This is a genomic window from Flavobacteriales bacterium (assembly GCA_016124845.1).
Taxonomy (GTDB): domain Bacteria; phylum Bacteroidota; class Bacteroidia; order UBA10329; family UBA10329; genus UBA10329.
In genome coordinates, this window is record WGMW01000008.1 from 173,015 (window position 1) to 215,581 (window position 42,567).

The window sequence follows — 42,567 nt, forward strand, 5'->3', positions numbered from 1 at the left end:
CGGGTCGCCCGTTTCGGGTCAGAATCTCCCGCCTTCGGTCATTGCCACTTCCGGATGCCTGACCGTTCATTGGATCTCTGATCAGGCGGGTGTGGCCTGCGCTGGCTGGTTGGCCTATTGGGAAGTGGAAGTGGCGCAACCAGACCCACCGACAATCACCTTCAACCCGAGTGCACCCACGTGTAGCACCGAGGTGGTCGTCATGACGTTTGATACACCTGTTCCGTGCGATTCGGTCTATCCGGCAGCGTTTGCGGTATCGGGCGGACAGACCGTGAGCAGCATCAACCCACTCAACTGCAATGCAGGAGAAGGAACGCAGTACGAGGTCACCTTCAGCCCAGGGCTTGACAACAGCGCCACGTACGACCTGCAATTCACCTATAACTATGCGGATGATTGCGACAATGAGTTCACCTTGGAGGCGGAAGGTTCACTAACGGTGAACGACTGTCCGTTGCAAGTGGAGGTTTTGGAAGAAAGCCCGACCGTTTGCTTGGGCGACTGCGTGGAGATATGGGCGGAAGTGACAGGTGGTGACCCAAACACCTACAATTACGCTTGGAGCAACGGGCTGCCCAATTCTCCGGGACCGCATCTGGTCTGTCCCACCACAAACACCACATATTCCGTGACCGTGAGCGATGCCGGACCTTCTGCCTCAGCTTCGGATCAGACCACCATCACGGTCATTCAACCTCCGGTCATCGACCCTATTCCGGCCGTGTGTGAAAATGAAGCACCTTTTGCCATTTCAGCCACGCCATCCGGAGGCAGTTGGAGCGGAACGCACATCAACGACCCGATCGGTATTTTCAGACCTGATTCTGGAGACGGAACGCCTTGGACCTACTACACCGACCTGAACGGCTGCACGGATTCCATTCAATCCACCGTTTACCAGATATGGGCGGGTTACGATCAGGCGTCCTGCCCGAATGCCGCGCCATTTCAGCTTACCAATGGCTATCCCGCAGGCGGAACATGGAGCGGCCCGAACACCACACCTGCCGGGATGTTCACGCCTTCATCGTCAGGAAGTTTCACCATTACGTATACTTCCGCAAACGGCTGCACCGACACCAAAGTTGTTGAGGTGGAGAACTTGGCCATGCCCTCCAACATTACGGTCTGCGAGTCAGACCCGCACTTCAATCTTACAGTCATTCCGTTCGGTGGTTCTTGGAGCGGAACGGGTATCACCAACTGGTATTGGGGCACGTTCGATCCTGCCACGGCCGGACCAGGAACGCACACCGTCACCTACACCATCAACGGTTGTTCGGGTACAGTTGACATTACGGTGAGCGAAATTGATGCGGGTGGCAACTACGTCATCTGTCCGCAAGAACCTTCCATCCAACTGAATGGTACACCTGCCGGTGGAACGTGGAGCGGCATCGGTGTTTCGCAAAGCGGCCTGTACGACCCGACCATTGCTCCTGACCTCACCAACGACACATTGACCTACTCGGTGAACGGCTGCACCGACACCCGCATCGTGTATGTGCAACAGACCAACATCATCGATTCAGTGCGTGAATTCTGCCTGTATGACGACCCGCTGACGCTGAATTGGGCAGGTGTTCACCGCTATCCGAGTGGTGGCATCTGGTCAGGAATCGGGACAGACAACAACGGAGATGGCCATTTTACGCCTTCGGTTGCTGGAGGCGGCACCTTCACCATTTACTATGAGGCCAACACGTGTGTCGATTCAATGGTGATGACCGTGCATGAAAACATCATGTTCGACACTTCGGTGTGTGAGGTGGGCGACCCGATTCAGTTGCAAGCATTGCCCGCTGGCGGAACCTGGGCAGGAGATGGCATCATCGACCCGACAGGGATGTTCGACCCGCAGCAAGTAGGAATCGGTCAGCATTGGGTCTATTATCAAGGGTCGAGCGGATGCTGGGATTCGTGCATGGTGGACGTGTATCAGCTACAACCCGCGCAGATCATCGGGTTGGAGAACACCTACTGTTTTGTGGATTCGGCCATTGCACTGATCGGAATTCCAAGCTTCGGGGTCTTTTCGGGAGATGGCATCACCGACACCATTTTCAATCCTTCGTTGGCGGGCGAAGGCATTCACCAAATTGCTTACGACCATGGCAGCGCGGGCTGCGAAGTGCATACCGACATGCTCGTTTCCGTTTCCGAACCCATCATGACCGATACGGTGGGCGGCTATCTCACCGTTTGCAAAGGCGATGCGGCAACCATCGGTGTAAGTGCCTCTGGTGGCAACGGCAGCAACTTCACCTATACGTGGAATCCGAATGTTTCCTCATTTGCCACACAAGAGATCTATCCCGACACCACCACCACGTATCACATCACTACGTGGGATGGCTGCTCCGAACCTGTGGAAGACAGCATTTATGTGTATGTCAAGGAACCCTTCAGCACAACTTTTGAGACCAGCGACCCGCTGTGCTATGGTTCGCAAGGTTACGCCACTGCCCAAGTGGATCCGCCTGGAAGCTACAGCTACGAGTGGCATTCCTCACCACCCAATTTCATGAGCACCATCTACGCGCCAGCGGCCACCACATACCAGATCACCATTACCGAGCTGGAAAGCGGCTGCGAATTCGACACGAGTGTGACCATTCCGTACTTCCCCAATGTGGCGGCCTACTTTACGCCCAACCCGAACGGAGCCTGTCTGTTGGAATCGGACCCAACGGCCGAGTTCATCGACCTGAGCCAGGGCGCTGCCAGCGGAACGTGGGATTTCGGAGATGGCACTACCGAAGATTACCAGTACGGGGTGTACCCCACGCACACCTATCCCGACACGGGAAAATACACCGTGACGCTGCATGTGGAAAATGACTCGGGCACCTGCACGGATGAGTTTGATTTTGAGATGTGTGTGCAACCCGAATTCAAGCTGTGGATACCGAACGCGTTTACGCCCGATGGCGATGGACTGAACGATTACTTTGAGATCGTTTCATCCGGCATTGTGGAGTTTGAACTACAGATATCGAACAGTTGGGGTGCCAAGATGTATAAGATGAACTCCATTGACGACCCGCCTTGGGATGGCACCTACCACGGAAACCCCGTGCAGCAGGACCGCTACATTTATGAGGTAATTGCCAAAGGCCGCCACTTGGGCGGGGTCAAATTCTACAAGGGAAGCGGGTATATTCACTTGTATCGGCATGGGAAATAAGTTCTTCTTTCTTGCCTCTCTGCTCGGATCTCTCCATTTGGGTACACAAGCTCAGGAACGTGGTCAGTCTATCCCTTGTGATCTTGTAATCAAAACTTTAGACTCCAGCGATATTTACAACCCAAACGACCCCAATGTACTATTCGCAGAAATAGTCATCGACAGTCTTTCTGAGTGGAAGACCTTGGACACACTAATGCTAAAGACCATCACCCAATTAAACGTTAGGGAAGACATGTATTTAGTTTCTGGGACGATTCCCCCATCGGATGAGTCGGCCAAGGAAATCTATGAGTGGACAATTTCAAAAGCTGCGGTTTACTACCATAGTTCAGACAATACCGAATTCGGAATAAGTCCGGATTACTATGAAATTTTAGCCGTAAGGCGAAAAAAAGGAGTTGTCGAGATCAAGGCCTCTGGCTATTGGAACAGTCAACCTATTCAATATGATCGAAGAAGAAAGGGGCGGTGGTATAGATTTACGATAGAGCGAATCGGAAGAAATTGCGTGGCCCTTATTCGAATGAATTAATCACTCCCTATCCTTCAAATCCATCAAAATAGTGCCAGGTCCATCGTTGATGAGTTGACTATCTTTGTAAGTAATGCAACTCAACGAACTTATTAGTATCGATAAGGACACACTTGGCGGGATTCCCGTGTTTGTTGGAACCCGTGTTCCTGTCGGATCGCTTTTCGAGCATCTGGAAAACGGTTACACGCTCGATCAGTTCATCGAGCAATTCCCTTCGGTGAAAAAAGAACAGGCACAACAAGTGCTTGAATTGGCCAATCAAGCGTTGCTTTCAGGAAACTATGGTCAGGTGGCATGACCAATGATGAGATCATTGCCGATTTCCCAAGCCTGAAGAAAGAACACATTCAAGCCGCTTTGGAGTTCAGCAAAAGTTAGTCTGTCATGCCGAACTTGTTTCGGCATCTGTTATACAAGTAGATGCTGAAATGAATTCAGCATGACCGAAGCTAACCTTACTCCCTATCCTTCGAATCCATCAAAATCGTAACAGACCCATCGTTGATGAGTTGACTATCTTTGTAATGCAACGAAAATTCAGATGGCGAGCTACTTGAAATATATTTCGATCAACCCAGAGATTCGTTTTGGGAAACCATGCATCACGGGTACGCGCATCTCGGTAGGCGATATTCTCGGCTGGCTGGCAGCTGGCATGACCAACGATGAGATCATTGCCGATTTCCCAAGTCTGAAAAAAGAACACATTCAAGCGGCTTTGGAGTTCAGCAAAAGTTAGTCTGTCATGCCGAACTTGTTTCGGCATCTGTTTTACCAGTAAATGCTGAAATGAATTCAGCATGACCGAAGCTAACCTTACTCCCTTTCCTTCGAATCCATCAGAATGGTAACCGGCCCATCGTTGATTAGTTCCACATCCATCATGGCTCCGAACACGCCACTTTGAACAGGCTTTCCTAACGTTTCGGCCAATTTGGCCTTGAACTGTTCGTACATCGGTTCGGCCTGCTCGGGGCGCGCGGCCTTGATGTACGATGGGCGGTTGCCCTTTTTGGTGCTGGCATGCAAGGTGAACTGCGAAACCACCAGTGCTTCTCCTCCGCTCTCTTCCAACGAAACATTCATCACGCCTTCGGCATCATTGAAAATGCGCATCCGCGCGATCTTGCCGCACAGCCATTCGGTGTCTTCCAAGGTATCGGCCGCCTCTATTCCCAAAAGGATGAGAACTCCTTGGTCGATGCTGCCCACCACGTGGCCTTCGACCGTTACCGAAGCCCGTTTTACCCGTTGCAGTACCACTCTCATGCTGCAATGATAAACATGTTTCCGGCCTGACATCAAACCCCTGCTCAATTGCATATTTTTGAACCGATGTCAAAACCCGGTGCCGATCAACTTTCGCTTCCTCTTACGCAGTTTGCGATCGTTGATATTGAGACCACAGGCACCATCCACGATGGCAAGATCACGGAGATCGCCATCATCATCCACGATGGAACACAGGAACTGGAGCGCTTTACCACGCTGCTGAACCCCGAACGGCCCATTGACCGCTACGTGGTGAAACTGACGGGCATTACTGACCAGATGGTGGCCGATGCACCTTTGTTCGCGGAGCATGCCGAACGCATTTTTGCCATGACGGAGAACCGCGTTTTTGTGGCGCACAACGTTTCGTTCGACTACGGTTTTCTGAAGAAGGAATTCGCGCAGCTGAAAATGGAGTTCAAGCGCGAAACGCTGGACACCATCGACATCTGCCGAAGGATCATTCCGGGGCTTCCCTCCTACAGTTTGGGAAAACTGTGCGCTACGCTGGGTATTGAAATGGACAGTCACCACCGCGCGTTGGACGACACGGCAGCCACGGCCACGCTGTTCCAGATGCTTTTCCAGCGCGATTCATCAACTGTGCTCAGTCGCATAAAACCCGACATGCCCGATGTGCGCATTCCGCCCAATCTGCCTGCCTCCGAACTTGAAAATCTGCCGACAGGCGCGGGTGTCTATTACTTCTATGATGGGGACGACCAGATCCTGTATGTGGGCAAGAGCATCAACATCAAGAAGCGGGTGCTGAGTCATTTTCATCCGAAGGAGAAAAAGAAATGGGCTGAACTGTGGAAAAATGTGCATTCCATTTCGTTTGAGGAAACGGGCAGCGAACTGGTGGCGCTGCTGTTGGAATCGCAGGAGATCAAGAAGCTGCAACCGCCCATCAACCGATCGCAGAAGAAGCCTTATTTCCCGTATGGGATCTATGAGACGCGTGATGAGAACAACTACATCAACCTCAGCATCAAACGAAAAAAGAATCTGGAAGGCGACCCGCTGTTGGAAATACGCAGCTATTACGAAGGAAAGCGGCTCCTTTTGAAACAGGTAAAAAAGCATGAGCTGTGTCAATGCCTGCTTGGGTTGCATAAGATCAACGGCAATTGTTTCCATTACCAGATCAAGAATTGCCGCGGTACCAAAATGGGTTATGAATCGCCCGAGGAATACAACGAGCGGGTGGCGCAGGCCAAGTCAGGGCTTGGCCTAACGATCGAAAACACACTTGTGATCGGTACTGGCCGAACGCAGGAAGAATACTCGCTGGTGCAGGTGGAAGATGGCAAATACGTGGGCTATGGTTTTATTGAGAAAGATGAGGCCAACCAACCGCTGGAGCACATTTTGGAACACATCCGCCACCAGAATGACAACCCCGATACGCGAAATATCATCCGCGCGTATCTGGCCAAGAACAAGAAGGACAAGGTGATCCGCTATTATAAAACTTCCGACCACGGCCGGGATTTCTGACTCACTTTTGTCAGGCTGAGCGGGGTTTAACTTTCTAAATTTGCGCGGCAACCCACCCACATGAAAACACAACGATTCAACCTCCTGTTGTTGGCCGCATGCGGTCTACTTTGGCAATTTGTGGCCTGTACGCCCAAAGAAACCCGCAAACCCATCGAAGTGGTGTTCTACAACGTAGAGAACCTGTTCGACACGATGGATGACACGCTAACGCTGGATGATGAGTTCCTCCCGGACAGTGCCAAGCAATGGACGGAAGAGCGTTACGACAAGAAACTGGCTGACCTCGCAAAGGTGCTGACCGCCATTTCGGTGGATGGACTTCCTGAAATTGTAGGTGTTTGCGAGGTGGAAAATCGCCAAGTGGTGGAAGACCTTTTCCACACGGATTCGCTCGGCAAGGCCAATTTCAAAGTGATCCATGAGGACAGTCCGGATGCACGCGGCATCGATGTGGCGCTGGCCTACAACGCGGATGTTTTGAAGGAACTCTACCATGAGAAGCTTCGCTATTCATTCCCATTTGAACCCGAGACCACGACCCGCGACATCCTTTACGCCAAACTCCTTTCGGGAGATGATACGATCCATGTGTTCGTGAACCATTGGCCATCCAGACGTGGCGGACAGGAAGCAAGCGAGCCGAAACGATTGAAAGCAGCAACTGTGCTTCGCACGAAGATTGATTCGGTGCTGCTGAAGGACCGTAATGCCAAGGTCATCGCCATGGGCGATTTCAACGATTACCCGAACAACCGATCCATGACCGAGGTGATGAACTGCGAACCCGGTGCCAACCAGATGCTCACCAATCTCACATACAACTTCCACCAGAATGGATTGGGCACCTACAACTATAAAGGCGAATGGGGCATGCTCGACCAGTTCATTGTTTCGGACGGGCTGCTACAGGCAACATCCGGCTATGCCGTGAATGATTCTTCGGCCACCATTTTCAAAGAAGATTGGATGCTCTACTTCCCAGAAAATGGCGAACCATCGCCTAACAGAACCTACGGTGGACCGAACTATTACGGTGGATATTCCGACCATCTTCCCATCCGTTTGATCCTTCGATGATCCGGAGGAAAAATTGTTGATACAAGACCACCTGCCGACCACGACCCGAAATTGCAAGTGAGTATCTTTAGTGCATGTTTCGTTTACTGATAAAACCCGCGCTTTTACTGGCTGTTGCAATTGCCATCGCTTCCTGCAACAAGGACGATGAAAATCCACAGAACGGAGATCCGACCGCATTTTATGTTGAATTCACGGCTGATGGAACCACCATCCGCTACGAAAATGGCGTGGACGATTACGGGAATGGACCGGGAATCTCCACCTACGAGGATTCCATTGGAAGGCTGCACAGCGAGTTCACCACCTTCATTAAAAGTGCGCTGGATTCTGACTATCTGAAGAACAATTTTACGATTCAGATGGTGAAATTCTTCAGCGATACGCTGATGCCACCATACAGCGCGAGTTTCGCCATGTTCGATGTGGGAACGTACGGTTACGGTTCCTACACGCTCGATAGTTCCACCGCTGGAATCGATGGCGTGGTGATCAGCTACATTGACAGCGACAGCACGTTCTGGTCGAGCGATGTGCGGAACGGCAGCCAGGAAAGTTGGGCGAATTTCGAGATCACCTCGCACAAGGCATCTGGCGAGACACAGTTCGGAGGCAAGACGCAGGGTACGTTCAACTGCCGCGTTTTCAATGCAAACGGTGAGCACCTCGACCTGATGAACGGAAGTTTTTACGCACGTACCATTTACCCGCAATAACAGAAAGATGAAACAGTACCACGACCTGATGCGCCACGTGATGCAGACCGGAGCCGATAAGGCTGATCGCACAGGAACGGGAACACGGAGCGTGTTCGGCTACCAGATGCGTTTCGACCTGAACGAAGGTTTTCCGGTTGTAACCACCAAGAAACTGCACCTCCGCTCCATCATTCACGAATTGTTGTGGTTCTTGAAAGGCGACAGCAACATCAAGTACCTGAAAGACAACGGGGTTTCCATTTGGGATGAATGGGCGGATGAGAACGGGGAACTCGGTCCCGTGTATGGTGTACAATGGCGTTCGTGGCCTACGGCCGATGGCAAGAAGATCGATCAGATCCAGAAATTGATCGATGGCATCAAGAACAATCCCGATTCAAGACGCCATATTGTCAATGCATGGAACGTGGCCGAAGTGGAAAATATGGCGTTGCCTCCGTGCCACACCATGTTCCAATTTTATGTAGCCCCTCCTGACCTTTCCAAAGGGGAGAAAAAAGGAAAACTGAGCTGCCAACTCTATCAGCGTAGCGCGGATATTTTCCTCGGTGTCCCGTTCAATATTGCTTCCTACGCATTACTCACCATGATGGTGGCACAGGTATGCGATCTCGGACTGGGCGATTTCGTTCACACCTTTGGTGACGCACATATCTACTCCAACCACTTTGAACAGGTTGAACTGCAACTGAGTCGTGAGCTGCGCCCATTGCCGCAGATGAAGATCAATCCCGATGTGAAAGACATCTTCGGGTTCAAATTCGAGGATTTTGAATTGGTGAACTACGATCCGCATCCACACATCAAAGGTGCTGTAGCTGTATGATCACCATCATTGTAGCGGCCGATGAGAACAACGTCATCGGAAAGGACAACGACCTTATCTGGCATTTGCCGGACGACCTGAAATTCTTCAAACAGAAAACCAGCGGTCATCCCATCGTCATGGGGCGGAAAACCTATGAATCGGTCGGAAGACCGCTGCCCAACCGCACCAACATCATCATTACCAGAGATAAGGGCTTTCAGGCCGAAGGCTGCGTGGTGGTGAACGCATTGGATGAGGCACTTTCTGTTGCCAAGGATGATGAGATCTTTATTGTTGGAGGTGCAGAGATCTACAAACAGGCGTTTCCAATCACCGACCGTATTTACCTCACACGCGTTCATGGCACGTTCGATGGCGACCGTTTTTTCCCCGAACTCGGGAACGAATGGAAGGAAGTGGAAAGTGTATTGCATCCAAAAGATGAAAAACACGTATGCGCCTTTACCTTTAAGACCTACGAAAAGCATTAGTTCATTTACTTTACAACCGATTTCAACCAATAATAATGACCAAGAAATTCCAATTCTCCTTTGCCATTGCGCTTATTTCAGCTGCTGCATTTTTTGCAGGATGTAAAAAGGTCGTGCACATGGATATTCGGGCCGCAAGTAACAGTTCGGTGGCCTTTGCAGCATATAACGATGTATTTGAACAGGTGAAATTGGCGTTGAGCTTTGGCGATGACCTGGATCAACGTCCGGCCACGTGGCTTCTGCCCGCTTCGGTACATGCCACCGCCACGGTAACGCCTGTTGGAGCAGCATTCCCCAAAACGCTGACCATCGACTTTGGCAATGGAACCGTTGGGATGGATGGCGTGAACAGAAGCGGTAAGATCGTAGCCACTTTCGATGGCCCTTTCGGTAGCGAAGGTGCATCAGCCGAAGTGCTGTTTGTGAATTACACTACAGGGCAATATACTCTTGCCGGCACTTACACATTTACCAATAACGGAACAGGTTCTGGAAAACCGACATACGCAGAAACCGTGACAAACGGTGTGATCTCTTGGGGAACACAGGAAGTGCTTTGGAATGCCTCGCTTACCAGAACATGGGCCGAAGGTGACACAACAGACCTTACCTCTGATACGCTTGCTCTTACGGGCTTGACCGATGATGTTTTTACATTGACAGGAACTGCAGAAGGAAATGATTCGAACACGCATCCGTTCACATTGGAGATCACTTCAGGTGTAAAACTTCCATCCAACTGCAAATACATTACCGAAGGAATGGTGGATGTATCTCCAGCCAACTTCAACACGGGAAGTGTTGATTACGGAACGGGCGAATGCGACATCCAGGCCACCATTGAAGTAGATGGCGAAGTATTCAATTTTACGCTTTAGTCAAACTATCTGAGTTCGATTTTGTAAATAATCCGATCATAACTCAATTCATCCGTGCATTCAAATTGAATTGTCTCAATCGTCTTCTGATTGCGGATTTGAAAATATCGTTTTTCGAGAACTGTCTTTCTAACCTCTGGAATATTGAGCAATTCGTAATTGGTCAGAGCATCTAGCACCGCATCGATTGACTTTTGCGAACAATCAGGCAGATTGAAAATCGTTGTGGCAGAAAACTCAATGATTCTATTGCCTTCAGTTTTGGCAAATAACCCCGGCAAAGTACTTTCATCATTAAACCAGAAAACCGGTTGGTTCAGATTTTTGAAATAATCAATACCTGTTGAATCAGGCATCCCATTACTTGATGACAAGTAATCCCAACTCCAAAAATCTTTGTTTGTTGAATCTGATAAAGAAGAGTTTATCTTCAAATAAAGATTCTCGTAATTATAGTTTATCGGAATCAGCTCAATATTGATACTTTCTTGAACACTTTTATCATTGTGAGTTGATGTACAACCAATAAAAAGCCAAAACAGCAAAAGTAATCTCCTCTTTTTCATTGACTACGTACTGACAAAAACCGAATGCTCCACACCAGGCATTCCGAACTGTTTCCCTACCTCGTACATTTTTCGGATAGCGGCTTTGCCCTTTTCGCCAAGATCGAGTGAATATTGATTGACGTAAAGGTTGATGTGTGAACGCATCACGGCCTCGTCCATTTCCTGCGCGTAGCATTTCACGTAATCCTTGGACGCATCGGGATGATCGAATGCGAACCGCACGCTTTGGCGCAAAAGTTCATCAAATTGTTTGCGGATGATCGGTTTCACCCTTCGGTGGATGGCTATGCCGCCCAACGGAATAGGGAAACCCGTTTGCTGTTCCCAAACCTCACCGAGGTCAGCAATTTTCACCAAGCCTTTTTCCTGATAGGTGAAGCGGTTCTCGTGAATGATGACACCTGCATCAACCTTCTCTTTCAGCACCGCGCTTTCTATTTCAGAGAACAGGAATTCCTGCTTGTTCTGTGCTTCGGGATAAGCAAACGACATGAGGAAATTGGCCGTTGTGTTCTTGCCCGGAATCGCAATCTGTGCAGATCTGAGTTCATCCGAGGAGAGCATTCGTTTAGAAATGAGCAATGGACCGCAATTGTTGCCCAGCGCGCTGCCAGCATTCAGCAATTGGTAATGGTTGTGAACGTAAGCGTAGGCGTTGTAGCTGATCTTGGTAATGTCCAATTTGCCTTGCAGCGCCATGCGGTTGAGTTCTTCCACATCGGCAAGCACCACTTCCAGTTCAAAGCCGCCAAGGTTGATGCGGTTGTTGACCAGCGCATCGAAAATGAACGTATCGTTCGGGCAGGGCGAAAAACCCAGCGTGAGTTTAGAGGCCATCTTCGGAACGGATTTGAATGTGAGAAGGCAGAATTTTTTCACCAGATAAGGCGCGGAAACCGATAATAGCCATAGCTACTTGAGGCTTTCCGCAACGAAATATGGTGGAAAAAGACCAGTTCGTAACACAAAGTTCGTTTTGGAGATGACCTCTACGCTTCATCATTCAGCTTTTGGAGATAAACCGATACTTGTTGGTGAAGGTTCTTGATGGCCAACGGAATATTCCAATTGGCCGTGTTGCGTGGCTCTACCCTATTGGAAACGGAACGTAGCTGTACCCAAGGAATTCCGATTTTGGAACATACGTAGCCAACAGCCGCACCTTCCATACTTTCCACATCTGGGTTGAACTGTTCCTTCACCTTTCGGATGCTTTCGGCATTGCCATGAACACGGTTGACCGTGATTCCCGCCACGTTACGAAGCCCATTAACAGACACATCGGAACTGAACAAAAGGTCTTTCGTGTCCACCAATTTCATCTCATCGGCAGGGAGAAATTTACCGTGGTCTTCTGCACCCAGCTCCACCAATCGGTCGGTATGGACGTTAACGACCTCACCCAATTCAATCTCATCAGAAAACGAGCCTGCGATACCGATGTTGAGAACAAGGTCGAATTCAGATGCAGTCAATTTCTGCGTAAGCGAAAACGTGGTAGCAACCATCCCAACACCCGTTACCAAGGTCTCAATCTGCAGCTTGGATTGATCAAACGCTGAAGTATCAGGAAGTTCGCCAGAAGTGGCGGCAACGATCAATATGCGTTTGGGTGCTTGCGGCATGCGCCAAAGTTAGGCGATGCCCTAAGACTGGCATGCTGGTCATTGCTCAGAAAAGTCGGCAACTTTTGGTTCTTATTGGTCGATAGATGGACGCTATTGGTTCTTAGAAGGTTCTTATTGGTATTTAGAAGGAGGATATCTCCGTTGCGAAACGACCTATGACCGTTCAGAAACCGAATATGAGCCTTTAGAAACAAGATATGGGCGTTTAGAAAGAAGATATGAGGCTTTAGAAGGACCATATGACAGGAAAGAAGGACTATATGGCAGTTTGGAACGTCTGTATAAGCTTATGGAGTGGGATAGAAATGACCATAAACGTGTTTCAAGAATTTCACTTCCTCTTTGTTCAAACGTTTCTCCTTACTACCAGCATGCGCCCAAAGATTCCGATATGAATTGAAATAGGAAATCCATTTGGTTTTTTCCGCTTGACTATTGAACTTACCTTCATTCGGTACCCGAATTGAAAAATCCTTTTCAAATGTTGTAAACGTGAGATTCTTAGCGGTCGGTTCTTTGGTCCAATATTTTTTGATAATCGTCTTATAATCATTTATGTTAAACATGTCGGTCCATTGGATGTCTTTTCTGCCAAGACCCTCTTTGTATTGACGTTCAATCTCTTCTTCTGCCCGTTTCAAGCATTCTCGCTTGATGTTTCCAATTTCAATGTCCCAATTACTTTCGAATAGAATCTTCAACTTTTCAAGCACCATTTTTTTCATATGCTTTTCAATTGCCTCACCGTATTTCCGTCCTTCGTCTTGAAGTTCTTCATCCTGTCTTTCCTTCCAATCAACAAGTTCAGGCGGATTGTAGTCATTGAATGTTGCATTAATCAAGGATTGGAAGTATCGTAACCAAACTATATCCCCACCTGTTCCATAGGATTTCAATATTGGCTCAGATTCTTTTGGATCGACATTGGAAAGCTGGTCTAAGAGAACCTTCAAGTACTTTTCTATAGCCTCAAATCGGTCTTGCACAGAAGATTTAATGGTCAGATAACCTGAATCGACCATGTGTTTGTTCAGGTCACCAATTAGCGTTACAAATGCATAAGAACCCCGATTTGAAATGATAAAATACTGTTCTCGTTCAAATATTTCAGGATAATTATCTTCGATAAACTCATAGCATCGGTTAATGAAACTGATTACGCTTTTTCTCGATTTCTCCATTTCCCGTCCGTGATCGCCATTGGTAATGTCATATAGACATGCGTTCACAGTTTCCTGCTTGTACTGATTACCCTTAACACTAGGAAGCAGACCAGACTTCAAGAGTGCATTGGCAAAAGGGCTTGCAGACAAAAGTGCTTTGTCCTCCCCAAGCGAGATCTTGTTTTGAAGCGGACCTTGAGAGTTGGTGAGACCTTTAATGATTGATGATCTAAGGGCTTTCATTCGACTATCAGCCCTATCTGATGCCCAAAATAAATCCTCCTCCAATGTTAGCCTTAGCGTTGGGCTGACGGCCTTTTGGTTTTGGTTGATGTCGAAGAAAATCTCCAACTGTTCAGTTGAGCTGAGGTTTATGAAAGCCACAACTGGAATGGTGTTGGTTTCGCTGAACTTTGTATCTGCATAACCATACAACCTATGCTGACCATCTATCACATAAGCAATGGCGTAGGCATTTGGTATTTTCAGCATACCGAATCTTGAGTGTGTATCACCAGCTCGGTTAGACGGTTCAAACTGCAACTTATGCTTCTTCTGACCGAAATTGATGATAATCGAGTTTGGGAAATACCCTCCCTCTGAAATGAATTTTGTAATTCCTTTTAATCTACTCGGCACCAGCAACCTCTGATAAGTTGGCATTTCAGATTCATTCGCTCGTGTTCGGTGAAGAATGAAACTCATTTTGAGTAAAGTGCTCGGTTCCAAGGAGAACATATAATACCTCTTGTTCCCCATTTCACCCTCAACAGCTGGGACTTCAATTTTATCTGTATTTATCAATTGATCCTTGAACAGCAATCCCAAAAACTGATATCGAGCTGCACCTCGATAGTTTTTAATGAGACTATTGAGATAATCATGGGTACTATCATTGTAAAAGAAAGAACCTGTTTTTCTCAACCTTTGGATATCAACGCTTTCGCTATCAATCCGCAAGTTTCTAGTGGCGAAAATGTATTTCACTTTTAATTGCTTTCCGAAGACTTGCGAGATGGCTTTTCTAAAACCATCCAATCTCTTTTCTAAGCCTTCAAACTCTGTCTTCAGAGAATTGGTGCGCTTAGTCTTCTCCGCAGATCGGCACTCTACCAACACTACAGTTTCACCGTCAATGGCAATGACGTCAATTTGCTTCTTTTCTTCGGGGTCTTTCCCATAAGGGAGATAGAACTTGTCATCAAGGTTAAGATGACGATACCCTAAATTGTAAAGTTGACACCAGACATCATCCTCAAATTGCCTACTATGATCTTTTAGCTTCCGCAGAGGGGTTTTGGTCGCAAGAGGCTTTTTATACTCTTCCCATCCTTGCTTCAGCATTTCGTCTGTCAGCGAGTGTTCGACATTCTTTTCGTAATACCTATTCTTTTTTGCCTTGAATAGTTTTCCTAAGTATGATAAGTCTTTGGTGAGTTTCTGTGTGATTTCCTCAACCTGTTCTGGGCTCAGAAAGCTCATGGTCAATCAATTACATTGGTAAAAACGTACTCAGAAAAAATCCCACGCTTTGCTTTCTTGCCGCCAATCAGGCTAGCCCTTCCCAATTCATCAATTCTGTCACCTTCTTTAGCAAACGTTTGTCTCACCCACTTATGTGCAGCATTAGTCAATATGTAATAAGCACCGCAATCTTTTATTTCATCAATCAAAATGGACAAGTCAATTTGATCTTCCTCGTTGAACAACTTGCTGTTGTACTTCACGAAACCGTTGTGATTGTGGGTAACTGTATAGGGTGGGTCCAGAAAAACCAAATCCCCTTCACTTACATTCGAAATTATGTTCCGAAAATCACTCGGAAAAATGACCGCATTCTGTAGGAGTTTAGATACTTCTCTTAGGTTCTCTGGTTCAAAAAAATCCTTGGTTCTGTATCCAAATGGAACATTATACTTTCCACTCAGGTTCACACGATAAATGCCATTGAAGGAGGTTTGATTCAAGAAGATGAAACGAGCCGCCTGTTCCTCAACACTATCAGGTACTGAACTATCTCTCACTTTGTAGTAAAATTCTTTCGTGTTCTTATATGATTGAAGTGCTGATATTACTCCATCGACATTGGATTTAACTTGCTGATAGGCCGACACCAGATCGCCATTCAAATCAGATAAATAAGCTACTTGTTGAGGCTGTAAAAACATAAAAATTGACCCCCCACCCAAGAACGGCTCATGATAATTGTTGAACCCGTTCTTTGGTATGTAATTGTGAAAATGTTTCACCAACCAGCTCTTTCCACCAGCCCATCGAAGGAAAGGACGACAATCAACACGTTCCACAGTTTCACTTACAGTACAAAGCATGACTTAGAACAATTTTGAGGAGAGAATCAAATGAATTTTGAAAACAAATAAACAAATAATGTGACCCTTTAAACAATGTAATCTCCAACATACCTAAAAATCGCTTAGCTTTCGGCTTGCGATGCTGGTTTGCAGGTGGCGTGCGTTAGGGATGGAAGCGGCATCCTTTTTTCACTCACTTACGCTTGATTCTTCGACCCTTCGACAGGCTCAGGACAGGTCACTCAGGATGACACCTCAGCGTCCGTTCTGAAAAAAGATATAGCGGACAGCCCGACCGCGCACATGATCGCGGAGCGTTATGTGCGGGGGAACGCCCAAACCTGAAGGTGATAAAGGTCTTAGGCGTGGTTTGGAATGATACTATATTTGCGCTCCGTTTCTGAGGCGATGATCTACATTACGAGAAGAGAGCGATTTAACGCGGCACACAAGCTTTACAACGAGCATTGGAGTGCGGAGAAGAATGATGAGGTGTTTGGCAAATGCGCCAACGCGAACTGGCACGGGCACAATTTTGAACTTATCGTTACGGTGAAGGGTGAGGTGAATGAGGACACGGGATTTGTGATCAACCTGAAGGACCTGAGTGCGATGATCAAAGACCATGTGATCGAGAAAGTGGACCATAAGAACTTGAACCTGGATGTGGATTTCATGCGTGGGAAGTATCCTTCGACCGAGATCCTTGCCATGGAATTCTGGAAGATACTTGCGCCCTTGATCGCTACGCACGGTGCGGCTCTGCATTGCATCAAACTGATTGAAACCGAAAACAACTACGTAGAATACTACGGAGATTGAATTCCCTGAAATGAAAGCATACGTTTTTCCGGGCCAAGGCTCGCAATTTATTGGTATGGGCAAGGAGCTGTATGAAAGCTCTGCCGAGGCCAAAGCACTTTTTGACAAGGCGGACAAGATCCTTGGGTTCAAGATCACGGAGATCATGTTCGGTGGCGCGGATGACGACCTGAAGCAGACGAAAGTGACGCAGCCTGCGATCTTTTTACATTCGGTGATCCGTGCGTTGACGTTGGAAGAGTTCAATCCAGATATGGTTGCGGGACATTCGTTGGGTGAGTTCTCTGCCTTGGTGGCCAATAAGGCGCTGACCTTTGAAGACGGTTTGAAACTGGTGGCGGCACGTGCGCAAGCGATGCAGAAAGCCTGCGAAATGAACCCCTCGACCATGGCAGCCATTCTGGGAATGGAAGATGAGAAAGTGGCTTCCATCTGTGCCTCGATCAAAGACGAAATTGTGGTTCCGGCCAACTACAATTGTCCCGGACAGATCGTAATATCCGGCACCAACAAAGGCGTTGACCTTGCGTGCGAGAAGTTGACAGAAGCAGGTGCGTTGCGTGCCATCAAACTGAATGTGGGCGGTGCATTCCACAGCCCGTTGATGGAGCCCGCCAAAGTGGAATTGGAAGAGGCGATCCGGACCACCACGGTGAGCAAGCCTATCTGCCCGATCTACCAGAATGTGACAGGTCAGGTGGTTTCGAATCCTGACATCATCAAATCGAACCTCATTGCACAGCTTACTGCTCCTGTAAAATGGACACAGACCGTGAGCCAGATGCTCCGCGATGGCGCCACCTCGTTTACGGAGGTCGGGCCAGGGCGTGTTCTTTCTGGATTGATCAAGAAGGTGAATCGACAGGTGACCACTTCCTCCGTAGGATAATTCGCTAATTTCAGCTTCAAATTTTTGAGGCATGTCTTGGAAGAAACTCAGCCTTTTAGGGCTTTTCGTGTTTTCGTTTTTCACCATTCCCACAGGTTGTAAAAAGGAGCGACCGCCAAAGGTGGATGGCATTGAACAGACCACTTCGCCAAGTCAGTTGGGAGATTGGATGGCGCAGCTTTTGGCCATTATCCGAGCCACAGACCTTACTGGCGCACAGACATCACGAATAATGGCCTACGCAAGTATCGCTTACTACGAAGGCTATCAATTGAGTGCCGAAGACATGCGTTCGTTGGTTGGACAATTGGACGGATTGGACGCACTACCTACTCCAAGCCCAGACCTTAGTTACAACTACGGGGTGATCGCTGAAGCTGCCATGGAAACCGTGCTGCTGCACATGTTTGCAGATGCGCCTCAGAACATCAAACTGGTGATCTCTTCCACGTATGTTGAACACGAACGGGATTATCTGAACATCGGTGTGGTGGAGCCTGTGGTTGCCCGTTCTCGCGCCTTGGGCCAACTGATGGGCAACGCCATTAACAATTGGGCCGATAATGATGGTTATGCTCAGATGATCGCCAACTGTGATGTAACTGTGCCAACGGGAGGAAGCGATTGGAAACCAACACCTTCGGGTTTCAGTCCGCCCGAATATCCGTGTTGGGGTGATCTTCGCGCATTTACCTTCAGCCCCGATCAACTTATCTCGCTCTGCCATCCTGGAATTCCGATCGAGGTTTCGAACGATGGGCAATATGCCGTGGATATTGAAGAGATCGGACAACTGGAATCGAACCTGAACGATGCCCAAAAGGACATGGCCAACTTTTGGAGCGATGGCCCAGGAACATACACGGTTCCTGGACACTACATTTCCATCTTACGGCAGTTGATCGGTCAGAACCTTCTGGACGGTAAGGAAACGGTAACAGCTTTCACCCATCTGTGCATCGCGATGGCCGACACCTATATTTCGACCTACAAACTGAAGTACACTTACTGGCGACCGCGCCCTTTGACGGTTATCCGTGAAGGAGGAGACTCCAACTGGGAATCGTATGTGATCAATCCGTCAACGCCCGAATATCCTTCGTTGAGGACAACCATGGCGTATGCTGCCACACAGGTTTTCATCAACCGTTACGGAGATATTGAATTTACCGACAAGACGCATGAGATCCTGAATCTGGATGCGCGTGTTTATGCTTCCTTCACCGAAATGGGACACGAAGCGGTTTACAGCCGATTGTATGCTGGCACCAACCTGCGGACCACAGCAGAAAACTCAGAATATCACGGAAGATGCATCGCCCAACGGGCAAACGAGCTGTTCTTCAATCAGTAACCTTGGGGCCGTAATGCTCCCTGAACCAGTTGAGCGTTATTTCAAGACCATCGCGGATGCTGACCTTGGGATCGTAACCCAAGTACGCCTTTGCCTTTGAAATGTCTGCCAACGAATCGCGGACATCACCTTTGCGTGGCTCGCGGTAGGTCGGATCGATATCGGAACCGACAAGTTCCTTCAATGTAAAATACAGTTGGTTGATGGTGGTCCGTTCGCCAAAAGCGATGTTGTAAACCTTTCCAGCGGCACCAGGAACCTGAGAGAACATGGCGCGGATGTTTGCCTGAACCGCATTTTCCACAAACGTGAAATCGCGCGACTGCTCGCCATCGCCATTGACGAATGGAGATTCTCCTTTCAAAAGCGCATCCATAAACAATGGAATTACGGCCGCATACGGTCCATCAGGTTTCTGATTGGGACCGAAAATATTGAAATAGCGTAAGCCCACCACTTCAATTCCGTAGTTGAGGGCGTAAACACCTGCGTAAACCTCGTTCACAAACTTGGAAGCGGCATACGGTGAAAGCGGGTCACCGATGTGTTCTTCCACTTTCGGTAGTTTCAGACTGTCTCCGTAAACGGAGGATGAACTTGCATAAACGAATCGCTTGACCTTGGCATCCTTCGCTGCCGTGAGCATGTTCAGGAAACCTGTCACGTTGGCTTCATTGGTCAGCAATGGTGTTTCCAACGAACGTGGTACGGAACCCAAAGCCGCCTGATGCGTGATGTAATCGACACCTTTGCATGCCTTCTTGCATGTTTCAGCATCGGAAATATCTCCATTGATGAACTCGAAATTCGGTTCGTTGAGAAAACTTTCAATGTTCTGGATCTTACCCTCACACAGATTATCCAGCACACGCACCTTTCCAGCACCATATTTCATAAGGTAAGCTGCGATGTTCGAGCCTACAAAACCAGCACCTCCCGTTACAAGAAAAGTTGAACTTGAAATATCGTCCGTATGAAAAAGGGTTTCGTACATCTTAGCGTTCCTGATACTGCTGTTTGAAGTAGTTCTGGTATGCTCCAGAAGTCACATGATTCAACCACTCCTGATTGGCCAGATACCAATCTACCGTTTTCGGCAAACCTTCCTCGAATGTCAGACTTGGTTGCCAACCCAGTTCTGTTTTCAGCTTGGTTGAGTCGATCGCATAACGGAGATCGTGACCTGCACGGTCTTTCACGAATGTGATGAGTTTCTCAGACGTCCCCTCTTCCCTACCCAACTTCTCATCCATAATCTTGCAAAGTAGTCGGATCAGGTCGATGTTGGTCCACTCGTTATTACCACCGATGTTGTAGGTCTCACCGTTAGGCCCTTTGTGGAAAACTGTATCAATGGCCGAGGCGTGATCTTCCACATACAACCAGTCGCGAACGTTCTCGCCTTTTCCATAAACAGGAATTTCCTGATTGTTCTGGATGCGATGGATGGCCAGTGGGATCAACTTCTCTGGAAAATGATTCGGTCCGTAGTTGTTGGAGCAATTGCTGATCACAATCGGCAATCCGTACGTATGAAAATAAGCTCTGACCAAGTGATCTGAACTTGCTTTGGAAGCAGAATACGGGCTTCGCGGATCGTAAGCCGTTGTCTCATAGAAGAATCCTTCATCACCCAAGGAGCCATAAACCTCATCGGTAGAAACGTGGTAGAAACGCTTTCCCTCCCAATTGCCGTCCCACAGTTTGCGGGCAGCATTCAACAGGTTCACCGTTCCAATAATGTTGGTCTTCACAAATGCCATCGGTCCAGAAATGGAACGGTCCACATGCGATTCTGCCGCCAAATGAATGACCGCATCTGGTTGATGCTTGGCGAAAACCTCCTCCATCTTTGCCTCATCGGTGATGTCCGCATGCTCGAACACGTAGTTCGGAGCGTTTTCCACATCCTTCAGATTCTCCAGGTTTCCTGCGTAGGTAAGCGCATCCAAGTTCACAATTCGATAGTTCGGATAGTTGTTCACAAACCTGCACACTACGTGCGAGCCGATAAATCCTGCACCACCTGTTATGATGATCGTCTTCATGTGTTCTGTTTTCTGTAATTCTGTTCCCAGTTCCAAGATGAACTGAGCGCTTCTTTCAATCCAAGTTCAGCCTTCCAGTTGAGCGCCTCATTAGCAAGCGATGTATCTGCCCAAACCTGTGTAATGTCTCCTGCCCTTCTCGACCCGATCCTGTAATTCACTTTAATTCCTGTCGCCTCCTCAAAGCCATTGACGACATCCAGAACGGAATAACCGTTGCCAGTACCGACATTGAATACTTCGTATGCCGAATCCATCCGACCATCCTCAATGCGTTTCAATGCCTGGAGATGGGCCTTTGCCAGGTCCACCACATGGATGTAATCGCGGATGCATGTTCCATCAGCCGTTGGATAGTCATCTCCAAAAACAGTAAGTGTTTCGCGAATCCCCGCTGCTGTTTGCGTAACGTACGGAACAAGATTGTTGGGGATTCCAACCGGAAGTTCACCGATCTTCCCTGAAGCATGTGCCCCGATAGGGTTGAAATATCTCAGTGAAATACTGTTGAATTTCTCGACAGGCGAAGCATCGCGGATGATGTCCTCTGCCATGCTTTTGGTATTTCCGTAAGGAGATTCTGCTTCTTTTCTTGGAGTGGATTCCGTGACCGGGCAAACATCTGGCTGACCGTAAACGGTACAACTGGATGAAAAGACGAAATTCCTGATGTCGTGCTTTTTCATTTCCTCCAGCACGTTCACCAAACTGAAAAGGTTGTTCCTGTAATAGAGCAATGGATCCTGAACGGATTCTCCGACCGCTTTCTTGGCCGCAAAATGGATGATCGAGTCTGCCTCTGCACCTATCTGCTCAAACACCGATGCGGTTGCAGCAGCATCGGAAAGATCTACCTCAAAAAACTGGGGACGAACGCCCGTCAGTTCTTCAATCGCATCAAGCACTTCGATGCTGGAATTGGAAAGATCATCAAGAATTGCAACCTGATAACCCGCCTGTAGCAGTTCTACAACGGTGTGCGAACCAATATATCCTGTTCCTCCCGTTACAACTACCATTACAAACTCCAGTATTCCAGATTATTGATTCTGCCTTTGAAGACGCCTTTCACATCCACAACAATTCCGTTGTCGGAAGAAAGTGATTCGAAATAGTTTTCATCCTTGCTGATGTATTCGGCATGGTTCACAGCCACGATGATGGCATCGTAATTATTGCCAACCTTGGACGTAAGCTCAAAACCGTATTCGTGTTTGAGCTCGCTGGAAGATGCATGTGGATCGACCACGTCCACCCGAACTCCGAACGACTCCAACTCACGGATCACATCCACCACTTTTGAGTTGCGGATATCGGCCACATTTTCCTTGAATGTAGCTCCCATTATAAGCACTTTGGCCTTGCTGATGTCTTTTCCGTTGGCGATGATCTTCTTCACCGTTTCGCGCGCGATATATGGTCCCATCTCATCGTTGATGGAACGACCAGAGGTGATGACCTTGGAGTGATAACCGAGCTCGCGGGCCTTGTGCGTGAGGTAATATGGATCGACACCGATGCAATGCCCACCGACCAGGCCAGGGAAGAACTTCAGGAAATTCCATTTTGTACCTGCAGCCTGAAGCACATCGAACGTATTGATGCCCATTCGGTTGAAGATCATGGAAAGTTCGTTCATCAAAGCAATGTTCACATCGCGCTGGGTGTTCTCAATGATCTTGGCCGCCTCGGCAACTTTGATGGATGACGCTCGGTGAACGCCTGCATCTACCACCAATTCGTATGTTTTAGCCACGATATCCAGTGATTCATCATCACAGCCCGAAACCACCTTGACGATCTTGGCCAACGTATGTTCCTTATCTCCTGGATTGATGCGCTCTGGTGAGTAACCAACTTTGAAATCCTCATTGAATTTCAGACCAGAGACCTCCTCCAAAACTGGAACACAGTCTTCTTCGGTGCAACCTGGATAAACGGTCGATTCAAAAACCACATAATCGCCTTTGCTGAGTGCAGAACCAACTGTTTTTGACGCACTTAACACAGGTCTAAGATCGGGCAGGTTGTGTTCGTCAATTGGCGTAGGAACCGCCACAATATAGAACTGAACGTCTTTCAGGTCGTTCGGATCGGCAGTAAAGAGAATGTCACATCCTTCAAACTCGGATGCTTCCAGTTCCTCGCTTGGGTCGATGTTCTTTTTCATCAACTCCACACGGTCTGCGTTGATGTCGAAGCCGACCACTTTTATCTTTCTGGCGAAAGCCAAGGCAATAGGCAGCCCCACGTAGCCAAGGCCGATCACCGCCAACTTGGCGTCTTTGTTCACCAATCTTTCGTAAATGTTCATCTCACGAATTCTTCTTCGATAATAACTCTTTCGGTCTGAGCGCATAAATGCGCTCGATGATGTCAACCACCTTCAGCCCTTCCAAGGCGTTTGTGGTAATGGATTTGCTTCCGCGCAGGTTCTCAACCACATTCTCTATGATGAAATGGTGGTTTGCCGCAGAGCCTTTGTACGCTCCATAATCATTTGCAGGGCCCGACTCTTCCAACTCCGGCATTTCGTAGCCATCGATGTTGCAGTATTCCACCTCGTTCATGTACTGTCCACCGATCTTCACGCTTCCCTTCTCACCAATAATTGTGAGACTGCTCTCCAAGTTCGAATTCCACACAGAAGTCGAATAATTGATACATCCCATTCCACCGTTCACGAAGTTGAAATGCACCAATCCAGAATCCTCAAAATCGGTAAGGTTCTGATGATTGAAATCGTGAAAATTGGCTTTGATGTCAGTAATGTCTCCGAAGAGCCAATACATGATGTCAACGAAGTGCGAGAATTGCGTGAAAAGTGTGCCACCATCCAGTTTCCCATCGCCTTTCCAAACTCCAGGTTTGTAGTAACGCTCGTCACGGTTCCAGTAACAGTTGACCTGCACCATGAAAACTTTGCCGAGAATGTTCTCCTCAATCACCTTCTTGATCCAGACCGAAGGTGGCGAATAACGGTTCTGCATCACGCAGAAAACCTGCTTTGAAACCTGCAACGATTGAAAGATGATCTTCTCGCAATCTGCCTTGGTCAACGCCATCGGCTTTTCGCAAACGATGTGCTTGCCTGCTTTCAGCGCAGCAATGCTATGCTCCGCATGAAATCCATTCGGAGTACAAACGCAGACCACATCGATCTCAGGAACGGCTGCCAACATCTCTTCCAACGAATCGAAAAACGGCACATCATACGTATCGATCCCCAATTCCTTTCCATCGCGCGAATCACTCAACGCAACCAGTTCACATTCAGAATTGCGGGTGATCATCTCGGCATGTCGCTTGCCAATGTGGCCACAGCCGACCACTCCAAATCGTATTTTCCGTTCGATGATGGTCATGACAGTTTGGTTACCGAACCTTCTTTCAACTGATACTTTTCTCCACTTTCGGGACAAGTTGCCGATCCATTGGCATCGAATTCCAATCGGTGACCGAATTCGCTCATCCAACCGATCTGGCGCGCAGGATTCCCGACAACCAACGCGTACGGAGGAATGTCTTTCGTTACTACGGAACCTGCACCAATGAAGGCGAACGTTCCGATGTTGTGTCCACAGACAACGGTCGCGTTCGCTCCGATGCTGGCACCTTTTCCGACCACGGTTTTCTCGTACTGTCCTCTGCGATTCACCGCGCTTCTCGGATTCGTCACATTGGTAAAAACCATGGATGGGCCGAGGAACACATCATCTTCGCAAATGACACCTGTGTAAATCGAAACATTGTTCTGAACCTTGACATTATTGCCCAAAACCACATTTGGCGAAACCACCACGTTCTGTCCGAGATTGCAGTTCTGCCCCAGAACACAGCCCGTCATCAAATGAGAGAAATGCCACACTTTGGTTCCTTCACCAATGGTGCAGCCTTCATCGATAACCGCTGTTTCGTGGGCAAAATATCCCATCACTTTCTGATATACCCTTCAAAGGTGTTGTGTTCCTTTTTGAACAGTTCCTCTTCTGGAAGGCTTTTGAAATATTCGTAGGTGATCTTCAATCCTTCGGCACGGCTCACCTTCGGCTCCCAATCGAGAATTGCTCTTGCTCTATCAATGTTCGGTTGACGTTGCATCGGATCATCTACTGGAAGTGGTTTGTAGATCACTTTCTGATCCGTTCCTGTGAGTTTGATGATCTCCTCTGCGAATTGCGCAATCGTGATCTCATCCGGATTTCCAATGTTCACCGGCTCTGCATAATCGGAATGAAGCAAACGGTAAATCCCTTCAATCAGATCATCTACATAACAGAAACTTCTTGTCTGACTTCCATCACCGAAAACCGTAAGGTCTTCGCCACGCAGTGCCTGCCCGATGAATGCGGGAAGTACACGACCATCATTCAGTCGCATGCGCGGACCGTATGTGTTGAAAATCCGAACAATACGCGTTTCAAGTCCATGATAACGATGATACGCCATGGTGATGGCCTCCTGAAAACGCTTGGCTTCATCGTACACGCCACGCGGCCCGATCGGATTCACATTTCCCCAGTAATCTTCGGTCTGTGGATGCACCATCGGGTCACCGTAAACTTCAGAAGTTGAGGCGATCAGCATTCTTGCTCCTTTCGCTTTGGCCAGTCCCAAACAGTTGTGCGTTCCCAACGAGCCCACTTTCAATGTTTGAATCGGAATCTTCAAGTAATCGATCGGGCTTGCTGGCGATGCGAAATGCAAAATGTAATCCAGTTCGCCTGGAATATGAATGTACTTGCTTACATCGTGATGGTAGAATTCGAACTCCTTCAGTTTAAACAGGTGTTCGATATTCTTGAGGTTTCCTGTGATGAGATTGTCCATCCCGATCACGTAGTAACCTTCTTTGATAAACCTGTCGCAAAGGTGTGAACCGAGAAAACCGGCCGCACCTGTGATCAATACTCTTTTCATCCTTGTGGGATTATGGTTCTTCGTCCAATGCTGCTGTAGTAGAAACCGAGATCTTTCATTTGATCGAGTTCGTAAAGGTTACGTCCATCGAAGACGACCTTTTCCTTCAGCTTCTCTGACATCACATCAAAATCCGGTGAGCGGAAAACCGACCACTCGGTGGCAATGATCAAGGCATCGGCATTCTCCAAAGCGCTGTTGGCATCCTCGGCATAAGAAATTCTATCGCCTACTCGTTCCTTCACGTTATCCATTGCCTCTGGATCGTAAGCCGTAATGGTTGCTCCCGCTTCCAACAATTTGTCAATGACGTAAAGTGCAGGTGCTTCGCGGATGTCATCCGTATCTGGCTTGAAGGCCAAGCCCCAAAGTGCGAAGTGCTTTCCTTTCAGATCGCCTCCGTAAAAATCTTTGATCTTGGGAACAATGACCGTTTTCTGGTTCTCATTCACGCGCATCACAGAATCAAGAATGGTGAAATCGTAATTCACTTCAGAGGCTGATTTTGCCAATGCCTGTACATCCTTCGGGAAACAGCTTCCGCCATAACCGATGCCCGGAAAAAGGAAACGCTTACCGATACGCGTATCCGTTCCGATTCCGATTCTCACCTTGTCCACATCTGCATCAAGAAGTTCGCAGAGATTGGCGATCTCGTTCATGAAGGTGATCTTGGTGGCAAGGAATGCGTTGGCCGCATATTTGGTCAGCTCGGCCGATTTCTCATCCATGAAGATGATCGGGTTTCCTTGACGGACATACGGTTTGTAAAGCTCTTCCATGATCTTCTTGGCCTTCTCGGAAGAAGTTCCGACAACCACTCGATCAGGCTTCAAGAAGTCATCCACCGCAAATCCCTCACGAAGGAATTCCGGGTTGGAAACCACATCAAAATCTACCGTTGCGTGTTTTTGAACTGCTGCAGTCACTTTATCAGCAGTTCCTACAGGAACGGTACTCTTGTCCACAAGAACCTTGTAGTCCTTCATGATCTTACCGAGGTTATCGGCAACACCAAGCACGTAGGAAAGATCGGCAGAACCATCTTCTCCCGGAGGAGTTGGAAGCGCCAAGAACACGACCTGCGCAGAACCAACGGCCTCTTCCAGGTCTGTGGTGAATTTCAAGCGGCCCTGTTTGATGTTCCGTTCGAAAAGCACATCCAAATGCGGCTCATAGATCGGCACTTCTCCGTTCCGCATCTTATTCACTTTCTTCTCGTCAATATCAACACAGATAACGTGATTTCCGGTTTCTGCCAAGCAGGTCCCGGTCACCAGACCAACATATCCTGTTCCTACAACAGCAATGTTCATTCGCTCTTATTTATGAATTCAATTACTTTTTCAATGATATAATCCTGCTGTTCCGATTCCATTTCGGTGTGAATTGGAAGCGAGATCACGTTATCGCACAGCTTTTCAGTTACGGCAAAACTTCTGTTTGAGTCACTATTGGCAAACGCCTTCTGTTTGTGCAACGGAATCGGGTAATAGATCATGGATGGAATGTCGTTCTCTTGCAAGAATTCCTTAATTCCATTTCTGTCCACGCCATTCAGCACCAAGGTATATTGATGGAAAACGTGCTTCGACCTATTGTCTCTTACTGGAGTTTTGATGGCATCAACATTCGCGAATGCTGCATCGTATCTATCTGCAACGGCAATTCTCCGTGAGATGAAATCATCCAAATGACGGAGTTTGATTCTCAGCACAGCAGCCTGCATGGCATCCAAACGGGAATTGACCCCGACCACGTCATGCGTGTACAATTTGCTCTGACCGTGCGATGCGATCATCACGGCCATTTTGGCCAGATCGTCATCATTGGTGAAGATGGCTCCACCATCCCCGAAACAACCCAAGTTTTTGGATGGAAAGAAGGAGGTCGTTCCGAACGTTCCAATGGTTCCAGATTTCGCCACTCGTCCGTTCGAGAAGAAATAATCCGAGCCGATGGCCTGTGCATTATCCTCAATCACGTGGATTCCATGCCTATCGGCCAACGCCATCAATCCTTCCATATCGGCACATTGGCCGTAAAGATGAACAGGTACGATGGCTTTGGTTTTGGGACCAATGGCCGCTTCAACTTGACTCAAGTCCAAGGTGAACGTGTCCTCATCCACATCCACCATTACAGGTGTCAGACCCAGCAAGGCGATCACTTCGGCCGTGGCCACATACGTGAAAGTCGGAACAATGACCTCATCTCCAGGCTTCAGCCCAAGTGCCATCATGGCAATTTGCAGCGCATCGGTACCATTGGCGCACGGAATCACATGCTCCGCGCCAAGATATTCTGCCAATTCATTCTTAAATCCGTCCACTTCTGGACCACCGATGAATCGCGCAGAGTCCATTACGGCAAGTACGGCATCGTCAATCTCCTTCTGCAAACGCCTGTATTGCGTCTGCAGATCCACCATGGCTATCTGTTTCAAGGTCGCGGGTTTGATTTCCGTGCTTATTCAGAGGCGGCAAATATAGCTAAATAAGACCCCGAGAAACACGTAAAATGTGCTAAAAACGAGGCGTTCGGAGCGTGTAGAAAGTTACCCGACCTGCTCGGCCAGCGACCGTATCTGCGAAGCGAAATAATCCCAAGAAAAACGCTTCTTCTCCTCCTTGATATTCTCCACAAACTCCGCGTATCTTTCTTCTTTGAAGAACTTGGAAATTCCTTCGGAAACAGCTTCTGGGGTTGGTTCGGTAACATAACCGACCTTACCGTGAGGGACCATTTCGGGCAGACCACCGACATTGGTCACCAACATCGGTGTTTCGAAATGATAGGCGATCTGAGTAACTCCGCTTTGGGTCGCACTCAGATATGGTTGTGCAACCATATCAGCCGCACAGAAATAGTATTTCACTTTGAATTTATCCACGAAACCTGCATTCACGGTCACATGCTGCGTCAGCTTCAATTTATCGATCAGCTTGGTGTAGATGGCCCGATCTTCATAGAACTCACCTGCGATCACCAGCCTCAGATCCTCCTTGTCCTCCAATTGCGAAATGGCCTTGAGCAGCAATTTCAACCCTTTGTACTTACGGATGATGCCGAAGAAAAGTATCATTCTGGCATTCTCAGGAATCCCCAAATGCTTTCGGGCAAAAGACCTCTCTACCTTTTCCCCGAAACGATCATAGACAGGATGATAGAGCTGTTTTCGCGGCTTGTTTGAATCAAACTTTGTAAGGTCGTTGATAACCGTGGATGACATTCCGACAAAGGCATCGCAATGGCGCAAAAAGTATTTGGTGAACGTTTTATCGAAAGGTCTTTTTTCGTGCGGAACCACATTATCCAAAACACCGACCACGGGAACTCCAAGTGCTTTTTTCAACCATCTGCAGATGGTTCCCAAACATGGCCCCATGAAAGGCAGCCAGAAACGGACCACCACAAAATCAGGTGAGAAACGCTTGATCTGTCGGACCGTGAGCCACCAACTGATCGGATTTACCGAACTGATCGTTGGAAGTATTTTAACTCCTTCAGGTCCTTTCCTATCAGCGGCTTCCACCTGCGATGTTCCAGGAAAGAGAAATGAAGGATACTGAAGATAAAACGAGAAGATCACATTCTCGATTCCCTGTTGCGTGAACTCCTGCGAAAGGGATTCGTTTAGCTGCGCAATTCCTCCGCGTAGAGGAAACGCAGGACCAATGATCACGCATTTCTTGTCGGTAGCCAACTCAGTCTATCGTTTCAGCGATCTGATAATTATTACGATCGTGCGATGACCGCGAGATCATCTCGGCCAAAAAACCCGCCATGAACAATTGTGTACCGATGATCATGGCCAGAATGGCAAGATAGAACAACGGTTGGTCCGTCACTTCGCGCACTTTGGTACCGTGCATGATGGCCAACACTTTCTCAACGATCAGCCAAGCACTCACCACACCACCAAGCACGAACATCAGCACTCCGTAAACCCCGAAAAAGTGCATCGGTCGCTTACCGAAACGGCTCATGAAGGTGATGACCAACAGGTCCAATGGGCCATTTATGAAGCGCTCCAACCCGAATTTTGTCACCCCGAATTTGCGTTCCTGATGCTGTACCACCTTCTCGCCAATCTTGGTGAAACCTGCCCACTTGGCCAGAATGGGAATATAGCGGTGCATCTCGCCATACACTTCAATGCTTTTGACCACATCCTGCCTATAGGCTTTCAGTCCGCAGTTGAAATCGTGCAAATAGATACCTGACATTTTTCTTGCCGCCCAATTGTAAAGTTTGGTGGGAACGGTTTTGGTAATGGGATCGTAGCGCTTCTTCTTCCAACCCGAAACAAGGTCGAAACCATCCTCCGTGATCATCCGAACCAACTCTGGAATCTCCTCTGGACTGTCCTGAAGATCGGCATCCATGGTAATGACAATATCGCCTTTGGCAGCATCGAAACCTCGGTTCAACCCTGCGGATTTGCCATAATTTCTTCGAAAGCGCAAAGCACGAATCTGTGAATACTGATTCTTCAGGTCTTCGATCACTTTCCACGAACCGTCCGTGCTACCATCATCCACATACACAACCTCATACTGGAAGTTGTGCTTCTGCATCACGTCATCGATCCACCTGGTCAGTTCAGGCAGCGATTCGTGCTCGTTGTACAGCGGAATGACTACAGAAATGAGCACTTCAGGTGTCAGTTAACGTCAGAATCGATAGTATCGGAAGAACCAAACGGATCACCTTCCTTCTTAATAATGGCCGCGGTGATCAACGAAATAATGAAGCCCATAAATGTGTAGCTGAGAACGACCATGGCAGCCATAGGAACAGGCGACATGAACTTTCGTGTGTACTGCATCGCCATTTCCACCTGGTCGTCTGGCATTCCCTTTTCATATAGCTGATCTTCTGCACGAAGAATCAGTTGCTCGAACATATCGGCATCAATGAACTTGAAAAACACAAACGTGTAGAAGGCAACCAGAATGCTTCCGAAGAATGCGATGCCAACACCTGTTCCCAAGCCTTGACCATAGCTGATGAGTCCATTGTTCTTTTCTCGTTTTGCCCTTGTTCCAAGAAAAATGAATGTTGCAATAATTGCGTAGCTGAACCATTGAGCAGGTTGAGACTCGTTCATCCCAACCAAGTAGAGTCCAAGTGAGTAGGCGATCAAAGCCAAGCCAAGAATCCCTCCCCAGTTCATTAGATTTTTCATAGTTGCAAATTTTGAGGTTGTGGCAAATATAGTGCAATGGGCGGTGTTCCATGTTCCGATCAACATTTGTTGGCACCTGCAACTTGGGGGTTGTAGCAAAAAAGAAGAGTTCTACCTTTGCGGCCGGGGTAAGTCCTGTGCGACCAGCTCCTACTGAATCCCCCAGGACAGGAATGTAGCAAGGGTAGGTGGTTGTAGCGGTGCGACACAGATCGCTTACCCCTTTTTTATGTCCTTTTCCGAAGGAACTACTTTAAAACGTGTTCATTTCTTTTCGCCTGTCGGCTTGCCAGCAGGGCTCTATCTGACGACCTTCGCAACAAATCATTTACCATGAAATTTTTCATCGACACCGCAAACCTCGACCAGATAAAAGAAGCACAGGACCTTGGTGTTCTGGATGGCGTAACCACCAATCCATCGCTGATGGCCAAAGAGGGCATTCATGGCGATGCGCGCGTTACGCAGCATTACATCGACATCTGCAATATTGTGGATGGTGACGTAAGTGCCGAGGTCATTTCCACGGACTTTGAAGGAATGGTGAAGGAAGGTGAAGCGTTGGCGAAACTTCATCCACAGATCGTGGTGAAGGTGCCGATGATCAAAGACGGCATCAAGGCCATCAAGTATTTCACCGACAAGGGAATAAAGACCAATTGCACGTTGGTTTTCAGCGCTGGGCAGGCACTTCTGGCCGCCAAGGCCGGAGCAACTTACGTGTCGCCATTTTTGGGAAGATTGGACGACAACAGCACAGACGGAATGGAGCTGATCTCGCAGATCCGATTGATCTACGACAACTACATGTTCGATACACAGATACTTGCAGCCAGCATCCGCCACACCATGCATATTGTAAAGTGTGCCGAGGCGGGTGCCGATGTGGCCACGTGTCCATTGAATGCCATTCTCGGACTTCTGAATCACCCATTGACTGACATCGGTCTTGCCAAGTTCTTGGCCGACTATGCTGCGAACAAGTAAGCCATGCTGCTCCGAATTTACCCAGAGAATCCGAACCCGAAAGCCATTAAGGAAGTGGTGGATTGTCTGCGCCAAGGCGGAGTGATCATCTACCCCACCGACACGGTTTACGGCATCGGTTGCGACATCAACAACCGCAAGGCCGTAGAGAAGATCTGCCAAATTCGGAACATCAAACCCGAAAAGGCGCAGTTCTCATTCATCTGCCACGATCTAAGCCACATCTCCGAGTTCTGCACACAGATTGACAATTCAACTTTCAAGTTGATGAAGCGACTCTTGCCTGGACCTTACACCTTCATTTTGAATGCCACGAACAAGGTTCCGAAGTTGTTCCAGAGCAAAAAGCGAACGGTGGGTATTCGAATTCCAGACAACAATATTCCGCTTGAAATTGTGCGTGTATTGGGCAACCCGATCATGACCGCTTCGGTGCATGACGAGGACAAGATCATTGAATACACCACCGACCCATCGCTCATCCACGAGCGATTTGAAAATAAAGTGGACATCGTGATCGATGGTGGATTCGGTGGCATTGAAGGTTCAACGGTGCTGAACTGTGCCGATGGTGATGTGGAAGTGATCCGCGAAGGCAAAGGTTCCATCGAAGAACTTTACTGAACCCCAAAATCTCCGAATTCTATTTTGTCGCGAAAAATGGCATGCACGGCATGTCATTTACCGATTCATCCCTGTTTATCTCTTATTTGTCAAGATGGATGGGTTTCCAGTCTAAAAACCGTATCTAAACTTTAAAAAGTGGAGTAGTAACTATTAAGTAAATTAGAGTTATGCTCCGAAGTTCCATTGTCATATTCTGTCTTTTTGCCGCAGCAACTGCAACGGCACAGGACATGCTCTTTGACGATATTCATCAGAATGATGGGGCGGTTTTCGTGAAAACCGTGAACGGTGAAGAAACACTGGTAGATGCAAGCGGAACACCTGTTCCTCTGAACGATGTCTATCGCATGGAGCTGGAAGAACGAATCGAAAGAGGGTTCACAACGGCCGTTAACGGTGGTCTATCAAATGCTTCGCGATCGGCCGACCCAACGCTGGTTTTCAACCTGACGTTTCTCGATCAAGTGAACGGAACAGGAAAAGGTTTTGACGACCCCGTATTGGGTCAACAGCGCAGAGCGGTGCTTGAAGCAGCTTTCTCCTACTATGCGGCAACGATCGAAAATATCGGGGTTTGCGATGTAGAGATCCGCGAGTCATTTTCAGGAAACCCCAACAGCAATCCGTTCGCGTACTCGGCCGCCTATTATTTTGGTTCCAAAGGCTTCAATCAACCGTTCACGCAAGCACACATTGTAAATGGCAGCGACCCGTACGATGCTTATCCCGATGCCTACATGCAGTTCAATTTCAACTCTGGATTGAACTACAATTACGATCGCAACGCCCAGCCGTCAGCGCAGCAATACGATTTTTACACGGTTGTGATGCATGAGATCATGCACATTCTCGGCTTTTCGAGTTACTCCACAGCTTCTGGAGAATCTGCTGCTTCTCCGCAGGTCTTTACTTCATTCGATGAGTATTTGAAAGATTACACCAAGGCTGCGCTGTTCGAGGTCTCTGGTTCAGGTTCGAGCACCGTGGTGAACGAACCCGACAACGCAACGCTCACCAATAATCAGGTTTGGTTCGAACTTTATTCTGGGGTATTTGCCCCCGTGTTCTCACCCAATCCGTTCAATGCGTCCAGCATCGACCATTTTGACAATTCGCGTTCGGATCATGGTGGTTATGTGATGCACCCAACGCTCTCCAAAGGCGATGCCTTCAAATTGCTGCAGGAAGATGAGGTGCGCGTACTGGAAATACTTGGATACACGGTAAACTACAGCATTGCCACCGCCATTGAGGACGGTTTTTCTTCGGATGCCCCGCTCAAAGTGACATCAGGGCTTTATCCGAATCCTGCATATACTTCCGATCCAGTACGGATCGACATAGGAGATGTGAAGGGAGATCAGATACTTGTGATCGTTTACGACATGCTGGGCAAGCAGTCTTATTCGAAAGTGATCTTGAATTCAGGTCCTGGACCAGTTACGGCAATCGACCCTTACCAGAACCTCGCACCTGGAATGTACATCGTGATCGGTTCTACAAAGGATGAGCTCTTCAATGAGAAGTTGGTGATCCGTTGATCACTCCTCATCAAAACTCAGGAACGGAACATCCCAATCATCATCCTGTGCAATATCTCTGAACGCATTTCCCAGATGATGGACCATGTCGCTTGCCATGACCGCATTTTCGGAATAGAGAAAGGCGGCCGCATCGCCAGCTTGCGCATGCAGATGAACCCCGAACACGGCCGCAACCTCTGGCGAATAGCCCTGCGACAGCAGTCCGAGAATAACTCCCGTAAGCACATCGCCACTTCCTGCCGTGGCCATTCCAGGATTTCCGTTTGAATTGAAAAACACCTGACCCGCTGGTGTGCTGGTTGAGGTGTGCGCTCCTTTCAGCACAACGATAACCCCATACTTTCTGGAGAATTCCATTTGCAGTTGCAAGCGCTCGTAACCTGTTTTCCAAGTGCCAGCCAAGCGTTCAAATTCCTTCGGATGCGGGGTAAGGATGGTGTTCTTGGGCAAGAAGGAAAGCCACGTTTTATTCTCAGAAAGAACGTTCAATGCATCAGCATCGATCAAAAGCGGAACCTTCGCATCCTGAATCAATCGTTTCAGCGCATTGGCAGTGTCTTTCTCCGTTCCGATTCCTGGGCCGATGGCAATGGTGCTGAACGGTTCGAGTTTCGGGAATTCGGTAATGAAATGCTCGTTCGCATCCACCGAACACATCGCTTCTCTAATGCCGAGTTGCAGAATGTCCAAACCACATGCAGGAACGTGCGCGGTTACCAATCCTGCACCCGCACGCATGGCGGCTGCCGCGGCCAACTGGGCCGCACCCATTTTTCCACGCGAACCAGCCAAAAGCAATGCATGCCCGTAGGTTCCTTTGTGCGAGAATTTCGCGCGCTTCTTAATGATGGGACGAAGATCTTCTGCCACCACGTATCGGAACGGACCATCGGCCTGCATCTGTTCTTCCAACAGTCCGATATCCTGCACTTGTATTTCGCCAGCGAATACACCTGAATCTGGTAACATCAAACTCAGTTTCGGACAATGGAACGTGACCGTGAGGTCTGCCCGAAAGACCTTCGTAAGGTCGTTCTTCGTGTTATCCTCGCTGAAAAGACCCGTTGGCATGTCAATGCTCAACTTGAAGTTTTCGAGTTGATTCAAACGCTGCACGACATCAGCCAGAAAACCATCCAGCGGACGCGAAAGACCAGAACCAAGAATGGCATCCACCACAATGGCATCTTCTGGAATTTCGGGCAGCTCCTCTGCCACATCAATATGAATGATCGCTACCGTTTCCTCACCTTGCAGGTGATACAGGTTCTTGCCGAAATCGACCGAACCTTGCTCCATGTGTTCCAGCACAACCACGGTTATCTCCCGCTCTTCCCGCTCGGATTGAATGCGCGCCATGGCCAATCCATCGCCACCATTGTTGCCCTTCCCGCAGAAATAGAATACGGGGCGCAGATCCCAATCCTTACCCTTGGGAAACGCATTCAACACCGAAATGGCCGCGCGTTCCATCAGATCGAACGAGGAAACGGGCTCGTTTTCGATGGTGAAACGATCCAATGCACGTATCTGCTCTGCGGTAAGAATTTTCATTTCGAACTGAATTTCCTGTGCAACTCCAACACCTGCGGTATCAACAGTTCAGAACCATCGTTATTGAGAATGTGATCGGCCAATTTCGCCTTGCGCTCCTGCGTCCATTGGTTCTTCATTCTTCGCAACGCATCTTCTTCCGAAGCTCCATCGCGCGCCATTACGCGCTCGATGCGAAGCTGTTCGGGAGCGATGACCAACACAGAAATATCCACATCCTGATACGCTCCACTCTCAAAGAGAATGGCCGCTTCCTTCAGCACATAATCAGAGGTCTGCTGCTCCAACCATTGATCGAAATCGTCTGCCACCGCAGGATGAACGATTCCATTCAACACCGAAAGTTTCTCCTTGGAATTGAAGACCTGAGCCGCCAGATAAGCACGGTTCAACCTTCCGTTGATGTAGGCTTCATCTCCGAAAGCCGCAACGATGCGATCTTTCAGCACTTTATCATTCACCATCAACTCCTTGGCGCGGTTGTCTGCGTAATAGACAGGCACGCCCAACTGCTCAAACACTTTGCAGGCCGTTGTTTTCCCACTTCCAATACCACCTGTTATCCCTACAACTTTCATTTCTGTATAATGAATTCCACCTGTGGCGGATCTGCCCGCACCTGCCGTACATTGATGGGTTGCTCTTCAACGTAAACTACCAGCCGCGAATTGTCTTTGGTCTCATTGTCCAGCACCACCGATGCCTGAAACTGCGATGGCTCAACCTTGTCGAAATCGGGCAGTGGAACCAGATAACGCAGTTCCACTTCCTGCGGGAAGACCTGAACAGAGGCTTTCATATCGGTGATGACATTCAGTGGGACCGTCACCGTTCCTTCGGTGAATTCCACCACGTTCACCTCCACTTGCACCGCGCTGTGGCTCAAGCTGAGGTTCTCATTATCCCCAAACTTCCGCAATTTCGCTTCGGTGGTCACGCTTTCATCCAGACCCGAAAAGGTCTGCGGCTCGGTATAAACCGCATTGATGGTATCAACCATTTCCCTGGGGCCAATTACGAGCACCGAATCTGGCACAAGCACTGGTTCTGAGACAATACCGTATTGTTTCTGAAAAGAGAACGTGGCATCCAATTTCACAGGCACCTGTTTCAGATATTTCGGTTTGAACTGGAGAAAGACCGTGTCGGGTCGTACGCTGATGATCTGAACCTGATCATCTCCTGCATCGATCGTCTTTCCATCCTTACTGTTGGTGAGGAAATAATGCAGTTCGGCACCTTGGCGCGTGATGGTGGGAAGGTCTGATGGGGACGCATCGATCGATAGATCAAGTGACTCGATCTTGAGCCAATTCCAAAGCAGATCGAAACCAAAACCTTTCACCTCGGCCGTTACGAACTGTGTAGGTTCGTTCACAACCAGCACATCCTCTGGAATTCCGTTGTAGTGGATCGGAATCTGAACCTCATCCACATACTCTTTAGAGAGCGATGTGAGCAACCAGAACAGGGCCGAGAGAAGCAGACAAAGCATGAAAGCCACCGAACGCCTGTTGAGACGTGGTTCGATGGCTTCCCATATTCTGGCTGCAATGGAATTGGACATGCAGCCAAATTAGAAAAAGATCAATTGTTCTGCTGTAGACCTACGGAGTTGTCCTTCGACACGGCCGACTTCTCTATCTTGAGCTTGCCGCCATCACCTGTTTCAATGGTGATCGTGCTTTCTTTCACCTCCGCAATTTTGCCGTGTATGCCACCGATCGTTACAATACGGTCGCCTTTCTTCAATGCAGAACGGAACTCTTTTTCCTCTTTGGTCTTCTTCATTTGCGGACGGATCATGAACAGGTAAAACACCAGGAACATGAGTCCGAACATGAGGATGGTGCTTCCACCCTCGCCCAATAGATTCTGAAGCATACGCTTTGATTTATTCGCCTACTGGAACTTCCACCATTCCGTTGATGGCAAGTACCGTAGTGGCTGGATTCGTATTTGCAGTAATGGTCACCTTCTTGTTCTGCTGACCAGATTTTCCTTCGCTGTTGAAGACCACATCGATCTTGCCTTCCGCACCTGGAGCGATCGGCTCTTTCGGCCATTCTGGGATGGTGCAACCGCAACTTCCTTTGGCATCGGTAATGATCAGGTCGCCTTCGCCTGTGTTCTTGAATTTGAACGAATAGGCCACTTTCTCTCCCTGAACGATGGTTCCGAAATCGTGCACCTCTTTCTCAAACGTGAAAGCAGGAACCGCCACACTTGCATCTGTTCCAGATCCGTTTTCGGCCGTTGCAGGGTTCGAAACCACATCGGTGTCCATTTTTCCTTCACCAGCAGGTTTCTCACCACAACCGAAGAAAACACCTGCCACAAAAAGCATTGCTGCTAACTTTTTCATAGTCGTTTAATTATTGTTGTTAAATCGAAATTGAGAACGGACGCAAATGTAATGATCACTGCGGTTCATCCACCGATCAATCCCTTGCCGATCTTCTTCACTTTTCCACTTGCCTTGAGGTCGGCAAGCAGTTTGTCGAGAATCCCGTTGATGAACACATTGCTCTTTGGCGTGCTGTATTCCTTCGATATCTCGATGTACTCGTTCATGGTCACCTTGGTCGGAATCGACTTCATGTACATGAACTCGCACACGGCCATTTTCATCAATAGAATGTCGGTGGTGGCAATGCGGTCCATGTCCCAGTTCACCAATTTCTCCTCCACCATTTTCTGAAACTCACCGCTGTGCGTGGCCGTTTTTCTGAAAAGATCAAGCACAAACTGCCTGTCCTCTTCTTCATCCTTATAAAGTGGGATGAGCGTTCCACCGAAATCGACATCCTTTTTGAAATCGCCAATGGTGCGCGTGACCATACCGCTCACCTGCTCAAAGTCGTTGATCCAGAAAATGCTCTTCTCCTCAAAGATGGATTGCAGATGTTCGTTCGGCAGCAGGAAATCCTCATACAGACGATAAACAATTCTGCGCTCGTCCTTGTAGGTAGGCTCAGGGCCATTCATGTACTGCTGAAAGTCGTCCGATGCTTTGAAAGCGGAGAAAATTCTGCGGATGAGTTCGAGTTGATCAGCCCAATTGATCTTGCGGGCACTTATCTGCTTTTCGAGCTGTGGATTGTCTTTGAGTTGTAGCAGCACACGGTTCTGCACGAAACGCATGTTCGGGTTGAGGTCTTCATGAGAAGGCATCAGCTTGTTCTTACCTTCTTCTATCTGCTTTGCAGCGAAGGTGTGAACCTCTACAAGAAGTGAAAGATGGTGGATGTAGAGGTCGTAGATCTTTTCCAAGCTTTGCTTCAGCAACTTCTCGCCTACGGCCAATTCCGCGCCCTCCGAACGCTGATAGGCGAACAACGCCTGCATTACTTTCACCCTCAAATGTCGTCTGCTCAACATGCCTCAAAGAACCTTTTTTCCAACCTCCTGTTATGCTCTCACGACCACTTTTCCGAAACAATCAACGTTTCAACATCGAAGCGGTCAAACATTCCTAACTTTGGGCAAAAGTATGGTTATTTTCTGCAACTATTTTCTGGGATTTCGGAGCTGATTTATGCGGTCGCTGGCACATCTTAACAAGTACTTTTGGCGATACCGCGTGCGGTTTCTGCTCGGCATTCTGTTCGTTACCATCAGCAATGTTTATGCGATCCTTCCGCCCAAGATCGTGCGGTTGGCGTTCGACCTGATGCAGGAGATCAGCGTGATCGATGTCCATTTCGCCAACACGCCTTTCAAAAGTTACCTGAGCGACACGGCCATCAGCATCTGGTTCTTCTTTGGCTTTGTCATCGTTCTGGCAGCGGTTTTCAAAGGCATTTTCATGTTTCTGATGCGGCAGACCATTGTAGTGATGAGCCGTATGATCGAATTCGACCTTAAAAACGAGATCTATCATCACTACCAGCAACTGTCGCTGGCATTCTTCAAACGCAACAACACAGGCGACCTCATGACGCGCATCACTGAGGATGTGACGAAGGTTCGGATGTACCTCGGACCAGCGGTCCTGTACGCTATCAACCTGTCGGTTCTGGTTGTTCTGGTGGTGTACAATATGCTGAGCGTGAGTCCGAAGCTCACGGCATATGTGCTTGCTCCGCTGCCAGTACTTTCCATCACCATCTACTACGTAAGTAGAATGATCAACATTCGTAGCGAGCGTGTTCAGCGACAATTGAGCGCACTGAGCACGTTTGTGCAGGAAGGTTTCTCGGGCATTCGCGTTCTGAAAGCGTACGCAAAAGAGGAAATGTGGAGTGATGTATTTGAGAAGGAAACGGAAAAATACAAGGACACATCGCTTGAACTGGTGCGGATAAACGCACTCTTTTTCCCCACCATGCTGACCTTGATCGGCCTCAGTACGCTGCTGACCGTTTACGTGGGTGGTATGCAATCCATGTCGGGCGAAGTGACCGTTGGCAATATTGCCGAGTTCATCATCTACATCAATATGCTCACGTGGCCATTTGCCGCTATTGGCTGGATCACCAGCATCGTTCAGCGGGCGGCTGCCTCACAGACCCGTATCAATGAATTCTTAAGTACCGAGCCTGAAATTGTGAACACGGTGGAGCAACGCACCGATGTCAAAGGCAATATCACATTTAAGGATGTGGAGTTCGTTTATCCTGATAGCGGCACCCGTGCGCTGAATGGCATCAACTTCGAAGTGAAACAGGGAGAAAGCTTGGCCATTCTGGGAAGAACGGGAAGCGGAAAATCCACCATCGCATCGCTCATTACCCGAACCTATGATGCCACCAGCGGTCAAGTGCTTATCGATGGCAAACCCATACAGGAACTGAATCTCACCTCGGTACGGTCGAGCATTGGGTATGTGCCGCAGGATGTGTTCCTGTTCTCCGAATCCATTTCGCGCAATATTGCCTTTGGCGATGCCATGGGAACCATGACCGAAGAACAGGTTCATCAGGCCGCCAAGCAGGCCGACATTTACGACAACATCATCGAATTCCCGAAAGGATTCGATACGCACATCGGTGAGCGCGGCATTACGCTTTCGGGTGGGCAGAAGCAGCGTATTTCCATTGCCCGCGCCATTATCCGCGACCCAGAGATCCTGATCTTTGACGACTGCCTTTCGGCCGTGGACACGGAGACGGAAGAGAAGATCCTCGGTCACCTCAAAGACCTGATGAAGGGCAAGACCACCATCATCATCAGCCATCGCGTTTCCTCCGTAAAACATGCCGATCAGATCGTCATGCTCGACAAGGGACGCATCATCGAACGCGGCAATCATCAGCAACTTCTGGACCTGAACGGAGCGTACGCAGAGCTCTACCACAAGCAACTTTTAGAGGACGATCAGCGCAAGACAGCGTAATATCTTCGACAAACGTTAGCTTTCTTTCGACAGAAACATTTATATATTTGATGTAGTCGAAAACTATTGAGCAGATGGATGGACAGGATATGAGCAGGCGAGAAGATGTTTTTTCCAAGCCTGTAAGGGCGGGAAAAAGAACCTACTTCTTTGATGTGAAAGCAACCCGTGGCAACGATTTCTACATCACAATTACCGAGAGCAAACGCAGAATTGACGACAATGGCAAGTTCCATTACGACAAGCACAAGCTCTTTCTTTACAAAGAAGACTTCCAGAAGTTTGCCGAAGGGTTGGAGGAGGCCATTGCGTACATAAAAGACCAGAAGGGAGAAGACTACGGAAACGAAATGGACAACGAAACGGAGGAAAAGGTCAGCGAAACGGTCGATGCAAGCAGCAACGGATACAGTTCAAACCTCAGTTTTGACGATCTGGGCGATGATGACAAATAACCCGACCGAACAAGGGTAAAACGAGCCTCGCAGTTGCGGGGCTTTTTTTATGCCAGAAAGTAAAGGTCGATGATGACCAAAAGGAAATAAGGCGCCAACCCGCCCGCGCCTGAATAATCCTTGGCAATGCGCTGCCCCAAAAAGAGGGTGGAAAGAGTGGCAGATACATACATAAACTGGCAGAGGGCTCGCCTTCTACCGTTTTAAGATGTCGATCCAGAGCTAACGGTAAATACCCAACGCTTGTCGGATGCCAATTCGGAGCAAAGGATTGCCTCCCAACAGTTGTAGGATGGCAATCTGGACTGACGGATTCACACCCCACAGTTGTTGGATGCCAACTCGGAGCAAAGGATTGCCACCAAACAGTTGTAGGATAGGAATCTGGACTGACGGATTCGCACCCCACAGTTGTTGGATGCCAACTCGGAGCAAAGGATTGCCACCAAACAGTTGTAGGATGGGAATCTGGACTGACGGATTCGCACCCCACAGTTGTTGGATGCCAACTCGGAGCAAAGGATTGCCTCCCAACAGTTGTAGGATGGCAATCCGAGCTTCCGAATTTCGACTACACTTAGTTAAGAAGATAATGGAATCCGATAGGTATCAGAGTCATTCACCAATACAGCCTTACGGACATTCTATGCCAGAAAGTAAAGGTCGATGATGACCAAAATGAAATAA

43 protein-coding genes and 1 other RNA gene (1 of these 44 running past the window's edge) are annotated in these 42,567 nt (G+C 48.4%); 20 read left to right on the forward strand and 24 right to left on the reverse strand.

The window, feature by feature from the left end; genetic code table 11:
- The 5 genes from GC178_03885 to GC178_03905 all read left to right on the forward strand — a co-directional run.
- On the forward strand, positions 1–3,190 hold the 3' portion of the coding sequence (locus GC178_03885; GenBank protein ID MBI1286698.1) for a T9SS type B sorting domain-containing protein. It extends 368 nt beyond the left edge of the window; 3,190 of the gene's 3,558 nt are visible here — the last part of the coding sequence; its start codon lies off the left edge, out of view; the stop codon is at positions 3,188–3,190.
- Positions 3,180–3,725: a hypothetical protein gene (locus GC178_03890; protein ID MBI1286699.1), complete on the forward strand. Its 546-nt coding sequence runs from the start codon at positions 3,180–3,182 to the stop codon at positions 3,723–3,725. Before GC178_03885 ends, GC178_03890 begins: the two co-directional genes overlap by 11 nt.
- A 73-nt stretch (positions 3,726–3,798) precedes the next feature.
- Entirely contained in the window at positions 3,799–4,026 is a 228-nt protein-coding gene (locus GC178_03895) for a DUF433 domain-containing protein (GenBank protein MBI1286700.1), read from the forward strand.
- Positions 4,023–4,106, forward strand: a complete 84-nt coding sequence (locus tag GC178_03900; protein MBI1286701.1) for a DUF433 domain-containing protein — start codon at positions 4,023–4,025, stop codon at positions 4,104–4,106. Before GC178_03895 ends, GC178_03900 begins: the two co-directional genes overlap by 4 nt.
- Before the next feature lie 163 nt (positions 4,107–4,269).
- Entirely contained in the window at positions 4,270–4,467 is a 198-nt protein-coding gene (locus GC178_03905; GenBank protein MBI1286702.1) for a DUF433 domain-containing protein, read from the forward strand.
- Between the two features lie 77 nt (positions 4,468–4,544).
- Here the strand turns inward: GC178_03905 and GC178_03910 are convergent, their stop codons facing one another.
- The gene (locus GC178_03910; GenBank protein ID MBI1286703.1) at positions 4,545–4,997 is read right to left on the reverse strand and encodes a D-tyrosyl-tRNA(Tyr) deacylase; all 453 of its coding nucleotides are present in this window, start codon (positions 4,995–4,997) and stop codon (positions 4,545–4,547) included.
- A gap of 66 nt (positions 4,998–5,063) precedes the next feature.
- Here GC178_03910 and GC178_03915 point away from each other — a divergent pair, with 66 nt between their 5' ends.
- The 6 genes from GC178_03915 (at position 5,064) to GC178_03940 (ending at position 10,479) form a co-directional block, all read left to right on the forward strand.
- Complete coding sequence (locus GC178_03915) at positions 5,064–6,500, forward strand: DNA polymerase III subunit epsilon (protein MBI1286704.1); 1,437 nt, start codon at positions 5,064–5,066, stop codon at positions 6,498–6,500.
- A gap of 60 nt (positions 6,501–6,560) precedes the next feature.
- On the forward strand, positions 6,561–7,580 hold the full coding sequence (locus tag GC178_03920) for a hypothetical protein (protein ID MBI1286705.1): 1,020 nt from the start codon (positions 6,561–6,563) through the stop codon (positions 7,578–7,580).
- 74 nt (positions 7,581–7,654) lie between these two features.
- Positions 7,655–8,296: a hypothetical protein gene (locus GC178_03925; protein MBI1286706.1), complete on the forward strand. Its 642-nt coding sequence runs from the start codon at positions 7,655–7,657 to the stop codon at positions 8,294–8,296.
- Between the two features lie 7 nt (positions 8,297–8,303).
- On the forward strand, positions 8,304–9,125 hold the full coding sequence (locus GC178_03930) for a thymidylate synthase (protein ID MBI1286707.1): 822 nt from the start codon (positions 8,304–8,306) through the stop codon (positions 9,123–9,125).
- Positions 9,122–9,598 carry a dihydrofolate reductase gene (locus GC178_03935; GenBank protein ID MBI1286708.1) on the forward strand — a complete coding sequence of 159 codons (477 nt, stop codon included), beginning with the start codon at positions 9,122–9,124 and terminating at the stop codon, positions 9,596–9,598. Before GC178_03930 ends, GC178_03935 begins: the two co-directional genes overlap by 4 nt.
- Positions 9,599–9,633: 35 nt before the next feature.
- Positions 9,634–10,479, forward strand: coding sequence for a hypothetical protein (locus GC178_03940; GenBank protein ID MBI1286709.1), 846 nt, complete (start codon positions 9,634–9,636; stop codon positions 10,477–10,479).
- A gap of 5 nt (positions 10,480–10,484) precedes the next feature.
- Here the strand turns inward: GC178_03940 and GC178_03945 are convergent, their stop codons facing one another.
- The 5 genes from GC178_03945 to GC178_03965 form a co-directional block, all read right to left on the reverse strand.
- Positions 10,485–11,045, reverse strand: coding sequence for a hypothetical protein (locus GC178_03945; protein MBI1286710.1), 561 nt, complete (start codon positions 11,043–11,045; stop codon positions 10,485–10,487).
- Positions 11,046–11,048: 3 nt separating this feature from the next.
- Positions 11,049–11,885: a 1,4-dihydroxy-6-naphthoate synthase gene (locus tag GC178_03950; protein ID MBI1286711.1), complete on the reverse strand. Its 837-nt coding sequence runs from the start codon at positions 11,883–11,885 to the stop codon at positions 11,049–11,051.
- 152 nt (positions 11,886–12,037) lie between these two features.
- Positions 12,038–12,673: a futalosine hydrolase gene (gene mqnB, locus GC178_03955; GenBank protein MBI1286712.1), complete on the reverse strand. Its 636-nt coding sequence runs from the start codon at positions 12,671–12,673 to the stop codon at positions 12,038–12,040.
- 290 nt (positions 12,674–12,963) lie between these two features.
- Positions 12,964–15,321 (reverse strand): DGQHR domain-containing protein, encoded by a 2,358-nt coding sequence (locus tag GC178_03960; GenBank protein ID MBI1286713.1) that lies wholly within the window; start codon positions 15,319–15,321, stop codon positions 12,964–12,966.
- Between the two features lie 2 nt (positions 15,322–15,323).
- Positions 15,324–16,169, reverse strand: a complete 846-nt coding sequence (locus GC178_03965; protein ID MBI1286714.1) for a Dam family site-specific DNA-(adenine-N6)-methyltransferase — start codon at positions 16,167–16,169, stop codon at positions 15,324–15,326.
- A 390-nt stretch (positions 16,170–16,559) separates the two neighbouring features.
- Here GC178_03965 and GC178_03970 point away from each other — a divergent pair, with 390 nt between their 5' ends.
- From GC178_03970 to GC178_03980, 3 genes are read left to right on the forward strand one after another with little or no spacing between them, the layout of a single operon-like run.
- Complete coding sequence (locus GC178_03970) at positions 16,560–16,973, forward strand: 6-carboxytetrahydropterin synthase (GenBank protein ID MBI1286715.1); 414 nt, start codon at positions 16,560–16,562, stop codon at positions 16,971–16,973.
- A 10-nt stretch (positions 16,974–16,983) separates the two neighbouring features.
- Positions 16,984–17,862: an ACP S-malonyltransferase gene (gene fabD, locus GC178_03975; protein ID MBI1286716.1), complete on the forward strand. Its 879-nt coding sequence runs from the start codon at positions 16,984–16,986 to the stop codon at positions 17,860–17,862.
- Between the two features lie 31 nt (positions 17,863–17,893).
- Positions 17,894–19,216: a phosphatase PAP2 family protein gene (locus GC178_03980; protein MBI1286717.1), complete on the forward strand. Its 1,323-nt coding sequence runs from the start codon at positions 17,894–17,896 to the stop codon at positions 19,214–19,216.
- On the opposite strand, the gene GC178_03985 is transcribed toward GC178_03980, so the two are convergent.
- The 12 genes from GC178_03985 to GC178_04040 all read right to left on the reverse strand — a co-directional run bounded on the left by GC178_03985 (position 19,206) and on the right by GC178_04040 (position 31,441).
- Positions 19,206–20,210 carry an NAD-dependent epimerase/dehydratase family protein gene (locus GC178_03985; protein ID MBI1286718.1) on the reverse strand — a complete coding sequence of 335 codons (1,005 nt, stop codon included), beginning with the start codon at positions 20,208–20,210 and terminating at the stop codon, positions 19,206–19,208. The genes GC178_03980 and GC178_03985 overlap by 11 nt on opposite strands.
- Position 20,211: 1 nt before the next feature.
- Complete coding sequence (gene rfbB, locus GC178_03990; protein MBI1286719.1) at positions 20,212–21,264, reverse strand: dTDP-glucose 4,6-dehydratase; 1,053 nt, start codon at positions 21,262–21,264, stop codon at positions 20,212–20,214.
- On the reverse strand, positions 21,261–22,283 hold the full coding sequence (gene galE / locus GC178_03995) for a UDP-glucose 4-epimerase GalE (protein ID MBI1286720.1): 1,023 nt from the start codon (positions 22,281–22,283) through the stop codon (positions 21,261–21,263). Before galE ends, rfbB begins: the two co-directional genes overlap by 4 nt.
- On the reverse strand, positions 22,283–23,572 hold the full coding sequence (locus GC178_04000; GenBank protein MBI1286721.1) for a nucleotide sugar dehydrogenase: 1,290 nt from the start codon (positions 23,570–23,572) through the stop codon (positions 22,283–22,285). The genes galE and GC178_04000 overlap by 1 nt, the downstream gene beginning before the upstream one ends.
- A 7-nt stretch (positions 23,573–23,579) precedes the next feature.
- A complete protein-coding gene (locus GC178_04005; GenBank protein ID MBI1286722.1) occupies positions 23,580–24,623 on the reverse strand; it encodes a gfo/Idh/MocA family oxidoreductase in 1,044 nt (347 codons plus the stop codon).
- Between the two features lie 2 nt (positions 24,624–24,625).
- A complete protein-coding gene (locus tag GC178_04010; protein ID MBI1286723.1) occupies positions 24,626–25,198 on the reverse strand; it encodes an N-acetyltransferase in 573 nt (190 codons plus the stop codon).
- A complete protein-coding gene (locus GC178_04015) occupies positions 25,198–26,184 on the reverse strand; it encodes an NAD-dependent epimerase/dehydratase family protein (GenBank protein ID MBI1286724.1) in 987 nt (328 codons plus the stop codon). The genes GC178_04010 and GC178_04015 overlap by 1 nt, the downstream gene beginning before the upstream one ends.
- Positions 26,181–27,500: a nucleotide sugar dehydrogenase gene (locus tag GC178_04020; GenBank protein ID MBI1286725.1), complete on the reverse strand. Its 1,320-nt coding sequence runs from the start codon at positions 27,498–27,500 to the stop codon at positions 26,181–26,183. The genes GC178_04015 and GC178_04020 overlap by 4 nt, the downstream gene beginning before the upstream one ends.
- A complete protein-coding gene (locus tag GC178_04025; protein MBI1286726.1) occupies positions 27,497–28,630 on the reverse strand; it encodes an aminotransferase class I/II-fold pyridoxal phosphate-dependent enzyme in 1,134 nt (377 codons plus the stop codon). Before GC178_04025 ends, GC178_04020 begins: the two co-directional genes overlap by 4 nt.
- A 111-nt stretch (positions 28,631–28,741) precedes the next feature.
- A complete protein-coding gene (locus tag GC178_04030) occupies positions 28,742–29,890 on the reverse strand; it encodes a glycosyltransferase (GenBank protein MBI1286727.1) in 1,149 nt (382 codons plus the stop codon).
- Between the two features lies 1 nt (position 29,891).
- Positions 29,892–30,842, reverse strand: a complete 951-nt coding sequence (locus GC178_04035; protein ID MBI1286728.1) for a glycosyltransferase — start codon at positions 30,840–30,842, stop codon at positions 29,892–29,894.
- Positions 30,843–30,850: 8 nt separating this feature from the next.
- Positions 30,851–31,441 (reverse strand): DUF4199 family protein, encoded by a 591-nt coding sequence (locus GC178_04040; GenBank protein ID MBI1286729.1) that lies wholly within the window; start codon positions 31,439–31,441, stop codon positions 30,851–30,853.
- A gap of 60 nt (positions 31,442–31,501) precedes the next feature.
- On the opposite strand from GC178_04040, the gene ffs reads away from it, so the two are divergent.
- The 4 genes from ffs to GC178_04060 all read left to right on the forward strand — a co-directional run bounded on the left by ffs (position 31,502) and on the right by GC178_04060 (position 34,530).
- Positions 31,502–31,600: signal recognition particle sRNA small type (ffs, locus tag GC178_04045), an RNA gene on the forward strand.
- 108 nt (positions 31,601–31,708) lie between these two features.
- Positions 31,709–32,362: a fructose-6-phosphate aldolase gene (fsa, locus tag GC178_04050; GenBank protein ID MBI1286730.1), complete on the forward strand. Its 654-nt coding sequence runs from the start codon at positions 31,709–31,711 to the stop codon at positions 32,360–32,362.
- A gap of 3 nt (positions 32,363–32,365) precedes the next feature.
- A complete protein-coding gene (locus GC178_04055; GenBank protein MBI1286731.1) occupies positions 32,366–32,986 on the forward strand; it encodes a threonylcarbamoyl-AMP synthase in 621 nt (206 codons plus the stop codon).
- A 170-nt stretch (positions 32,987–33,156) separates the two neighbouring features.
- Positions 33,157–34,530, forward strand: a complete 1,374-nt coding sequence (locus GC178_04060; GenBank protein ID MBI1286732.1) for a T9SS type A sorting domain-containing protein — start codon at positions 33,157–33,159, stop codon at positions 34,528–34,530.
- Here GC178_04060 and GC178_04065 read toward each other — a convergent pair whose 3' ends face one another.
- The 6 genes from GC178_04065 to nusB all read right to left on the reverse strand — a co-directional run bounded on the left by GC178_04065 (position 34,531) and on the right by nusB (position 39,468).
- On the reverse strand, positions 34,531–36,087 hold the full coding sequence (locus GC178_04065; protein MBI1286733.1) for an NAD(P)H-hydrate dehydratase: 1,557 nt from the start codon (positions 36,085–36,087) through the stop codon (positions 34,531–34,533).
- Positions 36,084–36,665 (reverse strand): dephospho-CoA kinase, encoded by a 582-nt coding sequence (locus GC178_04070; GenBank protein MBI1286734.1) that lies wholly within the window; start codon positions 36,663–36,665, stop codon positions 36,084–36,086. The genes GC178_04065 and GC178_04070 overlap by 4 nt, the downstream gene beginning before the upstream one ends.
- The gene (locus GC178_04075; GenBank protein MBI1286735.1) at positions 36,662–37,654 is read right to left on the reverse strand and encodes a hypothetical protein; all 993 of its coding nucleotides are present in this window, start codon (positions 37,652–37,654) and stop codon (positions 36,662–36,664) included. Before GC178_04075 ends, GC178_04070 begins: the two co-directional genes overlap by 4 nt.
- 20 nt (positions 37,655–37,674) lie before the next feature.
- A complete protein-coding gene (gene yajC, locus GC178_04080; protein ID MBI1286736.1) occupies positions 37,675–37,971 on the reverse strand; it encodes a preprotein translocase subunit YajC in 297 nt (98 codons plus the stop codon).
- A gap of 10 nt (positions 37,972–37,981) precedes the next feature.
- A complete protein-coding gene (locus GC178_04085) occupies positions 37,982–38,452 on the reverse strand; it encodes a DUF1573 domain-containing protein (protein MBI1286737.1) in 471 nt (156 codons plus the stop codon).
- Between the two features lie 65 nt (positions 38,453–38,517).
- On the reverse strand, positions 38,518–39,468 hold the full coding sequence (gene nusB / locus GC178_04090; protein ID MBI1286738.1) for a transcription antitermination factor NusB: 951 nt from the start codon (positions 39,466–39,468) through the stop codon (positions 38,518–38,520).
- A gap of 157 nt (positions 39,469–39,625) precedes the next feature.
- On the opposite strand from nusB, the gene GC178_04095 reads away from it, so the two are divergent.
- Both GC178_04095 and GC178_04100 read left to right on the forward strand, forming a co-directional pair.
- Positions 39,626–41,425: an ATP-binding cassette domain-containing protein gene (locus tag GC178_04095; protein MBI1286739.1), complete on the forward strand. Its 1,800-nt coding sequence runs from the start codon at positions 39,626–39,628 to the stop codon at positions 41,423–41,425.
- Positions 41,426–41,499: 74 nt separating this feature from the next.
- Positions 41,500–41,880: a DUF3276 family protein gene (locus GC178_04100; GenBank protein MBI1286740.1), complete on the forward strand. Its 381-nt coding sequence runs from the start codon at positions 41,500–41,502 to the stop codon at positions 41,878–41,880.
- Positions 41,881–42,567 lie beyond the last annotated feature (687 nt).

Excerpts from the sequence above, each read along its gene's own strand:
- GC178_03890 (MBI1286699.1), top strand. The coding sequence starts at position 3,180 with ATGGGAAATAAGTTCTTCTTTCTTGCCTCTCTGCTCGGATCTCTCCAT.
- GC178_03895 (MBI1286700.1), top strand. The coding sequence starts at position 3,799 with ATGCAACTCAACGAACTTATTAGTATCGATAAGGACACACTTGGCGGG.
- GC178_03900 (MBI1286701.1), top strand. The coding sequence starts at position 4,023 with ATGACCAATGATGAGATCATTGCCGATTTCCCAAGCCTGAAGAAAGAA.
- GC178_03905 (MBI1286702.1), top strand. The coding sequence starts at position 4,270 with ATGGCGAGCTACTTGAAATATATTTCGATCAACCCAGAGATTCGTTTT.
- GC178_03910 (MBI1286703.1), bottom strand. The coding sequence starts at position 4,997 with ATGAGAGTGGTACTGCAACGGGTAAAACGGGCTTCGGTAACGGTCGAA.
- GC178_03915 (MBI1286704.1), top strand. The coding sequence starts at position 5,064 with ATGTCAAAACCCGGTGCCGATCAACTTTCGCTTCCTCTTACGCAGTTT.
- GC178_03920 (MBI1286705.1), top strand. The coding sequence starts at position 6,561 with ATGAAAACACAACGATTCAACCTCCTGTTGTTGGCCGCATGCGGTCTA.
- GC178_03925 (MBI1286706.1), top strand. The coding sequence starts at position 7,655 with ATGTTTCGTTTACTGATAAAACCCGCGCTTTTACTGGCTGTTGCAATT.
- GC178_03930 (MBI1286707.1), top strand. The coding sequence starts at position 8,304 with ATGAAACAGTACCACGACCTGATGCGCCACGTGATGCAGACCGGAGCC.
- GC178_03935 (MBI1286708.1), top strand. The coding sequence starts at position 9,122 with ATGATCACCATCATTGTAGCGGCCGATGAGAACAACGTCATCGGAAAG.
- GC178_03940 (MBI1286709.1), top strand. The coding sequence starts at position 9,634 with ATGACCAAGAAATTCCAATTCTCCTTTGCCATTGCGCTTATTTCAGCT.
- GC178_03945 (MBI1286710.1), bottom strand. The coding sequence starts at position 11,045 with ATGAAAAAGAGGAGATTACTTTTGCTGTTTTGGCTTTTTATTGGTTGT.
- GC178_03950 (MBI1286711.1), bottom strand. The coding sequence starts at position 11,885 with ATGGCCTCTAAACTCACGCTGGGTTTTTCGCCCTGCCCGAACGATACG.
- mqnB (MBI1286712.1), bottom strand. The coding sequence starts at position 12,673 with ATGCCGCAAGCACCCAAACGCATATTGATCGTTGCCGCCACTTCTGGC.
- GC178_03960 (MBI1286713.1), bottom strand. The coding sequence starts at position 15,321 with ATGAGCTTTCTGAGCCCAGAACAGGTTGAGGAAATCACACAGAAACTC.
- GC178_03965 (MBI1286714.1), bottom strand. The coding sequence starts at position 16,169 with ATGCTTTGTACTGTAAGTGAAACTGTGGAACGTGTTGATTGTCGTCCT.
- GC178_03970 (MBI1286715.1), top strand. The coding sequence starts at position 16,560 with ATGATCTACATTACGAGAAGAGAGCGATTTAACGCGGCACACAAGCTT.
- fabD (MBI1286716.1), top strand. The coding sequence starts at position 16,984 with ATGAAAGCATACGTTTTTCCGGGCCAAGGCTCGCAATTTATTGGTATG.
- GC178_03980 (MBI1286717.1), top strand. The coding sequence starts at position 17,894 with ATGTCTTGGAAGAAACTCAGCCTTTTAGGGCTTTTCGTGTTTTCGTTT.
- GC178_03985 (MBI1286718.1), bottom strand. The coding sequence starts at position 20,210 with ATGTACGAAACCCTTTTTCATACGGACGATATTTCAAGTTCAACTTTT.
- rfbB (MBI1286719.1), bottom strand. The coding sequence starts at position 21,264 with ATGAAGACGATCATCATAACAGGTGGTGCAGGATTTATCGGCTCGCAC.
- galE (MBI1286720.1), bottom strand. The coding sequence starts at position 22,283 with ATGGTAGTTGTAACGGGAGGAACAGGATATATTGGTTCGCACACCGTT.
- GC178_04010 (MBI1286723.1), bottom strand. The coding sequence starts at position 25,198 with ATGGGATATTTTGCCCACGAAACAGCGGTTATCGATGAAGGCTGCACC.
- GC178_04015 (MBI1286724.1), bottom strand. The coding sequence starts at position 26,184 with ATGAAAAGAGTATTGATCACAGGTGCGGCCGGTTTTCTCGGTTCACAC.
- GC178_04020 (MBI1286725.1), bottom strand. The coding sequence starts at position 27,500 with ATGAACATTGCTGTTGTAGGAACAGGATATGTTGGTCTGGTGACCGGG.
- GC178_04040 (MBI1286729.1), bottom strand. The coding sequence starts at position 31,441 with ATGTTGATCGGAACATGGAACACCGCCCATTGCACTATATTTGCCACA.
- fsa (MBI1286730.1), top strand. The coding sequence starts at position 31,709 with ATGAAATTTTTCATCGACACCGCAAACCTCGACCAGATAAAAGAAGCA.
- GC178_04055 (MBI1286731.1), top strand. The coding sequence starts at position 32,366 with ATGCTGCTCCGAATTTACCCAGAGAATCCGAACCCGAAAGCCATTAAG.
- GC178_04060 (MBI1286732.1), top strand. The coding sequence starts at position 33,157 with ATGCTCCGAAGTTCCATTGTCATATTCTGTCTTTTTGCCGCAGCAACT.
- GC178_04065 (MBI1286733.1), bottom strand. The coding sequence starts at position 36,087 with ATGAAAATTCTTACCGCAGAGCAGATACGTGCATTGGATCGTTTCACC.
- GC178_04070 (MBI1286734.1), bottom strand. The coding sequence starts at position 36,665 with ATGAAAGTTGTAGGGATAACAGGTGGTATTGGAAGTGGGAAAACAACG.
- GC178_04075 (MBI1286735.1), bottom strand. The coding sequence starts at position 37,654 with ATGTCCAATTCCATTGCAGCCAGAATATGGGAAGCCATCGAACCACGT.
- yajC (MBI1286736.1), bottom strand. The coding sequence starts at position 37,971 with ATGCTTCAGAATCTATTGGGCGAGGGTGGAAGCACCATCCTCATGTTC.
- GC178_04085 (MBI1286737.1), bottom strand. The coding sequence starts at position 38,452 with ATGAAAAAGTTAGCAGCAATGCTTTTTGTGGCAGGTGTTTTCTTCGGT.
- nusB (MBI1286738.1), bottom strand. The coding sequence starts at position 39,468 with ATGTTGAGCAGACGACATTTGAGGGTGAAAGTAATGCAGGCGTTGTTC.
- GC178_04095 (MBI1286739.1), top strand. The coding sequence starts at position 39,626 with ATGCGGTCGCTGGCACATCTTAACAAGTACTTTTGGCGATACCGCGTG.
- GC178_04100 (MBI1286740.1), top strand. The coding sequence starts at position 41,500 with ATGGATGGACAGGATATGAGCAGGCGAGAAGATGTTTTTTCCAAGCCT.